Raw genomic sequence first — 54,495 nt, forward strand, 5'->3', positions numbered from 1 at the left:
GTCTCGGGCATCCGGTGCACAAGGAGGAGGATCCACGGACCCCCGTCCTGATCGGGATCGCTCGCGACGAAGGACTGCTGGGCCCGCACCTGCAGTTGTTCCAGGCCATCGCGCGGATGCACGAGCAGGTGCTGGGACGGAAGCTGCCGTTGAACGGTGCCGGGGTCTGCGGTGCGGCGCTCGCCGACCTCGGGCTCCCGGTCGAGCTGTTGCGCGGGTTCGCCTTGCTGGCCAGGGCCGCCGGACTGCTCGGTCAGCTGGCCGAGGAACGCCGCCGCCCGATCGGCATGGACGCCTACCTCACCGTCGACCGCAATGCGGTCTACGTCGACCCGTCCGAGACCTGGGACCAGACCTGAAGAGGAGCAGCACATGGCCACCGTCGCCGCGGTCATCGCGTCCACCCATCATCCGTTCTACTACCGGGCGAGTACGTCGACCGGTGCCGACCGGCCGCCGTTCGCCGACGAGTGGGTGGCCAAGATCGAGGCGTTCCGGGAGACCCTGACCAAGGCCCGGCCGGACGTCCTGGTGATGGTCGGCAGCGACCACTTCCACCAGCTCTGGCTGGACAACCTGCCGCAGTTCCTGGTCGGCAAGGCGCCGTACTTCGACGCGAACTGGTACAACGAGGAGCGCGAGTTCGGGCTGCCGCGGATGACGCTGCCGGGGGAGGAGCGGCTGGCTGCGCACATCCTGCGCAACGGTCTGGACGCCGACTTCGACCTTGCCTTCAGCAACGAACTGCGGATCGACCACAGCATCACCTGCCCGATCATCACGCTGCGGCCGCAGGCGGACCTGCCGATCGTGCCGATCTACACCAACATCTTCGCGCCGCCGCTGCCGCGGCCGAAGCGGTTCGTCGAGCTCGGCCGGACGATCCGGCGGCTGGTCGAGTCCTGGCCGGAGGACCTGCGGGTGGCGATCATCGGCACCGGCCACCTGTCGCTCGAGCTCGGCGGCCCGCGGCAGTTCGGTGCCCACGGCCCCGATCCGGAGTTCGACCGGAAGGCGTTCGACTGGATCGCGAGCGGTGACATCGACGGCTGCCTGGCCGAGGTGACCCTGGACAGCCTGCACCTGCCCGGCAACGCCACCCACGGGTTCATGGACTTCATGCTGATGATGGGTGTCGCCGGGGACGGCGCGAAGGCCGACCACGTCGACTCGCTCGACCTGTTCCACACCAGGGAGGCGTACTTCACCTGGTACCCGAACGGAGCGCCGGCATGAGCAAGTACTTGCTGGACAAGTTCCTCTTCACCGTCGACCGCGACCCCGAACTGGTCGAGCGGTACCGCGAGGACGCCGCCGGCACGGTGGCCTGGTGGGAGCAGGAGATGGCGAACCGCATCCTGAACTCCACGGCCGCCGAGAAGTCGACCTGGCTCGAGTTCACCGACCTGGAGCGGCAGGCGCTGGTCGCACAGGACCACGTGGCACTGTTCCAGCTGGGCGCGCATCCCTTCCTCACGCTGACGTTGTTCATCGCGATGTTCGAGCGCGACCACGGGCCGCTGGAGTACCAGAAGGCCTACGGCAAGGCGATGCAGCACCTGACCCTGCCGTACCCGGACATCGCCACCTGAGGAGGTCACGTGCGAGCAGCTGTCCTGCGCAGCCACGGCGAGGCCCCGGTGCACGCCGAGCACCCGGAGCCGGTCCGGTCGGAGAGCCAGTCGATCGTCCGCGTCACGGCGGCGCCCGTCGTACCCCTTGATCTGTTGTGTGCTTCGGGTACGTCGTACTTCGGGCCACCCGAGCTGCCGTATGTGCCCGGGGTGCAAGGCGTCGGTGTGGTCGAGCAGTCGGACGCTGTGACCGCGGGGACCAAGGTCTTCTTCGCGACCTCGGCCGGCATGTCTCCCGGCGACGGGAGCTTCGCCGAACTGTGCGTCGTACCGGACGACGATCTCGTGGTTCTCGACACGTCGGTGCCTGACGCCGAGGCGGCGGCGATCGGGCTGTCCGGAGTCGCCGCGTGGATGGTGCTGACCTGGCGTGCACAGTTGCGGCCGGGGGAGCGGGTGCTCGTGCTCGGAGGTGGTGGAGCCGTCGGACAGGCTGCGATCGGGCTGGCCCGGGTCCTCGAGGCGTCGCAGGTGGTCGCGGTGTGCCGGTCTGAGGAGGCTCGCCGGCGAGCGTTGACAGCTGGCGCGGACGACGTGGTCATCCTGACCGACGGCGAGTTGACCGCACGGCTCGCCGACGCGACCGGCGGTGCCGTCGACGTCGTCGTGGACCCCGTGTTCGGCCCGGTGGCGACCGCGGCCGCGCGGCTGCTGGCGCCGGGTGGCCGGCTGGTGAACCTCGGCGGCGCTTCGGGTGACGAGGCGACGTTCTCGTCGGCAATCCTGCGGAGCCGATCGGCGAGCATCCTCGGCTACACCAACAACGCGCTCACCCGCGACCAGCGCAGCGACGCCCTGACCGCCGTACTCCGGTATGCCGAAACCGGCGCCGTCACCGTCGCCCACGAGACGGTCGCCCTCACCGACATCACCACGGCCTGGCGTCGCCAGTCCACCGGCCAAACCTCAGGCCGCCTCGTGCTGACTGTTTCAGCGTCTGGCTAGACCTTGCGTTTCAGGGCGATGACCGAGATCGGGGCGAAGACGGCCATGATCGCTGCCGCCCAGATCAGCGTCCAGGTGACCGGTTCGGCGACCGGGCCGCCGACGAGGAGGCCGCGGGAGGCGTCGGACAGGATGGTCACCGGGTTCGCCTCGACGACGGGCCGCAGCCAGCCCGGCATCGTCTCGGTGGGAACGAAGACGTTGCTCACGAACGTGACCGGGAACAGCACGGTGAAACCGAACAGCTGCACCTGTTCCGGATCACGGGCGATCACGCCGACCAGGACCGAGATCCAGGAGAACGCGAGCGCGAACACCAGCACCAGGCCGACCATGCCGAGAAGCTCCGGCACCGACGTCTCCACCCGGAATCCCATCAGATACCCGACGGCGAGCAGCAGGAACACCGACCACGCGTGTTTCACCAGGTCCGCCGTGATCCGGCCGGCCAACGGCGCCCACCGGGCGATCGGCAACGACCGCAGCCGGTCGAACACGCCCTTGGTCAGATCCGCGTTCAGGCCGGTGCCGACGTACATCGTCACGAAGAACATGTTCATCACGATGATCCCGGGCAGGGCGAGCCGCAGGTAGTCTTCGGTACTTCCGGAGATGGCGCCGCCGAAGACGTAGGTGAACAGGACGACGAACAGGATCGGCTGGAAACTGTAGTCACCCAGCTCCCACGGGTTGTGCCTGATCTGCACGATCGTCCGCCAAGCCAAGGTGGCGGTCTGCTGCAAGGCCTGCAGTGGTCCGACTCGCGCGTTCATGCCCGCACCTCCTCCGACTCCTCGGCCTGCTCTTCGGCCGTGTGGCCGGTGAGCGAGAGGAACACCTCGTTCAGGCTCGCGCCGCGCAAGGTCAGCGTGTTGATCACCACGCCGGCGTCGTCCAGCCGCCGTACGACGGCCGGAAGCACCGCCGGATCCGTGACCGGAGCGGTGACCAGTTCGCGGTCGACCTCGGGCTCGGCCCTGGCCAGCTCACCCACGACCGTGACGACGGTGGGCAGGTCCGAAGGATCGGCCGGCCGTACGGCGAGGAACTGGGCGCCGGCCTTCGCCTTCAACTCGTCCGGCGTGCCGGTGGCGATCACCGTCCCGTGGTCGATGACGGCGATGGTGTCGGCCAGCGCATCCGCCTCCTCGAGGTACTGCGTGGTCAGCAGGACGGTGGACCCGCTGCGGACCAGGCCGCGGACGAGGTTCCAGAGCTCGAGCCGGGCGCGCGGGTCGAGGCCGGTGGTCGGCTCGTCGAGGAACAGGATGCGCGGCCGCCCGACCAGACTCGCGGCCAGGTCGAGCCTGCGCCGCATGCCGCCCGAGTAGGTCTTGGTCGCGCGGTCGGCGGCTTCGGACAGCCCGAAGTCCTCGAGCAGTTCCGCGGCCCGCCGGCGCGCCTCGCGGCGGGAGTGGCCGAGCAGCCGCCCGATCAGCAACAGGTTCTCGGCGCCGGTCAGGTTCTCGTCGACCGCGGCGTACTGGCCGGTGAGTCCGATCAACTGCCGGACCTGGTGCGCCTCCCGCAGCACGTCGTACCCGCCGACCGTGGCCCGGCCCTGGTCCGGCCGCAGCAGTGTCGCCAGCGCCCGGACCGCGGTCGTCTTGCCCGCACCGTTCGGGCCGAGCAGGCCGAGCACGCTCCCCGTCGGTACGGCCAGGTCGACACCCGCGAGAGCCTGCGTGTCACCGAACCGCTTGGTCAGTCCTTCCGCCCAGATCGAATGGTCCATCACCGTGCCCCTCCCAGCTCGGTTTGACCTCCCAGTCGACTACTCGATCATCGACGCGTCAACCAGTGAGCGGGCGGCTTCACGTGCGGTAGCGGGGTCGTCTGCGGCCAGCGCCGCGGTGGCGGCGGTCCGGCATCGATCGAGGGTCACGGTGGCCAGGCGGGCACCGACGGCCGGCAGGGCAGCGGTTGCCGCCGACAACGATGTGATGCCGAGACCGGTCAGAACGCAGGCCAGCAAGGGATCCGCGGCCGCCTCGCCGCACACGCCGACGGGTTTGCCCACGGCCTGACCGGCCCGCGCGACCTGGGCGACCAGCGCGAGATGCGCGGGCTGCCACGGGTCGGTCAGGCCGGCGAGCTCAGGCGACAGCCGGTCCGCGGCCATCGTGTACTGGGTCAGGTCGTTCGTGCCGATGGACAGGAAGTCCACATGCTCGAGCACCCGATCGGCCAGCAGAGCGACAGCCGGGATCTCGACCATGACACCGGCGACCAGACCGCGGCTTCGAGCCCGTTCGGCGAAGAACCGCGCGTCGGCGACGGTGGCGACCATCGGTGCCATCACCCACGGCTGTTCACCGGTGCGCTGGGCGGCCTGGGCGATCGCGTCCAGTTGCCGGTCCAGGATGCCCGGATCGGCGAAGGCGAGGCGCAGGCCGCGAACGCCGAGCGCCGGGTTCGGCTCATCGGTCGCGCCGGTGAACGCCAGCGGCTTGTCCGATCCGGCGTCCAGGGTCCGTACGACGACCTTCCGGCCGGCGAAGGCACGCAGTACCTCGGCATAGAGGTCGGCCTGCTCGCCGACGGCCGGTTCGGTCTCGCGGTTGAGGAAGGCGAGCTCGGTCCGGAAGAGTCCGACACCTTCGGCCTGGCTTGCGGCCGCCTGCTGGGCCGACGGCCCGTCGTGCACGTTGGCGAGGATGCCCACCGGGTGACCGTCCGCGGTACGGCCGGGGCCGTGCCAGGACGCCGTCGCGGCGCGTCGTTCGGCGGACTCGCGCACCGCGGCCCGAGCCGTGGTCTCCTCCGGCTCGACGACGACCTCGCCGGTGTCGCCGTTCACCAGAACCGGCGTACCGGCCAGGATCTCGGGCAGGCCGGTGACCGCGACGACACAGGGGATCCCGAGTTGCCGCGCGATGATCGCGGTGTGGCTGGTCGGCCCGCCGAGCCGGGTGGCGAGGGCCACGGTCAGCTCGTCGAGCCCCGCGGTGTCGGCGGGGGAGAGGTCGTCGGCGAGCAGCACGGACGGTTCGCTCGGATGGGGTACGCCGGGCTCCGGCCGGCCTGTCAGCTCGGCGACGATCCGGTCGCGGATGTCGTGCAGGTCGGTGACCCGCTCGGCCATCAGGCCACCGAGCTGGGTGAACAGCGCGGCGAACTGCTCGGTCGCGGCGACGCACGCGTGCACGGCATCGGCGCCGGCCTGGATCCGCTGCGCGGCCGCTGCGCCGAGGCCGCGGTCACGCGCCAGGTCCGCGGTCGCGCCGAGCACCTCGGCCGCCACGCCGGAGGCCAGTCCCGCGCGCTCGGCCAGCCGGGCGGCGACGGTGGCCGCCGCTGCGTCGTACCGGGCGATCTCGGCGGCCCGCGCCTCGTCGGGCACCGTGACCGGGTCCGGGATCGCCGGGCGAGGCTCGGGGCGGATCACCGGTCCGTAGCCGACCCCCGGTACGACGGGAATGCCCTTCGCAATGTGGTTCATGACGGGTCCTCTACGTCTGCTGGGTTGCCAGGACGTTACGAACAGAGGTCTTGACATGTCAATAGATCGGGCGTAAAACCAACTGAAACAACACGAAATTCCAACGAAACGCAGATCAGGAGTCGATATGTACGCGGAGGAGCGGCAGGCGGCGATCGTCGGCAAGGTCCGCGAGCAGGGCCGGGTCACGGTCAGCGGCATCGCGGCCGACCTCCGCGTGACCACCGAGACGGTGCGCCGCGACCTCGCTCAGCTCGAGCGGGCCGGCCTGCTCCGCCGCGTCCACGGCGGCGCCGTCTCCACCACCGCGCTGACCGTGATCGAGCCCGGCGTCGCCGAGCGGGACGCCACGAGCGCGGACCAGAAGGACCGGATCGCCAAGGCCGCGGTCGAGCTGCTCCCAGGCAGTGGCGGCAGCGTCCTCCTCGACGCCGGTACGACGACCGCCCGCATCGCCTCGCTGCTGCCGGTCGACCGCCGCCTCGTGGTGGTCACCAACGCCGTACCGATCGCGGCCCGGCTCGGCGGGTCGGACAGCGTGCGCCTCCACCTGCTCGGCGGCCGGGTCCGGGGTGAGACGCAGGCGGCAGTCGGCGACCAGACTGTCCGACTGCTGACGGACCTGCGGGTCGACCTTGCCTTCGTCGGGACCAACGCTCTCACCGTCGACCACGGCCTGACCACACCGGACCCGGACGAGGCCGCCGTGAAACGGGCCATGATCGCCGCGGCTCATCAGGTCGTGGTGGTTGCCGACTCGTCGAAGATCGGCCGCGAGCACCTGGTCCGGTTCGCCTCACTCGACGACGTCGACGTACTGGTCACCGATGACGCGATCGACCCGGCGGTGGTCCGCGAGCTCGAGGCGCACGAGGTCGAGGTCGTGATCGCATGATCGTCACGCTGACCGCCAACCCGAGTGTCGACCGGACGATCGAGCTCGCCGGTGAACTGCGCCGCGGCGAGGTCCAGCGTGCGATCAGCGTCCGCAGCGAGCCGGGCGGCAAGGGCGTGAACGTCGCCCGGGCGCTCACGTCGGCCGGTGCTCGCGCGATCGCGGTCCTGCCCGCGGGGACCGGCGACCGGATGCTGGCCGCCCTGCGCGACCAGGCCGTGGCTTACCGCGCGGTCGACGTACCCCATCCGGTGCGGGTGAACGTGACCGTCGTCGAGCCCGACGGTACGACGACCAAGCTCAACGAGGCCGGCATGCCGCTCGCGCAGGATGTGCTCGACGCTCTCGTGGCCGCCGTACTGCGGGAAGCGGCCGACGCTCGGTGGGCCGTCCTGTCGGGCTCACTGCCCCCGGAAGTGCCATCCGACTGGTACGTCGCCCTGGTGGCGGCGCTGCGTGCGCAAGGTTGCGCGGTTGCCGTCGACACGTCCGGTGAGCCGTTGCGGGCGGTTGCCTCGGCGGCTACCCAACCGGATCTGCTCAAGCCGAACGCCGAGGAGCTCGCCGAGCTCACCGGGTACGACGTCGCGCGGCTCGAGGCCGACCCGTCGTTCGTCGCCGCCGCGGCGCGGGCCCTGATCGCTCGCGGTGTGGGCAGCGTGCTCGCGACGCTCGGGCGGCATGGTGCCGTGCTGGTCGACGGCTCGGGTACGGCGTTGCTCGCCAAGGCCGAGGCCGTCGTACCGATCAACACCGTCGGCGCGGGCGACGCCACCCTGGCCGGCTACCTGCTCGCCGACCTGGCCGGAGCGGGGCCGGCCGAGCGGCTGCGTCAGGCGGTGGCCTTCGGCGCCGCCGCGGTCCAACTGGCCGGATCCGCGATGCCGCGGCCCGGCGATCTCCGTCCTGCGGGCGTCAGCGTTGTCGCCCTGGCTCCCCGTTCCGTCGCGACACCACGCGGCTGACGCGGCTGAGAGGAATTCCCATGTCCCAGATCATCCAGCCCGATCTCGTCGTACTGGACGAGAACCTCGGCAGCACGTCACCGGACGTGATCCGCCAACTCGCGTCGCGGGTCGTCGCCGCCGGCCGCGCCACCGACGTCGAGGGCCTGACCGGCGACGTGCTCGCCCGCGAGGGCCAGGCGGCGACCGGACTGCCGGGCGGGATCGGTATCCCGCACTGCCGGTCCTCGTCCGTCACCGAGCCGACGCTGGCCTTCGCCCGGTTGCGGCCGGGGGTCGACTTCGGTGCGCCGGACGGCCCGGCCGATCTCGTCTTCCTGATCGCCGCACCGGCGGGCGGGGACGCCGACCACCTGACCCTGCTGACGGCGCTGGCGCGGTCGCTGGTGAGGCCCGAGTTCACCGCATCGTTGCGCGAGGCAAGGTCTCCTGAGGATGTGGTCGCGCTGGTTCAGGCAGCGGTTGCTCCCGCCGAGCCCGAGCCCGCAACCCAGCCGGAGCCCGCAACCCAGCCCGAGCCCGCTGCCGCGGCGGCCCCTGATCGCCGGCTGGTTGCGGTCACCGCCTGCCCCACCGGCATCGCGCACACCTATATGGCGGCGGACTCCCTGGTGGCCGCCGGCCAGCGGGCCGGTGTGATGGTGCTGGTGGAGACACAGGGCTCAGGTGCCTCGACACCGCTCGGTGCGGACGCCATCGAGGCGGCTGACGCGGTCATCTTCGCGACCGACGTCGGTGTGAAGGACCGCGGCCGGTTCGCCGGCAAGCCCGTGGTGGCGTCCGGGGTGAAGCGCGCGATCAACGAGCCGGACGCGATGATCGCCGATGCACTGGCGGCCGCGGCCGATCCGGATGCTCCCCGGGTGGAGGCCGCCGCGTCCGCCGTACCGCGAAAGGACGCCCGCTCCGGCGACGTTTCCTGGGCCGTGCGGCTGCGGCAGATTCTGCTCACCGGCGTCAGCTACATGATCCCGTTCGTCGCCGCCGGCGGGTTGCTGATCGCGCTCGGCTTCCTGTTCGGCGGCTACCGGATCAACGCCTCCGCCACCGAGATCGTGGCGAACAACTCGCTGGCCGACCTGCCCAGCGGGGGGTTCGCGCAGTACCTCGGCGCGGTGCTGTTCAGTCTCGGCGCACTCGCGTTCAGCTTCCTGGTGCCGGCACTGGCCGGGTACATCGCCTTCGCCATCGCCGATCGGCCCGGGATCGCGCCGGGCTTCACGGTCGGCGTGGTCGCCACGACCGTCGGCGCCGGCTTCATCGGCGGCATCGTCGGAGGTCTGCTGGCCGGATTCGCGGCACTGTGGATCAGCCGGCTCAGGGTCCCCGCCTGGGGTCGCGGCCTGATGCCCGTCGTGGTGATTCCGCTCGGCGCGACGCTGGTCGCCGGCGGGCTGATGTTCCTCGTCCTCGGCCGGCCGCTGGCCGCGATCACCTCGGGCCTGGAGGGCTGGCTGAACGGCCTGTCCGGCTCGTCGGCGATCGTGCTCGGCATCGTCCTCGGCCTGATGATGGCCTTCGACATGGGCGGCCCGGTGAACAAGGCGGCGTACGCGTTCGCGACCGCCGGCCTGTCCGTCGACAACCCGGCATCGCTCAAGGTGATGGCCGCGGTGATGGCAGCCGGGATGGTGCCACCGCTGGCCATGGCGCTGGCGACCGCCGTCCGCCCGAAGCTGTTCAGCACCGCGGAGCGGGAGAACGGCAAGGCCGCCTGGTTGCTCGGGGCATCGTTCATCACCGAGGGCGCGATCCCCTTCGCGGCCGCCGACCCGCTGCGGGTGATCCCGTCGATCGTGCTCGGCTCCGCCGTCACCGGCGCGGTCGTGATGGCCGGCGGAGTGACCCTGTCCGCACCGCACGGCGGCATCTTCGTCTTCTTCGCGATCGGCCACATCGTCTGGTTCGTCCTCGCTCTCCTCGCCGGCGCGGTGATCGGCGCGGTCGCGGTGGCGGTCGCCAAACAGGTCGGCCGCAAGCCGGCCCCCACCCAAACAGCCACCCCCGTCATCGCCTGAAAGGTACTTCGATGCCCAGTACAACTGTCTCCGTCGGCTCGTCGGTCGGCCTGCACGCCCGTCCCGCGGCAGTCATCGCGGCCGCTGTCACCGAGGCCGGCGTACCGGTCACGCTCGCCACGGACGGCGGCGTGCCGGTCGACGCCGGATCGGCGCTGCTGATCATGACGCTCGGCGCGAAGTGCGGCGACGACGTCACCGTCACGTGCGACGACGACGCCGTCCTGCGCAAGGTGTCCGACCTGGTCGCCGCCGACCTGGACGCCTAGGCCGTTCGCGGTCTGTCCGTGCGAGTCAGCTGCTCGCGGATCGCCTCGAGGTCGGCGGTGACGGCGGCCTCGCAATCGCCGGCGGCGGCTTTGTACGACGCCAGTTCGGCGGCGGACTCGGTCGTCTTCTCCTTCAACCGGGCCATCTGGTCCGCCGCGTCGGCCTTGGCTGCGGCGACCCGGGTACGGGCGTGCCAGGCGCGGCGGGCCGCGACACCTCGGCATCGGCGAGTACGGCGTCCGCAACCACCCGCAACCGGGGTTGCCGGACCCGGCGGCGGGGCATGCTGGACCGGGGTTGACTGGCTAGTGCGGAGGACTGATGAGCCTTTCGGGACATGTGGTGACGGGTGTGCGGGCGGTCGAGGTCGGGGCCGAGTACGTGCGGGAGGTTGGGCGGAATTCGTTTCGGGGGCATCACGGCCGGGGTGGGATCGAGACGGCGTACGTCGTGGAGACGAATCGTGGTGTGGCGGGGTGGGGGCTGCCGCTGTCAGGCGGGGACCCGGGAGTGGTACTCGGGCGGAATCTGGCCGAGTTGATCGATCCCGACCGTGGGGTGATCGAGCCGGCGGCGGAGGTTCTCGACTATGCGCTGCATGATCTGGCCGCCCGGGTGCTGGACGTGCCGGTGTACGCGATGCTCGGGGCGGCGGGCTCGCCGCGGGTGCGGTGTTACAGCGGCGGGATCTACCTCGACGACCTCGACCCGGAGGACGCGCCGGCAGGGCTCGCGGCGGTCAAGGGGGATCTTCAGCAGGACTACGAGCTCGGGTTCCGGGACTTCAAGCTGAAGCTGGGCCGCGGGTACCGGTGGATGCCGTACCAGGCCGGTCTCGAGCGCGATATCGAGGTGACCCGCCTCGCCCGTGAGCTGTACCCCGACGCGGAGATCCTGGTCGACCCGAACGACGGGTTCACCGTCAACGCGCTCACCGAGTACCTCGCAGCGGTGCCGGACTGCCGTTTGTACTGGATCGAGGAGGCGTTCGCCGAACGACGCGAGGACCTGGAATTCCTGCGCGCGCACCTGTCCACGCTGCCGTGGCAGCCGAAGATCGCCGACGGCGAGTACGACCCGGACGTGGACTACATCCTGCGCCTCGCCCAAGCCGGTCTGCTCGACGTCGCGCTGATGGATGCCGTCGGCTACGGCCTCACCGCCTGGCGCCGGCTCATGCCCCAGCTCCAGGCCGCGTCGACCGAGGCCTCACCGCACGCCTGGGGCCTGCCGCTCAAGACCCTGTACGCCGCCCACATCGCGGCCGGTCTGGGAAACGTCCCCATCGTGGAGGGCGTCCCCGGCCACACTCTTGGCACCGACGGCGACGGCTACGACCTGTCCGACGGCCACCTCCACCTCTCCGACCGCCCCGGCTTCGGCATCGAGCTCGCTCACGGCCGGTAGTTCCAGACGAAGCTGCGGTGGCAGGTCCTGGGGTCAGGGCGCGGGTTGTCGCTCATCCATGCGACCAGCTTGCCGTTCGCGTCGATGTAGCACCCGTTCCGCCGGGCGCGCCACTCGCCCTCGGTCTTCGGGCTGCTGTACACCAGCTTGCCGGCGGCGTCGTACCCCCGGATCGTGTAGGGGAGCCGCGTCGCGTCGGTGCGCGGCCCACGGACCCGGACGTACGGGACCGCGGTGTAGAAGAACCCGTGGCGAAGCACGGCCTCGACCGGGGGTTGGTTCCCGATGGCCACCGTGATACGGGTGATGTGGGCGGCGTAGACGCCGGCACCGATCCGGCGGTCCTCCACGGCGCGGTACAGGACCTGGTCATTGCCGTAGGGGAGCACCTGCAGCAGCTCGCCCTTCTCGTTCAACCCGCAGGCGATCCAGGACCCGAACGTGATGTTCTGAACGACCACCCAGATCGGCGTGTAGGCATCGCCCGGAGCGTTCGCGAACCGGAACCCGTCGAGGACCCTGTACTTCTCGGGCTGCGCTGCGGGCTGCCCGAGCCCGGTGCGTTCGAAGCAGGTCTTGCCGTATCGGATCTTGGCCGCGTCGTTCAGTGGCTCGACAGTGGTCGGTTCCGGCGTACGGCTCACCGGCGGCCGGCCGTTGTCCTTACGCAGCGCCGGTATGCCGATGGCCAGGCCGGCCGTGATCGCGAGGACGGCCGCGGCGGCGGCGAGCGGGACCAGGCGGCGGCGCGGCGCGGCGGCGGTGGACTCGTGCTCGACGATGGCGATCAGCTCGGCGCGCTGGCGGGCGCGGGCCTCCGGTCGGAGCTCGTGCTCCGGCGGGGAAAGGGTCATGACGGCGTCTCCACGGTGGACAGGAGGTTCAGCTCGCGCAGGTGCTTGCGGGCGCGGGAGAGCCGGGACTTCACCGTGCCGAGCGGGACGTCGAGTGCCACCGCCGCCGCCTGCTGGTCGAGACCGGCCCAGATGCAGAGCTCGACGATCTCGCGTTCCTGCTTGGGGAGGCGTTTCAGCGAGGCACGGGCCTGCTGGATCCGCTGGTCGTCGTCGAGCCGGCCGGCCACGTCGTCGGCGTGGTCGCGGACGTGGTCGGCCAGCAGATGCGCGGCCGCGAGCGCCCGGCGGTAGCGCAGCTTGGCGCGCCACTCGTTCCGCACGGTGTAGTCGGCGGTCCGCAGTAGCCACGGCAGCGCCGAGTCACGGTCCAGGACGACCTCGGTACGGCGTCGCCACGCGTGCAGGAACACCGTCGAGGTCAGGTCCTCCGCGTCGCTCCAGGACGCGGTCCGCCGGTACAGGAAGTTGTAGATCGCCTGGGCATGCCGGTCGTACAACCGACCGAACGCCTCGGAGTCGCCGTCGGTGGCGCGCTCCCAGAGGGCCCGGTCGGAGGTCGTCGGCATGATGAGGCCATCGTGCACGGCCTGGAGGCCGCTCACGGGGAATCTCCGCTGGTACAGGCGCGCATCCGCGCTCCGATCCGCTCTCGACAGGACTGCCTTGCACCGGTGTTGTGTCCGGCCGGCCCGGAAGGTTCCCACCGATTTCATGAAATCTCGCCGGACCGGCGGCTGATTTCAGCGCGGCGGTCCCGCGGTCAGACGGTCGCGGACCTGCTGCATGCGTTCGGGTGAGTTGTGCGGCATCTCCCCGCCTCCCAGACGAACACGCCGTCCCAGCCTGCCTCCTCGGCCAGGATCGCCTGCTCGAGCTGCTCGACCGCCGTACCGCCGGGAAGGATCACGCCGTATTTCATGCGCACCTTCTTACCTGCCGCCACCGACAGGAAAGAAGGTGCGCACCGGTGTCAGCCCAGGTAGTCGCGCCAGGGGCCGGTGATGGCGAACGTGATGCCGGGCGACTGCAGGTTGACGAAGAGGACCTTGCCGTCGGCCGAGAAGGCTGGGCCGGCGAACTCGGAGTCGTTCAGCATGTTCCGGGCGATCGCGTACGTCGGGCCGCCCGGCGTCGAACTCAGCACGTGGCTGCTCGCGTTGCCGTCCTCGGCCAGGACCAGCGAGCCCCACGGGGTGACGGTGACGTTGTCCGGGCCGTCGAAGTTGTAGTCGTCGTACTTCGCCGCGGAGCCCTTGTCCGCCGCGGTGTTCTCCGGGAAGTAGGTGACCAGTTGGATGGTCCGGGCCTTGTAGTTGTAGAACCACACCATGCCGTCGTGCGGGATGGCGTCGGCCGGCAGGTCGTTGGTGCCGGACTCGGCGTACGAGTTGACGACGTACACGCCCTCGTCGGTGCCGAAGACTCCCTCGAACTTCTTGCCGCGGGTGACCTTGTCGTTGGCCAGCTGCCTGCGGCACGACACCGAGACCGCGTCCCGGTCCGGCACCGGCACCCAGGCGACCCGGAACGGGCGGAGCAGCTGGGCGGACGTCAGGTAGGCGACGTCCGGGATCGGCTTGCCGTCGTCGCCGAGGATGGCCATCGCCTCGAGCGTGCCGAAGTCCGCGTCGGCCAGGTCCCGCCAGCTGTCCGGCCCGAGCTTGTAGCCGGCCGGCGCGGACCAGCGGTAGAACAGGCCGTTCGGGCCGGAGGCGTCCTCGGACAGGTAGATGTGGTTGCGGTCCTTGTCGACCGCGAGGGCCTCGTGGGCGTAGCGGCCGAGCGCCTTCAGCGGGACCGGGTGTGCGGTCTTGCCGTCACCCCAGACCTCGAAGACGTAGCCGTGGTCCTTCAGCCGGGTGGTGCCGTTCGCCTTGGACTCGGTCTCCTCGCAGGTCAGCCAGGTGCCCCAGGGAGTGTGCCCGCCGGCGCAGTTCGTGAGCGTGCCGGAGATGCCGACCCACTCACCGAGGTTCCTGCCGTCCCGGTCGACGGAGATGACCGTGCAACCCCCGGCCGCGCCGACGCCGGCGTCGTACACGGTGCCCTCGAGCGGCGGCACGCCGAGTGCGTTGGCACTGCCGATCTCGTGGTTCTGGATCAGCAGGTACCTGCCGCGCCCGGTGTCGAACACCGCCGTACCGTCGTGCGCGCCCGGTGTCGGCTGGCCGGTCGTGAGCCTGGTCTCACCGGCCCGGGTGACGATCCGGTACTTGAACCCCGGCGGCAGCGCCAGGACGCCGTCCGGGTCGTCCAGCAGCGGCGGGAACGGGCGGTGCGCCGGGTACGGCGAGTGCCGCGGACCGGGCGTGGCGTCGGCCAGCGAGGGTACGGTGCCGACAGTGGCGAAACCGACACCAGCGGCGCCGGCGGCGGCACCCCGGAGAACGGAACGGCGGGCAACAGACATGGCGATGTGCTCCTCGATGCGATGGTGGGCGGGCGGCCCCCCGCGATCCTGCCCGCGGCCGGCAGCCGTCGAGGAAACTGCACCTGAACATCTGGCCCTGCAACGACCCGGGCCCGACGAGCGTCCCTAGTCGGAGGTGATCGTGATGCGCAGGTTCGGTGCGGCCGCGGTGGTTCTGGCGGCTGCGGTATTGGTTGCTTGTGGCAATGATTCTGGAGTGGGAGGACAACCGACGGTGAGCAGCTCGCCAACCCCTGAGACCCCGCAAAGCCCTCAGTCCCCGGAGACGCCGGAAACTCCGGGGACCCCTGGCGGTCCCGGCACCCCGGAGCCGACCGGCGGCGGGGTCGAGCAGGCCAAGGCCGACCTGGCCAAGCGGCTGGGTGTGGACGCGGCCCAGGTGACCGTAATCAGCTCGACCGAGGTCACCTGGCCCGACGGGAGCCTCGGTTGCCCGGAGCCGGGTATGAACTACACCCAGGCCCTCGTCCCGGGCTCCCGCATCATCCTCGAAGCGGGCGGCAAGCAGTACCACTACCACTCAGGCGGCACACGCCCGCCGTTCCTCTGCACCGACCCCCAGCGCTGATCCTCAGGCAGACCGCGAGTCGACCACCGGTACGTCGGCTTCGTTAACGAACGCGTCCCGCGGTCGCTGCACAGACGCCAGCGACACGATGTCGCGACCGTAGACTGCGGCGACCAGCCACGTGGCCAGCACCCGCATCTTCCGGTCCCAGGTCGGCACCGCCAGGACGTGGTATCCGCGGTGCATCAGCCACGCCAGGAAGCCCTTGATGACGATCCGGCGGTACTGGAAGATGCCGGTACCCAGCCCGAGCGTGGCGATCGTGCCGAGACTGTGGTGGACGTACTGCTTCGGCTTGCGGCCGCGCAGCGACCGCAGCAGGTTCTTGGCCAGCAACTTTCCCTGCCGTACTGCGTTCTGCGCGTTCGGGGTCGTCAAGGCACCGGCCACCGGCGACGCGAGGTCGGGGATCGCCGCGTCGTCCCCGGCCGCCCAGGCGTCCGGCACCGGGGCGGTCTCGGTGCCGACGCGGAGGTCGGCCCGGGCCTGGATCAGGCCGCGCTGGGTCACCGGCAGGTCGGTGTGGCGGTGGACCAGCCTGGTCGCGGCGTTGCCGGTCGTCCACACGATCAGGTCGGAGTCGAACGTCGTACCGTCCGACAGGACGACATGTCCGTCGACGGCGGACTCGACCGTCGTGCCGAGGTGAATCCGCGCGCCGCGCCGTTCGAGCGTCGAGCGCACCCACTGCGCCGGGCCGTCGGTGACCTCCGGGAGGATGCGCTGGGTCGCCTCGACCAGGTGGAAGGAGAGGTCGGCCGGGTCCAGGTCGGGGTAGCGCCCGACAAGGCTGTTCGCCAGCGACAGCAGTTCGGCGAAGCCCTCGACGCCGGCGAAGCCGCCGCCCACGAAGGTGACCGTCAGCAGGCGTTGCCGTTCCGGGCCGGGCGGGAGGACCGAGGCCTGGTCGAAGGCGGTGAGCAGCTGATCGCGAATCGCGACCGCCTCCTCGACGTGCTTCAGGCCGATCGCGCGTTCGGCCACGCCGGGGACGGCGAGTTTCCGGGTGACCGCGCCGGCCGTGACGGCGATGACGTCGTACGAGAGTTCGAACTGGGGTCCCCGGACCGGGCGGACCGTCACCGTGCGCCGGGCGTGCTCGATCGAGGTGACCGAGCCCGCGATGACTTTGGTCCGGCGCAGGTTCCGCCGCAGCGACACCGCGGTGTGCCGCGCCTCGACCGACCCGGCCAGTACTTCGGGCAGGAACGGTTGGTACGTCATGTACGGCCGCGGGTCGACCACGACGACCTCCGCCTCGCCCTTCCGGAGCTTCTTCTCCAGCTTCCATGCCGCGTAAAAGCCGGCGTACCCACCGCCGACCACAAGGATCCTGCGCACCGTGTGCCTCCGTCTGTCGTCTCTTCACCAGGTAGACACGGCAGCCGGCCGGTTTGTGACTCGATGAGGTGAGACGTGGGAGACAGGCGGGTTGTGACCGGGGTGACAGTCACAGAACGGTGGGTTCGGTTGTCTTGGGGGTGAGACCACCGCAACGAGTCGAAGGAGATTCGATGAAGACCACCGAGCAGCAGATCGCCACCTCCGTCCTGGTGATCGGAACCGGTGGTGCCGGGCTGCGCGCCGCGATCGAGCTGGCCGAGCAAGGCGTCGAAGTACTTGCCCTGGGCAAAAGACCGCGGGCGGACGCGCACACCGCACTCGCCGCCGGCGGCATCAACGCGGCGCTCGCCACGATGGACCCGGAGGACTCCTGGCAGCAGCACGCCGCCGACACGCTGCAGGAGAGCTACCTGCTGGCGAACCCGATCACGGTCCGGATCGTCACCGAGGGAGCGGCCCAGGGCATCGCCGATCTGGAGCGGTGGGGGATGCCGTTCGCCCGGGAGGCCGACGGCCGGATCTCGCAGCGGTTCTTCGGTGCGCACACCTATCGTCGGACGGCGTTCGCGGGCGACTACACCGGCCTGGAGATCCAGCGGACGCTGATCAACCGCGCGGTCCAGTTGGGTGTCCCGATCCTGGACACGGTCTACGTGACCCGCATCCTGGTGCGCGACAACACGGTGTTCGGCGCGTACGGGTTCGACCTGACCACCGGGCGGCGCTACGTTATCCACGCCGACGCGGTGATCCTGGCCGCGGGCGGTCATACCCGCATCTGGCGCCGTACGTCGTCCCGTCGTGACGAGAACACGGGTGACTCGTTCCGGCTCGCGGTGCTGGCCGGCGGCAAGATCCGTGACCCCGAACTGGTCCAGTTCCACCCGTCCGGACTGATCGAGCCGGAGAACGCGGCCGGGACGCTGGTCTCCGAGGCGGCGCGTGGTGAGGGCGGTCAGCTGCGGAACGCGCTGGGGGAGCGGTTCATGGCGCGGTACGACCCGGAGCGGATGGAACTGTCGACCAGGGACCGGGTCGCGTTGGCGGCGTACACGGAGATCAAGGAAGGTCGCGGTACGCCGAACGGCGGGGTCTGGCTGGACGTGTCACACCTGCCGCGGGAGACGATCATGCGCCGGCTGCCGCGCGTGTACCAGACGCTGCTCGAGTTGCAGATGCTCGACATCACCAAGCAGCCGATCGAGATCGCACCGACGGCGCACTACTCGATGGGCGGCGTGTGGGTCCGTCCCGAGGACCACGGCACCGGTGTCGAAGGGCTGTACGCGATCGGCGAGGCGTCCAGCGGCCTGCACGGGGCGAACCGGCTGGGCGGCAACTCGCTGATCGAGCTGCTGGTCTTCGGCCGGATCGTGGCGGAGGAGGCGGCGAAGTACTCGATCGGCCGGCAGTCGCAGCAGCGATCCGCCGAGGTCGTCGCCGAAGCCCGCGCCGAGGTCGACGCGCTGCTGGCGAATGACGGCGAGGAGAACGTCCGGGCCTTGCAGCGGGCGCTCCGCGACACGATGACGAACCGGGCCGGCGTGGTCCGCGACGAGGCCGGACTGCTGGCCGGGATCGCGGAGCTCACCGAGATCGAGGAGCGGATGACGACGATGGGTGTCCATCCCGACATCGCCGGTTTCCAGGACCTGGCTCACGCGTTCGACCTGAAGTCGTCGGCCCTGGCGGCGCGGGCCACCCTGGACGCCGCCCTCGAACGCCGCGAGACCCGCGGCTGCCACAACCGCTCCGACCACCCCGACCTCGACGAGTCCCTCCAGGTCAACCTGGTCTGGACGGCCCCCGGCCAGGTCCACCGCGAGCCGATCCCCCCGATCCCCGACGAAATCCGCTCCCTGATGCGCAAAGACATCCCCACCGAAGGAAAACTGGTCGAGTAACCCCGACGCCGTCACTACGATCGACCGGATGACCAGCGCCCTCGTGTTGTCCGGCCCACCCGGCGTCGGCAAGACCACCATCGGCTGGCGGGTCTTCGACCGCTGTATCGACCTCGGTCAGGATCCGGCGTTCGCCGACCTCGATCTCCTCGGCGCCGCCTGGCCGGCTCCTGCCGACGACCCGCATCACTCACGCCTGAAAGCGGCCAACCTGGCCGCCGTCTGGTCCAACTACCGCGCCGCCGGCAGCCGCCGGCTCATCGTCGCGGGCGTGGTGGAGAACAACCGCGAGCGGAGGCAGCTGGAAGAGGCGACGGGAGGCCCGGTGATCATCTGCCGGCTCGATGCCCCGGACGCCGTGCTCGCGCAGCGAATTCGCGGTCGTGGACGAGACTCTGACGTGCAGCGGCTCGTTGCCCGGGCGGTCGAGTTGTCGGCTCAGCTCGTCGCCCAGGATGTGAGCGACTTCGCGGTCAGCACGGGTGGGCGGAGTGTCGACGAGGTGGCGGAGGACGTGCTTGGGGGGTGGTGACCGGTAGTGGTCAGGGGCGTTGACTGGGGGGAATGGGGGCGGGTGGGGTGGGGGGACCGAGTCTGTGGAGGTTGGGCTGTGCGGGTTGACGACGTACGTCGGGGGTTTTGGGCGCCGCCTGGTGACGGGCGGGTGATGATGCGGTGGTGGTGGTTCGGGCCCGCGGTGGATCGGCGTGAGCTGGAGCGGGAGCTGAAGGCGATGGCGGCGGCCGGGCTGGGCGGGGTCGAGGTCGCGTTCGTCTACCCGATGAGCTCGGTCGACGCGCCGTTCGGCTCGGAGAAGTTCCTGCGGGACGTGGGGTTCGCGGCGCGGACCGCCCGCGACCTGGGGCTGCGGTTCGACCTCACCCTCGGCAGCGGCTGGTCGTACGGCGGCGGGCACATCGGGCCGGAGCTGGCCGCGCGGCGGCTGAGCTGGGACCGGCGTGAGATCGGCGCCGAGGCGTACGACGTACCGGTCGTCGAAGCGTGGCCGGGCGACGAGCTGGTCGCCGTGTTCGTCGGCGAAGGCTCGGCCGGCCTGCCCACGTCGTACGACGAAGTTGCCGTAAGCAACGGGATGATCCGGGTACCGCCGGGGCACGGACCGCGTGAGGTGCTGATCGCGTGGTCGCGGCTGACCGGTCAGAACGTGAAGCGTGCCGCGGCCGGTGCCGAAGGGCCGGTGCTCGACCACTACTCGGCGGCCGCGGCCGAGGAACACATCAGGTCGGTCGCGGAACCACTGCTGATGGCGGCCACGCCCGAGCTGGTCGGCTCGGTGTTCTGCGACAGCCTCGAGGTCTACCAGGCCGACTGGACGCCGTCGCTGCTGTCGGAGTTCTCGAGCCGACGGGGTTACGACCTGCGGCCGCGGCTGTGGGAGCTGTACCAGGGGTCGCCCCAGGTCCGCATCGACTTCTACCGGACGTTGTCGGAGTTGTACGAGGAGAACTTCGTCGGCGTCTTCCAGCGCTGGGCCGCCGAGCACGGCGTACCGTTCCGGATTCAGTCGTACGGCGAGCCGCCGGCGACGATGAGCAGCTACCGGCACGCCGAGCTGTTCGAGGGTGAGGGCTGGGGCTGGACGCGGCTGCCGGAGACGCGGTGGGCGTCCTCGGCCGCGAACATCTACGGCCGCTCGGTCGTGTCGGCCGAGGCCTGGACCTGGGTGCACTCGCCGTCGTTCCGCGCGACGCCGCTCGACCTCAAGGGCGAGGCACACGAGCACTTCCTGTCCGGCGTCAACCAGCTGATCGGCCACGGCTGGCCGTACTCACCTTCCGGTGAACCGGGAGTCGGCTGGATCTTCTACGCCGCCGGCGCACTCGACGACCGCAACCCGTGGTGGCCGGTGGCCCCCGACCTCTTCGGCTATCTGCACCGGCTGTCCTGGCTGCTCCAGCAGGGCACACCGGTCCGGCCGGTCAAGGTCTACGTGCCGGCCTCCGACGCCTACGCGAGTGGAACGCTGAACCTGTATCGCACCGTACGGCGCTTGATCGGCGACGACATCCCGCGGATCGTCCGCGAGTCCGGACTCGACTTCGACCTGATCGACGACGACGCGATCGGTGTGGTCGACCCGGCCGGCGTGCCGCTGGTCGTCGTACCCCCGGGAGCGACCGTGCCTCCGGAGACCGCGACGTGGCTGGATGCGGTCGTCGCGGCCGGGGGCGTCGTGGTCGACGACGTGTCGGTCCTTGCGAACCACTTGCCGAAGCGGTTGCCGGACGACATCGGGCTGGTTCACCGGCGACTCGACGACGGCGACCTGTACTTCGTCGCGAACACCGGCAACCAGGCGCGGACGTTCACCTTCGCTGTGTCTGCGCACCTCGAAAAGTGGGATCCGAGCACTGGTGCGGTGACATCCATGTCGAACCAGATCACACTGCAGCCGTACGAGGCGGCCGTGCTCGTACCGGTGTCCTCCGGTGCCGAGAGCAGACCGGTCGAGGATGTCACGTTGGGCAGGTTGGACGGCCCATGGCTGGTCGACGGCGGCTCGGTCACGTTGCCTCATCGGTGGGAGGACGATCCGGCGCGGGCGTCGTACTCGGGCTCGGCGTCGTACCAGATCGAGATCGACCTTCCGGAGACCGACGGTCGGGTGTTGCTTGACTTCGGCAACGGTTCGCCCGCCGAGCGCTCCGGCTATCTGCCGGAGCACCCCTACGAGGCGTTGCTCAGGCCTCCGATCGGTGTTGCGGCGGAGGTCTGGCTCAACGACACCCGCTGCGGCACGCTCTGGGCGCCGCCGTACCGGATCGACCTCACCGACGCCGCCCGGCCCGGCCGCAACACGCTGCGCGTCGTGATCCACAACACGGCCGCCAACGCGCTGGCCGCCGACCAGCACCTCCAACCGCTGGTCGAGTCCCTCACCACCCGCTACGGCCGTCGCTTCGACCTCCAAGACTTGACCCACGCGGCCGACTCGGTCGCCTCCGGCCTCTTCACCCCGCCGACCATCATCCTTCGCCGCCAGCACCACGCCGCGTAGGCCAGGCAGGCGAGAGCCAACCCAGGCAGGACGACGAGCGTCGGATTCACCCACGCCGGAACGAGGTCATACCCCGCGTGGCACCTGTCGTGCAGCGGGAACCAGCGCGTGTACTCGTCGAAGTTCTCCCGCCGGTAGACCCGGTCGTACACCTGCCCATCCGCGTGGCACGCCTCCTCCGGGTCCAGGCTCGCTCCGGCGAGCGACCCGACGACGTACGTGACTCCCGTCCCCAGCAGGAGCAGAACAGCCGTCCCCACGAACCACCCCGCGCTCCGCCGCCACGTGCCGTTCACCAAAGCCCGGCCCCACAACCACAGGGCGGGAGAGGCCAATACGACGAACGCCAGCAAGAGGAGCATGGCGCCAACTCTGCCAGCTCCGGGGTGCGGGGGCTGAATGACGCGATTGAAAATCGTTGATTGCCTGTTGACAGTCGATAGACGGTCATCGATTATCGATAGGTGATCAGTGTGCGGGGACTCATCAAGCAGTACGGCGACGTACGGGCCGTGGACGAATTGACCTTCGACGTGCCGGCCGGGCAGGTGACCGGCTTCCTCGGACCCAACGGGGCCGGGAAGTCGACGACGATGCGGATCGTGATGGGCCTCGACCGGCCCACGGCGGGCACGGCTTTGGTCAACGGGAAGCGGTACGTCGAGCTCGCCGAGCCGTTGCGCCAGGTCGGCGCGCTGCTCGACGCGGGCGCGATGCACCCGGGCCGGACCGGCCGCGGTCATCTCCGGATCGGCGCGCGGACCAACGGCATACCGCTCCGGCGGGTCGAGGAAGTCATCGAGCAGGTCGGCCTCGGGGCCGCCGCGCGGCGACGGATCAAGGGCTACTCGCTCGGTATGCGGCAACGGCTCGGCATCGCGGCCGCGTTGCTGGGCGACCCGGAGGTGCTGCTGTTCGACGAGCCGGTCAACGGCCTCGACCTCGACGGTGTGCGCTGGATCCGGTCGTTACTGCGCGGGTTCGCCGACGAGGGCCGGACCGTGCTCGTCTCCAGCCACCTGATGAGCGAGATGCAGTTGATCGCCGACCGCATCGTCATCATCGGCCGCGGCCGGCTGATCGCCGACGCGCCCGTCGACGAGATCCTCCGCGGTCTCGGTGGCCAGCGGGTCCGCATCCGGACCCCTCAGGCGGATGAGTTGCAGCGCGCCCTGGCCGACCGCGCCGCGGTGGAACGCACAGCCCCCGACGAACTCGAGGTCACGGGCCTTCCCGCTACGGAACTCGGCGAGCTCGCGTACGCCCTCGGCGTCCCGGTGCATCACCTGGCCGAGATCGAGCAGTCGCTCGAACACGCCTACCTGGCCCTGACCGAGGAAAGCGTCGACTACCACGGCCGCACCCCCGCCTACGCGAACGGAGCCCAACGATGAGCACCCCCACCGTGTTGAATGCCGCGCTGCCGCGCGGCCGGTCATGGGGCTGTTGCTCCCGGCCTTCCCTCGTCGCTCCAGTCGCTGTGCTGCATGCCGCGCCTCCGGCGCGGCGGGTCATGGGGCTGTTGCTCCCGGCCTTCCCTCGTCGCTCCAGTCGCTTCGCTCCCTCCGCTCCTCAGTCCAGGCCGGAAGGTCCCATGACCGGGCTCCCTCCGCTCCTCAGTCCAGCCCGGGAGGCCCCATGACCGTGTTGGCCCGGACGGGGGCTGCTGAGTGGAGTCGGCTTTGGAGTGTTCGGTCGAGCTGGATCTTCGCTGGCGTGACCGCGGTCGTTGTCGTCGGTTTCGGCACGATCATGGGGTACGACGTCTCCGACGACCCGACGGGTCCTGGGCCCAATACGACGGCCTGGGACGGCGGCCGGTTCACCGCGATGTTCGCGCTCTTCGGGGTGCTCGCGATGTCCGTGGTCACCAGCACCGCCGACCACGGCACCGGCGGCATCGTGCCGACCTTGCAGTGGACACCACGCAGGGGAGTGCTGCTGGCTGCCCGGTCCGGCGTCATCGTCGCCACGACCGCGCTGCTGGGGATGCTGGTGGTGGCAGCGGCAAGCGTTGTGGTGTGGGCGTTCCGCCCCTCGCTGGGACTGCCGTTCGGTGCCGGGGTCGAGACCCTCGCCGAGCTCGGCTTCGTGTTCGCCGCCGGCGCTCTCCTCGGCGTCGGGCTGGGCTTGGTGACCCGCAGTACGGCGGCCGCGCTGGTGAGCGTGATCGCCCTGATGCTCGTGCTGCCGTTGGTGCTGGCCCAGCTTCCGTACGAGTGGTCCGTCACGCTGTCGTCTCGCATGCCCGGGGCAGGCGCGCTCTTCCTGATCTTCGGGGAAGGTCCGCGTGACGACATGACGACGGCGTCCGCCCGGTTGACCCTCGGGTTGTGGGCCGTCGCCTTCCTGGTGGTGGGCGGGTTGCGGCTGATGCGTAGCGACGCCGACCGATGAACACGTGCGACGTGCTGGTGGTGGGGGCCGGGCTGGCCGGTCTTCACACGGCGACGCTGCTTGCCGGGCAAGGGCATGACGTCTTGCTGGTTGAACGACGTACCAGCCTGACGACGGCGATCCGCACGACCGGGATCTTCGTCCGGAAGACGCTCGACGATTTCCCGTTGCCCGCGGAGTGTCTCGGGCCGCCGATTCGTCGGGTCGTGCTCTATCCGCCGGACCTGCGTCGCCCGGTGGAGCTGGTCAGCGGACGCGACGAGTACCGGGTGGGCGACATGGCGCCGCTGTACGTCGCGGCCGCCGAGCAGGCAGCTGAGTCCGGTGTACGGATCGCGCTGGGCACACGGTACGCCGGTCGGCATGACGACACCTTTGTCGTGGTCGATCGGGACGGGCCTCGCCGAGTGCGGGCGCGGTACGTCGTCGGCGCGGACGGAGCCCGGTCCCGGGTGGCGCGGGACCTTGCCCTGGAGCGCAACCGGCACCTGCTCATCGGGGCCGAGGAGGTCTTCGCGATACGTCCCGGTGTGGAGCCTCCGACCTTCCATTGTGTGATCGACCCTTCGCTCGCTCCGGGGTACTTGGCCTGGGTGGTCAACGACGGGCAGCACGCGCACGTCGGCGTCGCCGGGTATCCCGATCGGTTCCCCGAAGGTCTGCGCAAGGCGCTGGAGCGGTTCGGCAAGGAGGCACCCGGTCTGCTCGGCCCGGACCGCCCGCACGAGGTCGAGCGGCGTGGCGGCCCGATTCCCGTCGGTGGTCTGCTGCGCCGGATCGGCTGTGCGGACGGGCTTCTCGTGGGCGACGCGGCCGGCGCGGTCTCTCCACTGACGGCCGGCGGCCTCGATCCGTGTCTGCGGCTGTCGACGCTGGCAGCCGCCGTACTCGACGAGGCTTTGAGGACTGGTCCGGGCGCGCTGACGAAGTACGACGGAGCCGCGTTGCGTGGTCACTTCCGAGGCCGGCTCCTGCTGCGCCGCGGGTTGGCCCAGCTCCGCACACCCGCCACGGCCGAGTTGGGCTTCAAGCTCCTCCGCACCCCGATCGGGCGGGCAGCCGCCCGGCGGATCCTGTTCGGTGACAGGTCTTTCCCGACCGCGGGAGGAACGTGATCTAGGGTGGAGCGGTGGACAGTGAGCCGAGTTGGCGGGACAGGCGGCGGGAGGCGTCCGCGGCTCATGCGGCCGCTCTCGAACAGCGCAAGGCTGCCGAGACCGCACAGGCTCGCGCTCTGCTGGCCGACTTCGTGCGGGAACTGAAGGCTCGGGGCGTCGAGCCCGAGACTCTGCGAGCACCCGTCGTCGGGTCGAGTGCGAGCTATCGCACCGGGATCACCGGGTGGTACCTCCGTCGCAACCACTCGCTCGGCGTCGACACCGACGGCAACTTCTACATCCTCGCCACGCCGGCCAGCCTGAAGTCGCGCCTGCTCGGCGTACGGATCCTTCCGTCGGATCCGCCGCTGATCGTGGGCATGGGCGCGCGCGACGGCGAGTCCATGCCGTTGCGGCAACTGCTCACCCTCCGCCTCGACGAGGTCGGCAACCCCTCCTGAGACGACACGCACCGCCGACGGCTCAGTTGATGCGGGTCAGCCGGCCGTTGTCCTGGATGCGGATGGTGGTCTTGCGGGAGCCGACGGTGAGGTCGACGAAGAACATGCTGCCGACGGTTCGGGTGCTGAAGGCAACGGTCTCGGCCGGACGGGCCGGGACGACCGCGGACAGGATGGTGGCGTTCGGGGCGGCCCGGTGGAACTTGACCACCGGAGCGGGCAGGCGATCGAAGATCGTGGGGTAGTACCAGCCCTGAATCGGGTCCTTCTTGCCCTGTTCGACGGTGATCGCGTCGGCAGGGAGTTGGTCCTTGTAAGGGATCTGCAGCAGGTGGGTCTTGCTGCTGTCCCCGGGCTTCGCGGCGATCGCGGTCGTCGCCGACTGGACCGTCACCTTCTGGTCGGCAGGCAGATGCCACAGGGTTTCGTACCGTTGCCCGCTCGCGGACCGGCCTCGGTCGAGGGTGATGATCAGGTCGGGATCCTTCAGGATCAGAACGTCCCGGGTCCGTTCCACGCCTTCGGCCGGTGTGTCGGCCAGGGCGTAGTACTCCGAGGTCGGCGCGATCGCCGCGCTGACCAGCCGGGTCTCTCCACCAGTGGCTTCGGCCGACGGGATGTGCATCACGTTGTGCGCCGACTGGCTCTTGGTCCAGGTCTGCCACTGGTCGAGCTGGTAACCGGAGTGACCCGGATCGATCAGGATGTCGCGGCCGTGCGAGGTGTAGGTGATCGAGGTGTGATCCTCGTGGCCGTGGTACCGGCGTCCCGGACCGAACCGGATGCTGTACGACGACTCCTGTGTGAACGGCCGGGTCTCGCCCCAGCCGGTCCGGCCGAAGATGTAGCCGGCGTCGAACACGGCCGTCCGCCGGCTCGGCCGCGTCCCCTTCGTGCCGAGTGAGGCGGCGTACTCCAGCGGGGTGCCGGCCGCGGCGGTCGGTTTCTGCCGGATCGCGTCACCGACCTGGGGGAGATACCCGGTGGACGTGGTGGCGAGCGCGAGCCACTCGGCCAGGGCGCGACGTCGCTCCTCGATGACCGGACTGGGGTTCGCTCCGCAGCGTTGCAGTGTGGTGCTCGCGCGTCCCCACAGCTGGTAGTTGAACATCGCGTACCCGACCGACTGCTCGTTCGTCGACCCCTGCGGGTCGATCGAGGTCGTGATCGCCTCGGTCAGCCGCTGTACGGCGAGATCCTTCAGCTCCGGGCGACCGAGCGTGCACCCGACGCCGAACAGCGCGATGCTCTCGTCGGTCCCGTGGTTCGACGGTCCGCCCCAGTTCTCCGTCATGAACCTGGCGTGATCCAGCAGGGCTCGGTCGAGCCATCCGTACTGCGGTGGAAGCCGACGGACCCGTAGACCGGCGAGCACGGCCTGACGAGCGCAGATCAGGACGTTCGTCCGGTGCATCGTGGACTCCCACGCGCCGATGTCGCTCTTCCAGGAGTACGGGTTGTCGCGCACCCAGTCCCGGATGATCGCCATCGTGTGCGACAGCGCGGGACGGTTGCCCTTCCCGGCCGCCTGGATGCCCTGCCCCAGCCAGCGCAGCGAGTGCAGCCACATGTACCAACTCGGCTTGCCGTACGGGTCGGAACGCCACCGGATGTCACCGGAGCCGTCACCCACCTGGTACGGCGGATCGTCGCCCCAGGCGAACGTGTCCCGCAGCAGCATCGGCAGCGGGACCTTGGCCTCGATCCCGCTGAACCCCGTGCACTGATAGGTCCCGGTCCGCGCCACCGGCTTCGACGGCGACGGTGTCGGACTGGTAGTGGCGGCCGGCGGCGTGACCACGCTCGGGCTCGGCGACCCGGGGACCGTCGCGGCGACAGTCCGTTCGGGCGTCTCGGGCATCAGCACGACGACCGCCCCGGCGAATGCGACCGCACAGACGACCACACAGACGGCAGCCAGCCCGATCGTGCTCCCCGCCCGCGCCCCACGCCGCGTCAACGCCCCACCCCCACCCGACCATGCAAGCTTAACGGTGTACACCGGAATCCCCGGGTCGATCCAATATCAGAAAGACGCTCCGGGAGTCCGAAACCGTTGCATCGGGCTACAGCGGCACACCCCAGGCGGCGAAGGCGGCGGCCGCGAGTTCGTAGTACTGGCCCGTGTGCTGGTAGAGCCAGCGCACGTTGGCCGCGCTGATCGGGGTGTCGAACAGGCGCAGATCGTCGACGTCGGCCACCGACGCGTCCGGGTTGTCGCCGCCCACGTGCAACTCGCCGGGCTGTAGCAACTGGCCGACGCCGTACGGCTCGACCGTGAACCCCGTCCCGTTGAGGAAGAACTGGATCGCCTTCTGATCGCAGGACGCCGCGACGTGGGTCCAGGTCTCGGCCGGGATCGGCCCGCGGGACGAACTGATGATGCCGGTCGTGCCGCCGGCGCCGAACAGCCGGATCCAGAACAGCCCGTTCAGCCGGCCCGCGTGGGCGACCTCGTTCGCACCGTTCCGCAGCACCAGGAACCGGGCGCCGCTGCTGGTGGTGCGGCACTTGACCCACGCCGAGAACGCCCAGCCCGGCGGCGACGCCGGCCACGTCAGGGACGTCCTCGAAGCCCCCGGACCCGTCCCGTTGGCCCCCAGCGCGGAACCCTCGATGCCGGTCACCCACGAGCCGGCCGCCGTCAAAGTGAGGTCGTTCCCGGACGGTGACCTGTCGTCGGCGACCGTCCCACTGCCCTCGTTGAAGTGGTACACGCCGCGGGCAACATTCGCGGGCCGGTACGGCGTGACGACCGGCGCACCACTCCAGTAGCCCGAGGTCACTTCGGCGAGAAAGTTCTTCGTGAAGGTCACGTAGTCGTACGAGACCTGGCCGCCGGCGCTCGCGTCGCCGCCGATGTACAACCGGTCAAGACCGTCGATGGCCGGCGTCACGTGCGGGACGCCGTCACCGATGCTCTGGGTCGCCTGGTCGCCCTCGAGCCGGACCTGCACGTACGTCGGGTTGATCGCGAACTGGAACCTGGTCCACCGGCCGACGGTCAACGTCGCCGTACTGGTGACCGAGACGGTCCCGTCGTCGATGGTGGTCCAGGTCCCGGTGACGGTCCGGTCGGTGTTGACGACGACGCGGACCCGCGCGCTGCCCGAGGTGTCGTTGATCGCCAGGATCGGAGCGGCCGAACCGGCCGGCGCGCTGTCGAGGCGCAGCCACCCGCAGATGGCGAGCCGGTCGCAATCCGGGAAGTCGACCACACCGCTCGCACCGGCGGTCGCCGTACCCGAGACCAGGGCGCGACCGTAGAGGCCGGTGGTGAAGCTCGCGGACGGCGCGACCGTGAGGTCACGGCCATAGCTGCCGAAGTCCTCGGCCGTGTCGTGGTCGAAGGGGTAGATCGCCAGTTGGTGGTCGATCTGCTCCGCGGCGACGAGGGCCGGCCAATACGCCGCCTCGACCGGGTCGTTCCACCAGCGAAGGTCGTCGACGATCCCGTTGAGCGCCTCGGCACCGGTGAGCGCGTTCCGCCCGGCCTCCATGGTGACCTCGGTGCCGGAGTAGGCGAGTGCGGCCGAGGAGTTGACCGACAGCACCTCGACACCGTCGACGGCGATCCTCACCGTGTCGGTCGACGGCGTGGCGTCGTACACGACGAGGACGTGATGCTGCTGTCCGTCGCGGATGCTCGTGCTCGCGCTGTACGTCGCGCCGGCGATCCTCGCCTCCACCGTGCCGGCGGAGTTGGACGCGTACACGGCCCAGTTGAGCGTGCCGCCGCTGGTGGCGGACGCGATGCAGCGGGCCGCCGCGGTGTTGTCGTCGAGTTCCACCCATGCGGCCACCGACAGGCCGCCGTCGGTGCTCAGGGGGTAGAAGGCGTCTCCGGCCTTCGGCGGACGTACGACGACGTGCAGCGCACCACCGGTGCACTCGAGGCCGTTGCCGTACCTGCCTGCGACCAGCGCCGCCGATCCGACGATGGTGCCGTGCAGGAAGTAGCCCGCCACGTCCCGAACCGTCGTACCGTCGACCGTGTCCGCGTTGAACGTGTAGCCCGCTGACTGCGCCACGGCCGGCCCCTAACTCGCCCGGCGGACCCGGACGGTGACCGTCAGGTCGGAGCCCGGGGCCGTCGATCCGACCTGGTCGACATCGACGGTGAGATAGTCACCGGCCGCCAGTGTGGTCACGGCCGGATTGTTGCCGGTGGCACTGTTCGTCCCGGCCGCGATACTCGGCCGGTTCGCCTGGTCGGTGTAGATGGTGGTGCCGTTCCTGTTCACGTCCACCACGAGCGCGGACCCGGTCGGTGCGGTGTTCACCGCCGCCCGCACCGTTTCGACCACGTAGTCGCCCTCGAGGTGGATCCGCGACTTCCCGGTCGCGACCGCGACGGCGCCGGTGACCGCGAACGTGTACGCCTCGACGGGTACGACCAGGACGCCGTCGATCGTCAGACTGCCGTGAATCTGCATCGGTAGTTCCCCCAGCACCGCAGTGAGATGTCCGGCCGCCCCCACGACACCCGGTAGCGGTGAAGACTACGACGCCGGGCTCCCGGCGCGATAGTGGTTCAACCGTTCGACCTGACCGGAAGCGGCTGGTCGGCCCTCCGCGCGGATAAGGTCCGGGGGAGCGAGGAGGTGGATGTGGACGGGTTGGCGATCGTCGTACTCTTCCTGATCCTGCTGGTCGTGGCAGGAATCGTCGGGGGCATCGTTGCGCTCGTACGGCGGCAGCAGTACATCAAGTCGCTGCGGGAACGCGGCTGGACGTTCGTGAACAGCCCGACGTTCGACGCCGTGGCCCGGCTCGGCAATCCGCCGTTCGGGATCGGCTTCCAGCGCCGGACCGACGACCAGATCACCGGCGTGACCAGCACCGGGCGGCCGTTCCAGGTCATCGAGTACCGATCGGAACACTGGTCCGGGTGGGTCGCGATGGTCACGCTGTCGCGCCGGCTCCCGGAGCTGTGGATCACCGGTGGCGACACGCAGCCGCGGTTCGGCGTGGCGGCGACCGTCGTACCGACCCCGCCGCAGCTGGGCGCCGGCTGGCAGATCGGTGCGCTCGACCCCGCGTTCGCTTCGGCGGTGCTGACACCGCGACTGTGTGAGCGGCTGAACGCGATGGCCGCCGGCCGGCCCGGGGTGAACCTGAGTATCGACGCCGACCAAGTGGTGGTGCTGGACCCGCCGCGCAAGGATGCCGACCTCCTCGGTCCCTGGCTCGAGCAGCTCGCCACCGTCGCCGACGCCGTCGACGCGGCGCCGCTGGATGCCTGGATCCAACCGGAGCAGCCACCGCGGCTGACCTTCTACCATCACCCGGACTGGTACTGGATCGGCGAGGACGACAGCCTGCTGCAGGTGACACCGGTGACTCGGTCCGGCCACGGCCACCGCACCAGTGAGGTCATCCGGGGACGGGACGGCGACGGCCCGCCGTTCGTCGCGTTCACGCACCACTGGAAGACGACCCGGACCGAGACCTACACCGACAGCGAGGGCCGGAGCCAGACGCGGACCGTGGTCGAGAACCACAGTGAGGCGATCCTCGGGTTCCAGTTGCCCGCCCGGATGCCGTGGCTGCAGGTGGCCCGCCGGGGGGTCGGCCGCGGGATCAGCTTCGAGAGCGAGGCGTTCAACGATCAGTTCGCGGTGCACGCGCACGACGCGAAGTACGCCTACGACGTGATCCACCCGCGGCAGATGGAGTACCTGATGGCCAGCCGGCCCGCGTCGTTCCAGTTCGTCGACGACTGGGCGTGGTTCTCGGTCGGCGACCACAACCAGCCGACCGTCGCGCACAGCTCCGAGTTCCTCCGCGGCTTCCTGGCCCGCATCCCTCGCTTCGTCTGGCGCAACCTCGGCCTTCCCGACGCCCCCTACCCACCTCTCGACCCCACCCGGGCGTTCCCGGCGGTGCCGGCGGGTTCACAGGGAGCTACTTCCGAGTAAGACTGGTGGGTAGACAACGGGGGTCCGGCCGGAAAGGGGTACGGCGTGACCACACAGCAGCGAGTGGTGCGGGATGTCGGTGAGCGGGAAGCCCGGGAGACCGCCGAGGCTGCACGCGAGACGACGTGGGTGCGACCCAGCTTCGCCAAGGAGCTGTATCTGGGGAACTTCGACCTGTCGCTCATCCACCCACATCCACGGGCCGCGGCCGAGGACGCCGCCCGGGGCGAGGAGTTCCTGACCCGACTCGCGGAGTACTGCCGGACGCTCGACGGTCTGCTGATCGAGCGCGAAGCACGGATCCCCGACGAGTACCTGGCCGGGCTCGCCGAGCTCGGCGTGTTCGGGATCAAGATCCCGGTCGAGTACGGCGGACTCGGGCTGTCGATGGCGTACTACGGACGCGCGCTGATGCTGATCGGGTCGGTGCACCCGAGTCTCGGCGCCCTGGTGTCGGCGCACCAGTCGATCGGCGTACCGGAACCCGTGAAGCTGGTGGGCACCGACGAGCAGAAGCGCCGGTGGCTGCCGCGGTGCGCCGCCGGAGCGGTGACGGCTTTCCTGCTCACCGAACCCGACGTCGGATCCGACCCGGCCCGGATGGCGTCGACCGCGACCCCGACCGAGGACGGCGAGGCCTACCTGCTGGACGGGGTGAAACTGTGGACCACCAACGGCGTGATCGCCGAGCTCGTCGTGGTGATGGCCCGCGTTCCCGAGCACGACGGTCAGCGCGGCGGGATCACCGCCTTCGTGGTCGAGGCCGACTCGCCGGGCATCACGGTGGAGAACCGCAACGCGTTCATGGGGTTGCGTGGCATCGAGAACGGCGTCACCCGCTTCCACCAGGTCCGGGTGCCGGCCGAGAACCGGCTCGGCCGCGAGGGCGACGGCCTGCGGATCGCGCTGACCACGTTGAACACCGGCCGCCTGTCCATCCCGGCCCTGTGCGCGGCGGGCGGCAAGTGGTGTCTCAAGATCGCCCGCGAATGGTCGTCCGAGCGCGTGCAGTGGGGCCGTCCGGTCGGCAGGCACGCCGCGGTGGCCGAGAAGATCTCGTTCATCGCGGCCACCACGTTCGCCCTCGAATCCGTGCTGGAACTGTCGGCACAGCTGGCCGATGCCGGCGGCAAGGACATCCGGATCGAGGCGGCGCTGGCCAAGCTGTGGTCGAGTGAGATGGCGTGGCAGGTGGCGGACGAGCTGGTCCAGATCCGCGGCGGGCGCGGCTACGAGACGGCCGAGTCGCTCGCGGCCCGCGGCGAGCGGGCGGTGCCGGCCGAGCAGGTCCTGCGGGACCTGCGGATCAACCGGATCTTCGAGGGCTCGACCGAGATCATGCACCTGCTGATCGCCCGCGAGGCGGTCGACGCCCACCTGGCCGCGGCCGGTGATCTCGCCTCCACCGACGCCGACCTGCGGGCGAAGGCTCGGGCCGCGGTCAAGGCCAGCGGCTTCTACGCGAAGTGGCTGCCGCAGCTCGCGGTCGGGAAGGGCTCGGTGCCGACGTCGTACGCCGAGTTCGGCCCGCTCGCGAACCATCTGCGGTACGTCGAACGCGCGGCCCGCCGGCTGGCCCGGCAGACGTTCTACGGGATGAGCCGCTGGCAGGCGAAACTCGAGTACCGGCAGGGGTTCCTGGCCCGGATCGTCGACATCGGCGCGGAGCTGTTCGCGATGGCGGCCAGCTGTTCGCGGGCGGAGATGCTGCGCGCCGACGATCCGGCTCGCGGCGAAACGGCGTACCAGCTGGCCGGGGTGTTCTGTGAACAGGCGCGGTTGCGGGTGGAGCGGCTGTTCGACCAGCTCTGGTCGAACACCGACGACAGTGATCGTCGGCTCGCCGACCGGGTCCTCGACGGCCGCTACACCTGGCTGGAGGAGGGCGTGATCGACCCGTCCGAAGGCACCGGTCCCTGGATCGCCGGCTGGCGACCCGGCCCGTCGGCGGCCCAGAACCAGGCTCGCCGCTACCGCTGAAACCTGCGGACGCCACCCGGAGTGAGAGGATTCGGGCCGGGGGTACGTCGACAGGGGCAGGGGTGTGCTCACTTACGAGTTGACCGCGCAGGATCTGGAGGAGATCCGGTTCGCCGTCTCGCCGGCGGCCGAGACGGTGCTCTCACTGCGTGCACTTCGGGATCCGGGACGGTTCCCGTTGCAGCTGCCCTGGGTGCGCGCCGTCCAGCCGGTGCTCGACGACCTGGACTGGGATGTACTGCGCTGGCTGGTCAACGACACGATGGGCAGTCCCGACTTCCTCACGCCCAGGCCGACCTCGCCGCTGACCCAGATCGAGGACGAGCTCGAGATCATCGGCGCCGTACCGCGCGAGACGTTCGATCGCCAGTTCGTCGCCGTCCACGGGGAGTTGCCGGCCGAGCTGGCCGGGCCGGACGGTGTCGGCAGGGTCGTCGACGCCGTACGCCGCTACTGGCAGACCGTGATGGCGCCGTACTGGTCGCGGATGCGCGCGATCCTGTCCGCGGACATCAGCTACCGCGGTCACGTGATGACCCAGCAGGGCACCGCGGCGATGCTGAACGAACTCGGCCCGGCCATCAGCTACGACAACGGCCGGCTGCGGGTTGACCGGGTCAGCAATCCGAGCCGCACCGAGCGGGTGGACGGCCGCGGTCTGATCCTGCAGCCCACGCTGTTCGGGCCGCACGCGGTCATCCCGTTCGACATCGGCGCGGAACCCATCCTGGGCTATCCGCCGCGTGGTCAGGCCAACCTCTGGTCCGGAGTGGAAGGCCCGTCGCGGAGTGACCTGGCCAAGCTGATCGGTGCGCCACGCGCCCGCATCCTCGAGGTGCTGACGCACCCGCGGACGACCAGCGACCTCGCCGCCGAGCTCAAGGTCACTCCGTCCGCCGTGAGTCAGCACCTGCAACTCCTGCGCCGGACCGGCCTGGTGCAAGCCGAGCGCACCGGCAAGCTCGTGCTGTACCGGCTGACCGACCTCGCGGACCTGCTGATCGGCGGCTGAGACGTGCCCTAGCCTGGGCCGATGCACACCGACGTTGAGCGGCTCGTGAGGCTCGGGTTGCCTGGGTACGACGTACGGACTGTCACCCCACTCGGTTCGGGGCTGGACAATGAGGCGTACGAGGTGAACGGCGAGCTCGTCGTGCGCATCGCCCACGAACCGGCGGTGGTACGACGCGAGGCCGCGCTCCTGGAGTGGGTCGGCACGGTGAGCCCGCTACCGGTGCCCGCGCCGGTGTTCGCCCTACCCGATGACGGCTGTCTGGCGTATCGGAAGCTCGAGGGGACGCCGCTGATCGACGTACCTGCCGACGTCCGATCCGGGTACGCCGTCCGCGTCGCCGCTGAGCTGGCCGGCCTGCTCGCCGTACTGCACGCCGCGAGCATCGAGCAGCTCGCCGACCTGGTTGACGTCGACGATGAACCGCTCGGGGTCTGGCGCGACGAGGCCGCCGAGACCTACCCGGACGTGGCGTCGTCACTCGGGCCGGACACTCAGGTCGCCGTCGAAGCGTTCCTGCGCCAGCCGGTGCCCGCGCCGGCGCCGAGCCTGGTGTTCTCGCACAACGACCTCGGCATCGAACACGTCCTCGTCACCTGTGAGACGAACGACGTGTCCGGTGTCATCGACTGGAGCGACGCCGCGATCTGTGATCCGGCCCGCGATCTCGGCCTGATCCTCCGCGACCTCGGCCCCGCCGCCTTCGACATCGCGGTGGCCCGATGCGCCCCCGCCGACGAGGGCCTCGCCGAGCGCGCCCGCTTCTACGCCCGCTGCGCCCTCCTGGAAGACCTGCAGTTCGGCCTGCAGTCCGACCGCCCCGCCTACACCACCAAGTCCCTCCACGCAGCCGAATGGCTGTTCTGACCTCGCGGGCGCGGCCTCACGCGGCCGTGGAGGCGAGGGTGACGGCCACTCGGGCCGCGAGGTCGGCGTTGTTGCGGGCCAGGGCGAGGTTGGCCGGGATGCTCTGGCCGTCGGTCTCCTTCTCGATCTGCTCGAGGACGTACGGAGTGACGGCGGGGCCGGTGATCCCGGCGCGGCTGCTCGCCTCCAGGGCGGCGGTGAGTACGGCGTTGATGCGCGCTTCCGGGATCTCGTCGGCGACCGGGATCGGGACGGTCAGCAGGACTCCGGTGTTCGGCCGGGAGCGGAAGCGGAGGACGTCGCAGACCACGCGCTCGTCCTCGACCCGGTGCGGAACCGGCAGGCCGCTCGACCGTGTGTAGAACGCCGGGAACCAGTCGTGCTGCCAGCCCAGGACCGGCACGCCGGCGGTCTCCAGGTACTCGAGGGTCCGCGGCAGGTCGAGGAACGCCTTGGCGCCGGCGCAGACCGTGATGACCGGGTGGTTGGCGATGGCATCGAGGTCGGCCGAGATGTCCCCGGTCACCTCGGATCCGCGATGGACGCCACCGATCCCGCCGGTGGCGAAGACCGGGATGCCGACCGCATGGGCCAGCGCGACCGTCGCCGAGACCGTGGTGACACCGACGTCCCATCCTTGGGCCCGCGCCACGGCCAGATCGCGTTCGGCGACCTTCCGCGTGCCCTGCAGCACCCGCTTCTCCTCGTCGGTCGACAGCCCGACATGTGCCCGGCCGTCCAGGATCGCGGTCACCGCCGGTGTGGCGCCACGGTCGAGGACCGCCTGTTTGCACAGGTGCAGTGCGTCGGCGTTCGCCGGAGCGGGGAGCCCGAGGTTGGAGAAGATCGTCGACTCCAGCGCAACGACCGCACGGCCCTCGGCGAGCGCCTGCGCCACGTCGTCGGACAGGACGGGTTCGGTCACGGTGATCTCCCTGGTTCGGTGAGTGTGGCGCCGGCCTCGGTGAGGGCCCGCCGGGCGAGGGTGTGGCCGGCTTCGACCGCCTCGACGGTATCGGCATCCTCCAGTACGGCGGACAGGAAGCCCGCCGCGAACGCGTCGCCGGCACCGGTCGTGTCCCGCACCTCGTCGACCGGCGGGACCTGGACGGTCACTGTTCGCCCGTCGGCGAAGTGGATCTCGGTCGGGTCCAGGCCGTTCTTGACCACGACCGTCGTACCGTCGCCGGCGAGGTCCCGGAGGGATCCGGTGTCGGCTTCGACGCGGTTCGCGAAGAGGTACGTGGGCCGCAGGGTGCTGAGCTGGGTCCGGAAGTTCGCCGGTCCGAGTGCGTCGATCAGCGCGGCCGAGGACGCATCGACGGTGAGGACGGCGCCCTCGGCCCGGGCGATCTTCGACGCTTGACGCAGAACCGATCTCGCCGGGCCGTCGAGCGAGTACGCCGAGAGATGGACCGCCGCCGCGCCGGAGATCCAGGAGTCCGGAACATCGGCCAGTTCGGCCGCGGCCGCCCGGTCCGGAAACATCGTTCGTTCGCCGGAACCGTCCACGAGCACGACGATGGTGCCGGTCCGTCCCTGTCGCTGTACCCGTGCGTCGACGCCTGCCCTGACGAGTTCCCGCACGAGCGACTCGCCGAGGGCGTCGTCCCCGACCCGGCCGACGAACCGCACCGGCGTCCCGAGACCGCGCGCGAAAACGGCCACATTGGAGCCCGCACCACCGCGGGTCCGGTGGATCCGCGCCGAATTGTCCGTCCCGGCCCGTGTCACCCCAGCCGACCAGACGACAACGTCCTCGACCAGATCACCGATACACACAAGCGTCACAAACATCGCCCTTCGCGCAGCCGCCGTACCCCATTCTGACGTTTCCCGGCGGCAGGCCGACGAGGGGACGGCTCGGGCGTGACCGCGGCGCGGGGTTTCGGAAATGGTTGCTCAGGGCACCAGGGCGTCACGGTGTGCGGTCGTGCGCACCGACCGCCTCGCGGTCCAGAGACGTGGCCGCGCTTGTGGCGAGTCACGTCCTGGGGTGCTCTGTGCTGTCCGCTGAACCATTGACCGCTCGCGAGCTGCCGAGCCCGACCGACCGCGGACGGCGCGATGCCGCCACCCGGAAGGCTCTGATCGCCCGCGAACGCTGCCCGGACGAGGATCAGCGGCGCCGGTGGTTCCTGACCGCGATCGAGCTGAACCTCGGCCTGGCCCGCGAGATCATGCAGCGGTTCCGCGGCCACGGTGTCGACGACGACGATCTCGAGCAGATCGCGCGGCTGGGATTGGTGAAGGCGGCATTGAATTACGACGCCGCCGAGTGGCCGTCGTTCCGGGCGTTCGCGCGACCGACCATCGAGGGTGAGCTCAAGCGCTACTTCCGCGATCGCGCCTGGAGCATCCGGATCCCGCGCCGGCTCCGCGAGCTCCAACCGACCGTGACCCGGTGCAGCCGCGTGCTCGCCACCGACCTGCAGCGCACACCGACGCCGGCCGAGGTGGCATCCCGCCTGGGGCTGCCCGTCGAGGAGGTCGCGGCGACCCTGGACGCGACGCGCCGGACCAGCCCGATCTCGCTCGACCGGCTGGTGGACGTCGCCGAACCTCAGCGCGACGAACTGGCAGAGGCGATCCGCAGGCTGGAGGACCGTGACCTGGTGCGTTCGATCCTTCGCCACCTCGAGCCGCGGGACGCTCTCGTCCTGCGGCTGCGGTTCCTGCACGAGTGGACGCAAAGCGACATCAGCACGGTGGTGGGCATCAGCCAGGTCCAGGTGTCGCGGATCATCAGGCAGGCCCTCCGGCAGGCCCGCGCGTACGCCGTCGATCCACGCTGAACCTCACGACGCGGCGCCGTACCAGACGGCCGTCCCGCGGAACTTCGGGTCGAGGTCGGCCGCCCGGGCGCGTGGCGCGGTGACGTGACCCCGGTTGCCGGCGGCAACATAGCGCACTCCCGGGCGGGCCAGCCGGTCGAGCCAGTAGTCGAGTTCGAGGGGTCCCCGCCCCGCGTTGTGCGAGCTGCAGCGGATTCTGGGAATGGCCATCGGATCGAAGTTGCGGTGGAACGGTGACGGACACGGACCGGCACCGACGAGGAGCACACCCTCGTTCCGGTACGTCGCCGTGCCGTTGCCTCCGGCCACAAGGGTCGAACGGTTCCGCGGGCGGACGCCGAGCGGCAGCGCGAGCGTCCGCGGCGGTGGCACCGAGCGGGGCATCGTTCGCGCCAGACCGCCGAGCTGGGCCCGTACCTGCGCGTCGCTCAGAGTGCTCAGATTCGGATGATCCAGGGTGTGGTTGCCGATCTCACAGCCGAGCGCGTGCAACCTGGTCAGCGCACGGTCCGCGTCCCGGCCGGAGTAGCCGAAGGGATTCTTGTTGACGTAGAAGGAACCGACGGCCGGGAAGTCGGGATGGTCGGCGTGGAAGCCGAGCATGATGCCGACCGCACAGTCCGGATCGACCCGGCCGGCCGCGTCGATCGCGAATTGGCTGGGCGAGCCGTCGTCGAAGGTGAGGACGACGGGTGTCCGGCCCGCGGGGACGGCGCTCAGATCGCCGCGGACGAGGTCGATGGTGCGGATCGGGTGGTACTTCTCGCGATACAGCCGCTCGAGCTCGGCGCGGAAGAACGCCGGGGTCATGTCGTACTCGCCGGTGGCGTCCCGGACGACCCGGTGGTGCATCAGCACCGGTACGAGCCCGAGCTCGTCGGCGCGGATCGCCGCGGGGGCGGGCGGCCTCGGCGGGGTCCGCTTCGGTACCGGACGGACCGCGGTCGCGGTCGGCGGCGAGCCGCCGGAGGGAGACGCGGCTGCGTCGAGCACCACCGGCTCGGAGTCCGCGCGGGTGTCGGCGCAGCCGGTCGCGGCGCCGAGGCCGGCCGCCGCGGCGAGGCCGAGGAACTGGCGGCGTCTCATTCGTAGATCACCAGGTCGGGCCGGGGACGCAGGGCGAGGACCTGGGCCGGAGTCATCAACGCGCCGTGCCGGGTGTCCTCGGAGTAGAAGAGCTTGAAGCCGGTCCGGATGCCTTTCGGCAACGTCGTGGTCAGTCCCCGGTAGGTCGCGACCTTCTGGCCGCGGTTGCCGATGCCGTCGACCGATTTCACCGTGGCGACGCCCGGGTAGGCGCGCAACGTCGTCTCGCCACGGACGATCGGCGGGGTCAGTTGGTGGAAGACGAACAGCTTCTCGGGCAGCCGGTACCTGGTGACCAGCCCCGACAGGTACGCCGCGATGCCGTTCAGCTCGGCGCCCGACGTACGACCGAAGACCCGTCCCGGGACCTGCCCCGGGCCGACCTGCCACTCCGGGTCGACCGCGAGCCCCACGTCCGGCTGCCGCAGCCACCGCTCGAGGCGGCGGATCTCGTCGATCGGTTTCGCCTGGCCGGGCTGGACGTCGAGCATCAGCAGCATCCGGTGTTTGCGGGCCACGGCGAGGTACTTGTCGATCTGCTCCGGGTCGATGCGGGAGCGGTACTTGCCGTCCGGACCAGGAGCGCCCTGGGCCGTGGTGACGATCAACTCCATCACCGGCTGCGCCACGCGTCCGCCGCGGTAGGAGGCGGCCAGCCGCTCGAGCCGGCGGGCGCGTTCGTCGAGGTTGCTGTCCAGCGGTCCGAGTGCCGGTGCGCCGGGAGCGCCGACGAAGGCGACGAGTTGGTACGTCGGGAAGAGCCGACGTCCGCCGCGTGGGAGCTGGGGCAACGGGGTGGCGCGGGGAGTGGGCGTCGGACTGGCGGTGGGCCTGGCGTGGGTGGGACCGGTCGCTGACGGCTTGAGCTGGTCGGCGGCTGCGACGTCAGCCGGGATGTCACTGCAGCCGACGGTCGAGCTGAGGAGAAGGGCGGCCAGGCAGAGAAGGCGTTTGGGCATACCAGGGTCCCCGTTTTCGAGGTGGAGTGTTGTCAAGGGCAACATCCCTGTACCCAGGTGAACACGTACTGTATTCGATCGATCGCGAAAAGTGGTGGCGGGGAGCCGGCGCGTCGGCGGTCTCCGACGGATCCGGCTCCCCGCGCCGGCCGGGCCGCTCCTGGTGAGCCCGACGACAAGCACCAGGGCCTTGTTTCGCGCAGCGGCACGCGGGCCCGGCCGGGACAGAGGGTTCGGTCGTCGGAGCCGGACGGCCGGATCGCGGCCGCCCGGCTCCTGGTGAGGGAGGAGAACGAACGGTCAGCCGGCCATCCGGACCATTTCCTTCGGCAGCTGCTTCAGCTGCTCAGGAATCGGCACCTGGCTGCTGATCGACTTCAGCATCTGCTGGCCGCGCGTCTCGTACTCGTCCGGCATCTCGAGGCCCAGCGCCTCGAGCAACGCGTCCAGCAGCTGGATCACCGCACCGAGCAGTGTCTCCATCGGGATGGGGGCATCGCGCCACTTCTGGTCGGCGCCACCGGTGTAGTCGACGGTCGACGTCGGCCGGGCCTGCTTGGCCACGCCGATCATCGAGCTCAGCGCCTTGCCGTTCGCCTTGTTGACCAAGGCGCCGGTGTCCTTGTCGTAGGTCCACTGCTGGCCGGTTCCGGTCCGGCACGGCAGCACCAGCAGCGGGGAGTTGCCCTCGACCTTGGTCAGGTCGGCGGCAGTGTCCAGGCAGGCGCCGTTGGGAAGGTCGCCACCGACGTCCTTCGACATCGACACCATCAGCTGGCCCTGCTCGGTGTAGGTCCACTGCTGGATCTTGCCCTTGGATCCCTTGTTGCACTTCAGCATCACGGCTGTCGGGATGCCGTCCGGCGTCACGGCGAACGTCAGGCACAGTTTGGTCTGCACCCGGTTCACGTACTGCCGCGGCTTGCCCACCGGGAGCTCACCCGTGGCCGCGGAGACCGTGGGTGAGGCGGCGGACTTCGGGTCGTTCGCCGCTTGCGCGGTGGCGGCGAGCGCCGTACTGGAGCCGAACGCCAGCGCCAGTACGGCGACGCCCGTCCGGGTCAACGATCTGCGGAAACTCAAGACAACCTCCAAAGTCGGGCCTTCAGGGGCGAGGGCCGTCGGGACCCCGTCAGCGACCTTTACGGCTGGTGACGTTTTCGCCACAGCCAGTAAGGAAGCCGGAGGTTATGGGGCGCAATGGCCACTAGGTGCCATTGGCAACTAGCTGACAAGGTGTCGTGATCGTCGTGCGCTGGGCGGATAACGACGTCATCGAACCGATGGATCGCGGCGTCCCGTTCGCCACGCGACCGCAGTACGCAGGCAACCGAACTCTGGCCGAACCGAGAACATCGTGGCGTATAGCCCGCTCCGGCCCCGGGAAGGCATCGTCACTCCTGGCAATGGCCGAGGCTGCGGCCGGAGAGTTGCTCGAGGTGGGAGACGGCCAGGAGTTCGCCGTCGACGGGGCCGAATCGCGCCAGCGCCTCGCGGTGGACGGCGGCCACCGCTTCGGTCATCGGGACTGGGATGTGGTTGTGGTGGGCGAGGTCGCGAAGCGAGTTCAGTTCCTCGACGATGCGGTCGAGACCGAAGTGCGGCATCCGGTCGCCGGCGAGCAGGTCGGGTACGACGTCGGACAGGAAGGTCGACGAGGCGGGACCGGTCAGCAGAGTCTCACGCAGGCGCGACAGGTCCAGTCCGCCGCTTTGGGCGAGCAGGAGTACCTCGCCGACGGCGACGGCCTGGTTGAACCACAGGAGGTTGACCAGGAGCTTGGTCAGGTAACCGGAGCCGTGGGGGCCGGTGTAGTGCAGTTGCGCGGCGAAGCTGCGCAGGATCGGTTGGTGGCGGTCGAAGGTGGCGCGTTCGCCCCCGACGTACAGGGTGAGTTCTCCGGCTTCGGCCGCGTCGGGCCCACCTCCGACGGGCGCTTCGAGGTAGTCGATGCCTCGGTCGTGCGCGGCTGAGGCCAGTTCGGCGCCGAGGGCGGGGGAGGCGCTGGTCAGGTCGAGCCAAACGGTTCCCGGCCGGAGACTGGTCAACAGGCCGGTGTCAGTAAGCATCAGGGACTGCAGCTCGGGGCTGCCGGGAAGGACCGTCAGCAGCACGTCGGTTCCGGTCGATGGCGGTCCCCAGGTCGCGCCGATCCCGCGAACGGTGGGCTCCAGTTGAGCACGGATGTCGTGGATGCGGACCGAGTGTCCGGCGGTCACGAGCCGGCGCGCAACGGGCAACCCGATGCGTCCCGCACCGACAACGGCGATATCGACCATGAGCGCATTGTCCCCGGCGCGAGTCCCGGTCCGGCGCATCGCGCGGCCATGGCCGAATCACGTTGAAGGTTGCATGATTCGGCTTCGGGAGATCGGCTCGCGCCGTCTTCGGGGTGAATTTCTCCGGAAGTCACGCGCCTGATACCCGTTGGCGGGTTTCGGGTGGATGATGGCGGTATGGCTCGGTCGGGGGCATCGCATGGGCTCGCCGCCGTGGAGGGTTGCGCGGCGGCTGGTCAGGTGAGCGCTGACGCCTTCGGCCGGCTGGCCGTGGAGCTCCATGACCTCGACAGCGTCGACGAGACGGTCGACGCGGTGGTGCAGTTCGCTCTGCACGCGCTGGGCTGCACCTGTGCGGGGGTGGCGCTGATCGCCCGTGGCCGGCGCCCGGAGGTGCTGGCGCAGACCGACCCTCGGGTCGCCACGCTGTACGAGCTGCAGATCAAGGCCCATGAAGGACCGATGATGACGGCGATCCAGGAGGAGCGCGCGGTCGTGGTCGCCGACGTCGAGACCGAGACGCGCTGGCCGTCGGCGTGGGCCGCGCAGGCGCGGGCCGCGCAGCTCCGCAGCGTCGTCCACCTGCCGCTGATCGCCGGCGGCCACGCCTGGGCGGTGCTGAGCCTGTACAGCAGCGTCCCGAACGCCTTCGACGCCGACGATCTGGCGGTGGCGCACATCCTGGCCCGGCACGCGTCCGTCGCGATCGCCAACGCGCGCCAGGAGGAGACGCTGACCGCCGCGATCGACGCCCGCAAGCTGGTCGGTCAGGCGATGGGCATCCTGATGGAGCGCTACGACCTGGACGGCGACCGCGCCTTCGAGGTGCTGAAGCGCTATTCCCAGCAGCACAACCGCAAACTCCGCGACGTCGCCCAGGCACTCGTCGACACCCGCCGCCTGCCGAACTGATCGCGCCGGACCGGTCAGCGGCCCGAAGCCCGGCCGGGGTCCCGCGCAGAGCCTGTCCGGCGGAGGACGCCGGCCGCCAGCTCGAACTGACCGGCGCCGTACGTCGCCATCACCGCTGGACCGCGCAGCGGGAAGTCGTGGCCCGCCAGCCGGACGCCGATGAGGCTGTCGGAGATGAGGAAGAGCGCACCGCCGAGCCCGCTGCGACCGCCGTACCAGAAGGAGCTGACGGCAGTTGCCGTCAGCATCAATGCGTAGGCGGCGACCGGTGCCCGGTAGGCGCCGAGGCCGGGCCAGAGGAGAGTCATCACGGCGGCCCAGACGGCGCCGTACCCGGCGATGACCTGCCACCGCCGGCGCCGATCGCCGGTGAGGAACAGCGCGACGTAGCAGGCGTGCGCGGCCGCGTAGACGACCATGGCCGGCAGCAGGAGCTTCTGCTCCATGAGTATGTCGCCGATGCCGGAGGCGAGTATGGCGGCGAGCAGCAGCGGAGGCCCGTTCTGCGCGTACACCCAGGTGGCCAGCGAAGGCATGAGTGCTGCCTTGGTGATCCAGCGCAGCAGCTTGGCATCACAGGCGACGGCCAAGACGTGTACGGCGGCGCAGCCCCAGTACACACTCGCCGACCGCCGCGCCCACTCCAGCCGTCGAAGGGTCACTGCGTACCCAGCAGAATGACGTCCCGGCGATCGTTGCCGTTCCGGAGATCGGGTGCCAGCGGCTGACTCATGCCGAACCGGTACCCGATCCGATTCACCGCCTGCCGGGGCCGGTGAATGGAGCGGGGCGGGCGGGGTACCGAAGGTCTTTCGGGCAGGAGGCGCTATGGGTGCTCCGGTGTGGATTCTGTTGGTGCTGTTGGTGTTGATCGCACTCGCCTTCGCGGCCTGGGCGCTCTTCGCCGCCGGACGTGGCGCGGTGTCGGCCGCGACGTCGTACAAGGATGACGACTCGGGTGAGACGGCGGCGCACTCGACCGAGCACACAAAGATCAGGCGGGTCGACACCACGCCGCCCGACGACGTCGATCCGCCGAGCAAGACCTGAGGCCGCCCGTCGGCCGGCGGTCTCTTGCTACCGGCGAAGCTAGACGGCGGATTTCGGGAGTTGCCGCAGGCTCTCCTCCAGCGCGCGGGTCAGCTCCCGGTCCTCTGTCCGCTCGTCGCCGCGCCAGATCTGGTGGACGAGCACATGGGCGATGGTGGTGACCGGTGTCTTCTGGTCCGCCGACCAGGATTTCAGGATCGCATTCGCTTCGGCGGCCTCGATGCCGAAGCACTCCATCAGGACGCCGACGGCCTCCTCGATGCAGACGCCCCGTTTCATGGCAGTCCTTCGTTCGTGAGCCAGACGGTCGCCGACGCCAAGGGCTGCTTCCTCAACCAGTGCGGCCACCGCGTAGGTCCGGCTCGGTCCCAACCGGTACCCCCGAACCGGTGCCCGCATTCGCGGACCGGTCCCGCCTGGGTTGCCGGGGTGGCGCCGGGGTACCGGCCTCGTTCCGGCTGACGGGAAGGAACGGCGACCTGATGGACAGCATCACCTTCATCGGTACGGCGACCACGCTGATCCGGATCGGCGCCTTCACCGTGCTGACCGATCCGAACTTCCTGCATCGCGGCCAGCGGGCGTATCTCGGCAAAGGGCTGTGGAGCCCACGGCTGACCGATCCGGCGCTGGAACCTGAGGACCTGCCCGCGTTGGACACGCTGGTGCTGTCCCATTTGCACGGCGACCACTTCGACCGGGTCGCCCGGCGCCGGCTGGATCGCGCCGTACCGGTGGTCACCACCGAGCCCGCCGCGGACCGGTTGCGCAAATGGGGCTTCACCACTCACGGACTGCCGGTCTGGGCGACGTACGAGCAGCATCGGGACGACGAGTCCCTCACCGTCGAGGCACTGCCAGGGATCCACGGCCGCGGCGTGATGGGAAGTCTGCTGCCGCCGGTGATGGGTTCACTGCTGACCCACCGGGCCGGCGGTCAGGTCCGGCGGCGGATCTACTTGAGCGGCGACACGTTGACCGGTGACCATCTCGACCGGATCCGTGAGCGGCATCCGGAGATCGACGTGGCCGTCCTCCACCTCGGCGGGACGAAGATCCTGTTCGCGACCGTCACCATGGACGGCGCGCAGGGCGTGGACTGCCTGGAGCGGATCCGCCCGCGGCTCGCCATACCCGTCCACTACGACGACTACCCGGTGATGCGCTCGCCTCTGTCCGACTTCCTCGACCGCGTCGCCGCGAGCCCGTCCGGATGGCAGGTGAAGGCACCGGCCCGCGGCGAGACGGTCCAGCTCGAGTGAACTTCAGGGGGTAGGCAGATCCGTGTCCGTCCGGCGGCGTTCGACGTGCGTGGCCAGGCGCTCCAGGAGGGTGGTCCAGCGCGAGCGCTCGTCTGCCGCGCGGCTGGTCGAGACGCCGCGATGGGTCAGCACGAGTTCGCATCCATGGCTCGTCTCGACCACCTCGACGGCGAGTTTGCCGCCCACGTGCTCGTTCAGCGTGATGTGAAAGAAGTGCGGAGGCTCGCAGGCGACCACCATCCCGGTCACTCCGGCCAGCGGGCCCGACATCACCTCGTACTGTCCGAAATGGTCGGTCGTCGGCCGCGTCGTCCCCAGCCAGTCGCTCAGCACGTCCGGCTGGGTGACCGCCTTCCAGAGCTCAGCGGGTGTGCAGGCGACGCTGCGGGTCACCCGCAGCTCCGGCAGTCCGTCCGGTCCGGTCGACGTCGTCATGGTCGCCTCCGATCAGGATCGCCGTGCGCGGCGGATCCGGCGTACGGCGCGGTAGCCGACGACGCCGGCGAGGATCCAGGGTCCGGCGACGATCAGCGGGTCCAGGGACTGGTGGGCCAGGTCCGCGCGTTTCTGGCCGCGGCGGGAACGGAGCCCGTGGTGCTTGATCTCGGCGAGGATGCCGGTCTCGGTGATCGGGTTGTCGGGATGCAGGGTCGCGAACGACCTGAACGTGCTCCCGACCGAGTCGACCCGGTCCGCGGCGATCAGCAGGAGCCAGTGGGCCGCGCGTCCCTCGCTGTACCGCCGGTAGGCGAACTGGCGGATCGCGCCCGACACCCCGTGCGGCGGGCAGGACGTCCCGAACACCGGCGTGAGGAATTCGTGCTCGATCGACCGTTCCCGCGGCCAGGTCTCGGACTGACGATCGGGGAAGTCCCAGACGGCGCCGTACGGGTGCGGGTCGAAGTGCTCCTTCGGTACGGCCGGCCGGTCCCGCGGATCCAGATCGGCACCCCAGCCGGGAATCCGCGCCCGCAGTTGCTCGCTGGTCTCCGCGGTGGTCGGTTTCTGCTGTGTGTAGACCATGTCGGTCCTCCGGTCAGGCCGCTTCGGGTACGACGATCGGCTTGATGCAGCCGTCGAGTTTGGCGGAGAAGATGTGGTAGCCCTCGGCGATGTGCTCGAGCGGGATGCGGTGGGTGACGAGTTCCCGCGGCTTCAGGTAGCCGTTGCGGACGTGCTCGAACAGCCGCGGCCACTGGCGCTTCACCGGACACTGGTTCATCCGCAGCGTCAGGCCCTTGTTCATCGCGTCGCCGAACTTGACCGCGCTGAACATCGGCCCGTACGCGCCCATCACGGACACGGTGCCGCCCTTGCGGACCGAGTCGATGGCCCAGTTGAGCGCGATCGGGGACCCGCCCTGCAGCTTCAGCTTCGCCGAGGTGATGTGCTGCAGGAGGTTCCCGTCGGCCTCGGCCCCGACCGCGTCGATCGCCACGTCGGCGCCGAGGTGGCCGGTGATCTCCTTCATCAGGACGACGACATCGGCGTACTCGGTGAAGTTGTACGTCTCGGCGTGTGCGAAGGACCGTGCCTTGGCCAGCCGGTACTCGAGATGGTCGATCACGATCACCCGCCCGGCGCCCATCAGCCACGCCGACGCCGCGGCGGACAGACCGACCGGCCCCGCGCCGAACACGACCACCACGTCGCCCTCGACGATGTCTCCGAGCTGGGCGCCGAAGTAGCCGGTGGCGACCGCGTCGGTCAGCAGTACGGCGTCCTCGTCGTCCATCCAGTCCGGGATGAGGCTCGGGCCGACGTCGGCGAGTGGCACCCGGACGTACTCCGCCTGGCCGCCGTCGTACCCGCCGCAGGTGTGCGAGTAACCGTAGATCCCGCCGACCGCGGTCGCGTTCGGGTTGACGTTGTGACAGTTGGCGTACAGGCCGCGGGCGCAGAAGTAGCAGGTCCCGCAGAAGATGTTGAACGGCACCATCACCCGGTCACCGGGCTGCAGCGTACGGACCGACGGGCCCACTTCGTCGACGATGCCGATGAACTCGTGCCCGAACGTCATGCCGACCCGGGTGTCCGGCATCATCCCGTGGTACAGATGCAGGTCCGAGCCGCAGATCGCGGCCCGGGTGACTCTGACGATCGCGTCGTTCGGATGCTCGATCGCGGGGCGGGGTTTCTCCTCGACCCGGATCCGGTACGGACCGCGATAGACCATGGCGCGCATGGACAGCTCCTTCTCGAGTGGATCACTCGTCGACGTGCATCGCTGCTTCTTCGGCCGACAGACCGCCGCCCGATGCGCCCGTATCGGCCGCGACCTCCGTGCCTTCCTCGTCGGGATGAGCGCCTTCGTCGGGTCGGAGCAACCGCCCGACCCCCGCGTCACCACCTGGCGTGGTCTCGTCGCCGTCCAGTACGTCGTCGGCGCCGAGGTCGGTGAGGTCGTCGGTGGCCGGGAGTTGGTCGGCACCGGTGATGCCGGTGCGGCCGGGGTCGTCCGCCGGACTGCCCTCGGCGGCGACCATGTCCGGGGTGATGTCGGGCTCCTCGCGGTCCAGCCGGTCGGCCAGCGGTTCCGGCGTCCTCGCCTCGGCCGGGGTGGTGCCGTAGTCCAGGGACGCGAGTGGTCTGTCGGCCGGCAGGGCAGCCGGGTCGGGTCCGTCAGCGATCCGTGCCGAGTCCACGTCGTCGTACGCGGTGGAGTCGTCGTCGGCGGTGTCGGGCAGCCCTTCGGCTTCGGGATCACTGACCGGTCGGGTGCGTTCGTCGTCCATCGTCGACCTCCTTCGAATGGGGGAGAGCGCTCGCGTCAGTTGCGAGGCTGGGAGGGGTTGGTGGGGTCGCCGTGCGCCGGCGGATTGACGGCGGGCCCGTCCGACGGGCCGACCTTGGAGCCGGCCGCGGGTCCGGGTGCCGATTCCGGCTTCACGGCGGCCGGGTCGCCGCCGGTGGGCTCGGCGCCCTGCTCGAGTTCGCGCTGCCGTTGCCGGAGCAGCTCCAGTACGGCGACCCGGTTCGCGTGGGCCTGCTCGTACTCGACCAGCTCCGACAGCCGATCCCCGTCGAGCGACCTGATCCGGGTCATCAGTGAACCGATCGGCAGCTCGTCGTAGCCGGGCAGCGGCGTGGCGCCGTGGTTCCCAGCGCTCATGACCGGTCCTGCTCGTCGTCGACCGGCGGGAGCACGCTGCTGCCGTCGGAGTCGTCGTCGACCCGCGCCGTCTCGCCGGCCGAGTCGACCACCTCGGTCTCGGACGGGTCGGCCGACACCCGGACCTGGTCGTCCAGGGAGTTAACCGCCAGTGCGCTCGGATCCACGTCGTCGACCGTCGGACGGTAGTCGTCGTCGTCAGGCTGGCTCATCATTGTCTCCCTTCCTGTGGTCCCCGCCTGGTGCCCGGCGGATCCGAATGAAAACCATCGGCCGTGTCACCGCATCGGCTCGAGGAGCCGCTTCTCGAGGACGGCGGCCAGCGACACGGTCCGGTAGCCGGCCTCGTCGAAGCGCAGCGTCAGGTGGTCCCCCTCGATCTGAAGCACTTCGCCCTGGCCGAACTCGGCGTGGTGAACGCGGCTGTGCACCGGGAACGGCTCGGACTCGGCATTCGCCTCGTGTTCTGACAGCGTGCCGCGCTCGCAGTTGTCGCAGCGCCCGCACGGGCCGTCCAGCTGTTCACCGAAGTACGACAGCAGGAAGTCCCATCGGCAGCCGGAGACCGCGGCGTACTCGCGCATCATGTCCAGCCGGGACTGGTCCACCCGGTGGCGCCGTTCCGCAGCCCGAGCGGCCTCGCCTACCGGATCGCTCGCACTGCCTGAGCGGACGCGATTGCGACCGTCGAAGACGACGCCGCCCGCCCGCGCCAGCCACGTGCAGCAGCGGCTGACGAGGTTGGGGGACAGGCGGGTGCGGTGCGCCACGTCCTTACGCAGAATCGGACGGTCAGCAGACCGAATCGCGTCGAGAACGGCAGACAGCGCCTCTTCATTCGGCGGTGAGGCACCGAGGAACCGGCGGAGACCGAGGTCGCCCGACCCGTGGAACAGCACAGCGCGAGCAGGTTCGCCGTCGCGGCCGGCGCGACCGATCTCCTGGTAGTAGGAGTCGAGCGAGTCCGCCACTCCGGCATGGAGCACGAACCGCACGTCGGGTTTGTCGATACCCAGGCCGAAGGCGGTCGTCCCGACGACGACCTGGATGCGACCGGCCAGGAAGGCGTCGTGGGCGGTACGGCGTTCCGCCTGCCGGAGCCCAGCGTGGTAGGCGGCCGCCGGGACTCCCCGCGCCTTCAGCTCGGCGGCGTACTCCTCGGTCTGCCGACGGGTGGACGCGTAGATGATCCCTGGCGGATCGAGTCGGCCCACCGCGTCGATCACGGCCGTCCGCCGCGCGGCGGCGTCCGCGACCGCTTGGGCCTCCAGGTGGAGGTTCGGCCGGTCGAACCCGGAGACGACGATCTCGGGGTCGGTGAGGTGCAGGGCCTCGACGATCTCGGCGCGGACCGGCGCCGCGGCCGTCGCGGTGAGTGCGAGTACGACGGGACGCCCGAGCCGTTCGACGGCGGCACCGAGCCGGAGATAGTCCGGGCGGAAGTCGTGGCCCCACGCGGACACACAGTGCGCCTCGTCGACGACGAACAGCGCGGGCCGCAACCTCCTCAGCCCGTCGAGTACGTCGTCCTTGGACAGTTGCTCCGGCGTGACGAAGACGAACCTGGCCGCCTTCGCCTCACCCGCGAGCACGCTGCCGACGTCCACTGTGCTGTTGACCTCGACGGCCGAGCCGGCGTCGACCTCACGCAGGGCAGAGATCTGATCGTGCTGGAGTGAGATCAACGGACTCACGACGATCGCCGGACCGTCCGCGAGCATCGCCGGAACCTGGTAGACCGCCGACTTGCCCGAACCCGTCGGCATCACGACGAGCGTGTCGCGGCCGCCGTGAACGGCCCGCATCGCTGCCAGCTGACCGGGCCGGAACTCCACCCAGCCGAAGACGTCGCGGGCGACCGCGGTCAGTTCGGCCGGCAGATCCGTCGTACTCATGAGATGTCCCGGGTCCTCGAGCGACCGTTCCGGGCTGTGGCTGAACCCGCGGTGCCACGTCCGGGTACCCACCCCGATTCCCCGGATGGCATGGTTGCCGGAGGCAACATATTGAGTGGCGCCTCGCGGGGCTGCTGTGCTATATCGGTGTTAGCACTCGAGCCAGGGGAGTGCTAACGCTCTTCTCCGTCTTCGACGATCAGTGGAAAGGACCATGGAAGACCTCGTAGGACGGGCCTCGGCGCCCCTTCGTCAGCTGGCCGAGAACTTCGCCGTCGCGGTGCTCGGGATCGCCGCGGTGTTCGACACGTTCTACCTGCTCACCACGCCCGGCCGGGTGGCGCTCGCCGTCGCTTACAGCATCCCGATCCTCGCGGGTGCGTTGACCGGCATCGTGATCGCCGCGTGGGAATTCCGGTGGACGAGGGCCGAGATCCTCGCGACGTGCTCGGCGGCCCTGGTGGCGTGTCTTGCGAACACCGCCGGCGTACTGGCGATCAGTGGCATGCTGCAGACCGGTCCGGGAGATTGGCTGCGTGGTGCGGTCACCGTCCTGCTGAGTGGTCTGACCCCGGTGCTGGGCGGAGTGGCCTGGTCGTTCCTCCAACTGCTGCCTTCGGACTCGCCGGACGACGTGACGACGACCAGCCCGCGTGAGCTGCTGTTGCGCTGACCGGGGCGGTTTCGGATCTCGCTCCGGCGGTTACCGAGGCGGCGAGCGACGAAGGAGGCCTCAGGTGATCTCGACGAAGAAGCGGCGTACCGGCAGTACGGCGATGCGGCGGCCGATGTGGGTTCTGGCCGGTGCGGTGGGTGCCGGCGCGGTCGGGTATCGGGTGCTGCGACGGAAGGCGGCCGGATCGGCCAACGCGATGTTCGGACAGGATCGGATGCCCGGCAGCGTGGTCGAGAACGAGAACGAGAACGCGCAGGCGGCGCCCAGCGACGAGCGGATCACGGCGAACGAGCGCAGCGACGGTTTGCGCAGGACCGGAGACGACCGGCTGGTTCGCCCGAAGGCGGCGGGGGAGCCCGATGCCGACACGGCCGCGGACCCGACGATCGCACCCGACAGCGCACCCGGGCGTCCAACCGGTGCGGAATCGACCGACTGACGTCAAAGGCATCCGGAAAGGCTGCCGAACACTCCGGCGCGCAGCGACTTCGTGCGCTCGAAGGCGCCGCCGCGGTCGGTCTGGCGACCGTCGTCGGTGAAGCTGCTCGCGACGATCGCGGTCAGTGCTTCGTCCAGGTCGCCGGGGGACAGTTGGGAGTTGGGCAGGTCGCCCTGGGCCAGGTACGCAAGCCACGCGCCGGTGAAGCAGTCGCGCTGCAGTCCGGCCGGACGTCCGGTCGTCTGCAGGTCGGTCTGGCTCTGCGCGGCTTCCGCCCACGCCTCGCTGAGTACTGCGCCGGTGGCGAGATCGCCGATGCGCTCATGGGCGAGTTGGAGGTGTGAGTCCAGCCAGTCGATCGATCCGGTCGAGGCGCAGTACTGCGACAGGCCACTCTGCTCGAGGTCGCCGGGGCAGGCCGGCAGTTCGTCCTCACCGGTCGGGTTCAGGCTCGGTGCGTCGAAGGCCTCGCCGGGCCGGACCCGAGGTACGGCGGCGGACCAGAAGTCGTTCAAGGTCGCCGAGAGGAGCTCGACGGTTTCCGGATAGGGAAGGTTGCCACCGGTCAACGCCTCGGTCACCGTGCGGAACGGCAGCTCAGTGGAAACGACCCCCTGCTCCGGGAACCGTGCGCAGCGCTCGGCGCCGTTTTCGTAACCGGTCTGGAAGGCGTTGACCCGGTCGAACCCCAGACCGTGGGCCTGAGGGGCAGTGGCCGCGGTCCCTGGCTGGTCTCGCAGGGTCAGGATCGTCGCCACCGCGCTGTCCAGCGCGCCATCGGTCAGGGAGATCGGGTCGGCCGTCGAGGTCTCGGCGAAGCGGATCCAGGACCCGGCGAAGCAATCCGCCTGCAGCTCGAGGACGACAGAGGGCGCGTCGACGCCCGCGCGGGCCTGGATCGCGTGGCCCATCTCGTGCGCGAGGACGATCGCCGGCGCGCTACTGCCGAACTGCTGGTTCAGCCGGGGGAACAGCTCGGCAGCGTCCCACGCGATGTAGTCCTCGCGGGCGCCGCAGTAGAAGGCGTTGCCGCGCAGGTCGTCGTACGTCTGTGGCCGGCCGCCACAGGTGAAGGCCTCGCTCTGTGGGGTCTTGGCCTGGAAGCCACCGGCGAGTTCGACGAATTCCTGCTGGTAGACCTTCGGCATCTCGGCGGTCCAGTACTGGACCAGACTTCGCTGCGCCGCGGTGGTGACGTCGGTGCCAGGCGCGGCCGATCGCCCGACCGACACGTCGCCGGCAGCCTGCCCCTCGTCGTCCCGGCGTTGGTTCGACGCCAAGGCGACAATGGCAACCAGAGCCGCCACGACGACCAGGAGCACGAGACGCCCTGCGCCTGCCTCCGTGCGCTTCGACTCCACCACGGCGCGCCCTTTCAAGGAGGCAGTTAGGTCGAGCGGCCGGTGAGCCGGTCACGGAGGCGGTCGACCAGTCCGACACCGGGGCCGACGAGTTTGTGGAACAGCTCGGCGTTCGGCGCGGCCGGATGCGGCCTCGTCGGTGCGAGCTTCTTCGCCGTCTCGACCTTGTCCTTCAGCTCGACCAGCGTGGCGGCCGGAACGTGCTCCCGCAGTTGCGGGAACTGCTCGTCCTCCTCGTCCTGCACGTGGTCGCGGAGCACCTGCCGGAGGCTTCCCAGCGCATCGTCGAACTCGGCGCTGGTCGCATCCGCACCCTCCAGCTGCTTCATCAGCGTCTCGAGCTGCTTGTGTTCCTCGGTGTCGTGCTCGACCGCCTGCTCACCGTTCGGCAGGTGGTCGCGCATCGCGGGATAGACGTACATCTCCTCCGCGACCGAGTGCCGGACCAGTTCCGCGATCAGCTGGTCGGTGAGATCCCGGCGTTCGCCCGGGTCGACGGCGGCGGTGATCTGCACCACGAGATCCTCGACCTCGCGGTGGTCCGCGGTCAGGACGTCGATCACGTCCGGTTCGATGGTGCCGTCGGTGGAAGTCATCAGCTTCCCCCTCTTTCCGTTGGTGGTGGTGCCTGCAGGTACCCCGCCTCGAGCGGCGAAACCGCCGTACGGCGAGCAACCGGTGCGGACGACCTCGGCGGACGGGTTTTCCCGCGCCGGGAGTGGGAACCGCGCAAAGATGCCGAACCGTTTGGTGTGGGCGCCGGAGGCCGTGGCCGAACTCGACGCCGCCCTGTTCAGCGACGGGCCCGACGACGTCGACTGCCTGGTCCGGATGCTGGAGAACCGGCCGATGCCGACCGGCTGGGGCAGACCCGATCAAGATGAGGTCCTGGTCCTCCACGGCGGGGCTCTGGATGCCGTGTACCGCCTGGTCGGAGTGGGGACGACGCTCGAGATCCTCGAGCTCCGCAGGGGCGCGTGACCCTCAGGCGGCCAGTGTCGACTCCATGGTCGCCTGGTCGTCAGGCATGTCGCCGGTCGTCTCGGAGATCGCGAAACAACTTCCCTCGACCAGGGTGATGACCGGAGTGGTCACGCCGGCCCGGCCGGTGACCGGGGTCGCGAGTCCGGCCGGCCGGCCGGTCAGTCGGCGCCCATCACCAGGCCCTCGATGTCGTGCTTCTGGGTGATCGGCACGAGTTCGTCGACCACGCGGCAGTCGAGGTGGCGGCGTAC

General features: G+C 70.1%; 59 protein-coding genes (2 of these 59 cut by a window edge). 28 read left to right on the plus strand and 31 right to left on the minus strand.

Annotated elements, in window-relative coordinates; translation table 11 throughout:
- The 4 genes in view from ACYVOK_RS13960 to ACYVOK_RS13975 are tightly spaced (at most 13 nt apart) and all read left to right on the plus strand, a layout consistent with a single transcriptional unit that may run on beyond the window.
- Window positions 1-359, plus strand: the end of a protein-coding gene (locus ACYVOK_RS13960) for a citryl-CoA lyase (RefSeq protein ID WP_460662796.1). It extends 436 nt beyond the left edge of the window; the window shows 359 of its 795 coding nt (coding positions 437-795); the start codon falls outside the window, past its left edge; it ends in the stop codon at window positions 357-359.
- A gap of 13 nt (window positions 360-372) precedes the next feature.
- On the plus strand, window positions 373-1,236 hold the full coding sequence (locus ACYVOK_RS13965) for a DODA-type extradiol aromatic ring-opening family dioxygenase (RefSeq protein ID WP_460662797.1): 864 nt from the start codon (window positions 373-375) through the stop codon (window positions 1,234-1,236).
- Entirely contained in the window at window positions 1,233-1,592 is a 360-nt protein-coding gene (locus ACYVOK_RS13970) for a hypothetical protein (RefSeq protein ID WP_460662798.1), read from the plus strand. The genes ACYVOK_RS13965 and ACYVOK_RS13970 overlap by 4 nt, the downstream gene beginning before the upstream one ends.
- 9 nt (window positions 1,593-1,601) lie before the next feature.
- A complete protein-coding gene (locus ACYVOK_RS13975) occupies window positions 1,602-2,579 on the plus strand; it encodes a quinone oxidoreductase family protein (RefSeq protein ID WP_460662799.1) in 978 nt (325 codons plus the stop codon).
- On the opposite strand, the gene ACYVOK_RS13980 is transcribed toward ACYVOK_RS13975, so the two are convergent.
- From ACYVOK_RS13980 to ACYVOK_RS13990, 3 genes are read right to left on the minus strand one after another with little or no spacing between them, the layout of a single operon-like run.
- Window positions 2,576-3,352 (minus strand): ABC transporter permease, encoded by a 777-nt coding sequence (locus ACYVOK_RS13980; protein ID WP_460662800.1) that lies wholly within the window; start codon window positions 3,350-3,352, stop codon window positions 2,576-2,578. The genes ACYVOK_RS13975 and ACYVOK_RS13980 overlap by 4 nt on opposite strands.
- Window positions 3,349-4,314 carry an ATP-binding cassette domain-containing protein gene (locus ACYVOK_RS13985; protein ID WP_460662801.1) on the minus strand — a complete coding sequence of 322 codons (966 nt, stop codon included), beginning with the start codon at window positions 4,312-4,314 and terminating at the stop codon, window positions 3,349-3,351. Before ACYVOK_RS13985 ends, ACYVOK_RS13980 begins: the two co-directional genes overlap by 4 nt.
- Before the next feature lie 39 nt (window positions 4,315-4,353).
- On the minus strand, window positions 4,354-6,021 hold the full coding sequence (locus ACYVOK_RS13990) for a phosphoenolpyruvate--protein phosphotransferase (protein WP_460662802.1): 1,668 nt from the start codon (window positions 6,019-6,021) through the stop codon (window positions 4,354-4,356).
- Window positions 6,022-6,148: 127 nt separating this feature from the next.
- Between ACYVOK_RS13990 and ACYVOK_RS13995 the strand changes: the two genes are divergently transcribed.
- Genes ACYVOK_RS13995 through ACYVOK_RS14010 form a run of 4 tightly spaced genes read left to right on the plus strand, consistent with a single transcriptional unit; the run spans window position 6,149 to window position 10,168 of the window.
- A complete protein-coding gene (locus ACYVOK_RS13995) occupies window positions 6,149-6,916 on the plus strand; it encodes a DeoR/GlpR family DNA-binding transcription regulator (RefSeq protein WP_460662803.1) in 768 nt (255 codons plus the stop codon).
- On the plus strand, window positions 6,913-7,881 hold the full coding sequence (locus tag ACYVOK_RS14000; protein ID WP_460662804.1) for a 1-phosphofructokinase family hexose kinase: 969 nt from the start codon (window positions 6,913-6,915) through the stop codon (window positions 7,879-7,881). Before ACYVOK_RS13995 ends, ACYVOK_RS14000 begins: the two co-directional genes overlap by 4 nt.
- 20 nt (window positions 7,882-7,901) lie before the next feature.
- Window positions 7,902-9,899, plus strand: coding sequence for a PTS fructose transporter subunit IIABC (locus tag ACYVOK_RS14005; RefSeq protein ID WP_460662805.1), 1,998 nt, complete (start codon window positions 7,902-7,904; stop codon window positions 9,897-9,899).
- A gap of 11 nt (window positions 9,900-9,910) precedes the next feature.
- Entirely contained in the window at window positions 9,911-10,168 is a 258-nt protein-coding gene (locus ACYVOK_RS14010; protein WP_460662806.1) for an HPr family phosphocarrier protein, read from the plus strand.
- Here the strand turns inward: ACYVOK_RS14010 and ACYVOK_RS14015 are convergent.
- Complete coding sequence (locus tag ACYVOK_RS14015; protein WP_460662807.1) at window positions 10,165-10,314, minus strand: hypothetical protein; 150 nt, start codon at window positions 10,312-10,314, stop codon at window positions 10,165-10,167. The genes ACYVOK_RS14010 and ACYVOK_RS14015 overlap by 4 nt on opposite strands.
- Window positions 10,315-10,490: 176 nt before the next feature.
- On the opposite strand from ACYVOK_RS14015, the gene ACYVOK_RS14020 reads away from it, so the two are divergent.
- Window positions 10,491-11,576, plus strand: a complete 1,086-nt coding sequence (locus ACYVOK_RS14020) for an enolase C-terminal domain-like protein (RefSeq protein WP_460662808.1) — start codon at window positions 10,491-10,493, stop codon at window positions 11,574-11,576.
- Here ACYVOK_RS14020 and ACYVOK_RS14025 read toward each other — a convergent pair.
- From ACYVOK_RS14025 to ACYVOK_RS14040, 4 genes are all read right to left on the minus strand, one after another.
- Window positions 11,564-12,430: a hypothetical protein gene (locus ACYVOK_RS14025; protein ID WP_460662809.1), complete on the minus strand. Its 867-nt coding sequence runs from the start codon at window positions 12,428-12,430 to the stop codon at window positions 11,564-11,566. The genes ACYVOK_RS14020 and ACYVOK_RS14025 overlap by 13 nt on opposite strands.
- Complete coding sequence (locus tag ACYVOK_RS14030; RefSeq protein WP_460662810.1) at window positions 12,427-12,999, minus strand: RNA polymerase sigma factor; 573 nt, start codon at window positions 12,997-12,999, stop codon at window positions 12,427-12,429. Before ACYVOK_RS14030 ends, ACYVOK_RS14025 begins: the two co-directional genes overlap by 4 nt.
- A 194-nt stretch (window positions 13,000-13,193) precedes the next feature.
- Window positions 13,194-13,352: a hypothetical protein gene (locus ACYVOK_RS14035; RefSeq protein WP_460662811.1), complete on the minus strand. Its 159-nt coding sequence runs from the start codon at window positions 13,350-13,352 to the stop codon at window positions 13,194-13,196.
- 51 nt (window positions 13,353-13,403) lie between these two features.
- The gene (locus ACYVOK_RS14040; protein ID WP_460662812.1) at window positions 13,404-14,843 is read right to left on the minus strand and encodes an alkaline phosphatase PhoX; all 1,440 of its coding nucleotides are present in this window, start codon (window positions 14,841-14,843) and stop codon (window positions 13,404-13,406) included.
- Window positions 14,844-15,078: 235 nt separating this feature from the next.
- Between ACYVOK_RS14040 and ACYVOK_RS14045 the strand changes: the two genes are divergently transcribed.
- The gene (locus ACYVOK_RS14045) at window positions 15,079-15,432 is read left to right on the plus strand and encodes a hypothetical protein (RefSeq protein ID WP_460662813.1); all 354 of its coding nucleotides are present in this window, start codon (window positions 15,079-15,081) and stop codon (window positions 15,430-15,432) included.
- 3 nt (window positions 15,433-15,435) lie between these two features.
- Here ACYVOK_RS14045 and ACYVOK_RS14050 read toward each other — a convergent pair whose 3' ends face one another.
- A complete protein-coding gene (locus ACYVOK_RS14050) occupies window positions 15,436-16,773 on the minus strand; it encodes an NAD(P)/FAD-dependent oxidoreductase (protein ID WP_460662814.1) in 1,338 nt (445 codons plus the stop codon).
- 173 nt (window positions 16,774-16,946) lie between these two features.
- Between ACYVOK_RS14050 and ACYVOK_RS14055 the strand changes: the two genes are divergently transcribed.
- The 3 genes from ACYVOK_RS14055 to ACYVOK_RS14065 all read left to right on the plus strand — a co-directional run bounded on the left by ACYVOK_RS14055 (window position 16,947) and on the right by ACYVOK_RS14065 (window position 21,699).
- Window positions 16,947-18,680 carry an L-aspartate oxidase gene (locus ACYVOK_RS14055; RefSeq protein WP_460662815.1) on the plus strand — a complete coding sequence of 578 codons (1,734 nt, stop codon included), beginning with the start codon at window positions 16,947-16,949 and terminating at the stop codon, window positions 18,678-18,680.
- A gap of 28 nt (window positions 18,681-18,708) precedes the next feature.
- Complete coding sequence (locus ACYVOK_RS14060; RefSeq protein WP_460662816.1) at window positions 18,709-19,212, plus strand: AAA family ATPase; 504 nt, start codon at window positions 18,709-18,711, stop codon at window positions 19,210-19,212.
- Window positions 19,213-19,290: 78 nt separating this feature from the next.
- Window positions 19,291-21,699, plus strand: a complete 2,409-nt coding sequence (locus ACYVOK_RS14065; protein ID WP_460662817.1) for a glycosyl hydrolase — start codon at window positions 19,291-19,293, stop codon at window positions 21,697-21,699.
- Here the strand turns inward: ACYVOK_RS14065 and ACYVOK_RS14070 are convergent.
- Window positions 21,588-22,061 (minus strand): hypothetical protein, encoded by a 474-nt coding sequence (locus tag ACYVOK_RS14070; protein ID WP_460662818.1) that lies wholly within the window; start codon window positions 22,059-22,061, stop codon window positions 21,588-21,590. The genes ACYVOK_RS14065 and ACYVOK_RS14070 overlap by 112 nt on opposite strands.
- A gap of 102 nt (window positions 22,062-22,163) precedes the next feature.
- Here ACYVOK_RS14070 and ACYVOK_RS14075 point away from each other — a divergent pair, with 102 nt between their 5' ends.
- The 4 genes from ACYVOK_RS14075 (at window position 22,164) to ACYVOK_RS14090 (ending at window position 25,654) form a co-directional block, all read left to right on the plus strand.
- Window positions 22,164-23,093, plus strand: coding sequence for an ABC transporter ATP-binding protein (locus ACYVOK_RS14075; RefSeq protein WP_460662819.1), 930 nt, complete (start codon window positions 22,164-22,166; stop codon window positions 23,091-23,093).
- A gap of 322 nt (window positions 23,094-23,415) precedes the next feature.
- On the plus strand, window positions 23,416-24,096 hold the full coding sequence (locus ACYVOK_RS14080) for a hypothetical protein (protein WP_460662820.1): 681 nt from the start codon (window positions 23,416-23,418) through the stop codon (window positions 24,094-24,096).
- The gene (locus ACYVOK_RS14085) at window positions 24,093-25,211 is read left to right on the plus strand and encodes an NAD(P)/FAD-dependent oxidoreductase (protein ID WP_460662821.1); all 1,119 of its coding nucleotides are present in this window, start codon (window positions 24,093-24,095) and stop codon (window positions 25,209-25,211) included. The genes ACYVOK_RS14080 and ACYVOK_RS14085 overlap by 4 nt, the downstream gene beginning before the upstream one ends.
- Window positions 25,212-25,225: 14 nt before the next feature.
- Complete coding sequence (locus ACYVOK_RS14090) at window positions 25,226-25,654, plus strand: hypothetical protein (RefSeq protein WP_460662822.1); 429 nt, start codon at window positions 25,226-25,228, stop codon at window positions 25,652-25,654.
- Window positions 25,655-25,676: 22 nt separating this feature from the next.
- On the opposite strand, the gene ACYVOK_RS14095 is transcribed toward ACYVOK_RS14090, so the two are convergent.
- The 3 genes from ACYVOK_RS14095 to ACYVOK_RS14105 form a co-directional block, all read right to left on the minus strand.
- Window positions 25,677-27,614: a heparinase II/III domain-containing protein gene (locus tag ACYVOK_RS14095; protein WP_460662823.1), complete on the minus strand. Its 1,938-nt coding sequence runs from the start codon at window positions 27,612-27,614 to the stop codon at window positions 25,677-25,679.
- Window positions 27,615-27,720: 106 nt separating this feature from the next.
- Complete coding sequence (locus tag ACYVOK_RS14100; protein WP_460662824.1) at window positions 27,721-29,685, minus strand: LamG-like jellyroll fold domain-containing protein; 1,965 nt, start codon at window positions 29,683-29,685, stop codon at window positions 27,721-27,723.
- Between the two features lie 9 nt (window positions 29,686-29,694).
- Entirely contained in the window at window positions 29,695-30,090 is a 396-nt protein-coding gene (locus ACYVOK_RS14105; protein WP_460662825.1) for a hypothetical protein, read from the minus strand.
- 174 nt (window positions 30,091-30,264) lie between these two features.
- Here ACYVOK_RS14105 and ACYVOK_RS14110 point away from each other — a divergent pair, with 174 nt between their 5' ends.
- From ACYVOK_RS14110 to ACYVOK_RS14125, 4 genes are all read left to right on the plus strand, one after another.
- Window positions 30,265-31,575: a hypothetical protein gene (locus ACYVOK_RS14110; protein WP_460662826.1), complete on the plus strand. Its 1,311-nt coding sequence runs from the start codon at window positions 30,265-30,267 to the stop codon at window positions 31,573-31,575.
- A 45-nt stretch (window positions 31,576-31,620) separates the two neighbouring features.
- Window positions 31,621-33,555, plus strand: coding sequence for an acyl-CoA dehydrogenase family protein (locus ACYVOK_RS14115; RefSeq protein WP_460662827.1), 1,935 nt, complete (start codon window positions 31,621-31,623; stop codon window positions 33,553-33,555).
- Between the two features lie 64 nt (window positions 33,556-33,619).
- Complete coding sequence (locus ACYVOK_RS14120; protein WP_460662828.1) at window positions 33,620-34,567, plus strand: ArsR/SmtB family transcription factor; 948 nt, start codon at window positions 33,620-33,622, stop codon at window positions 34,565-34,567.
- Between the two features lie 21 nt (window positions 34,568-34,588).
- A complete protein-coding gene (locus tag ACYVOK_RS14125; protein ID WP_460662829.1) occupies window positions 34,589-35,434 on the plus strand; it encodes a phosphotransferase family protein in 846 nt (281 codons plus the stop codon).
- 16 nt (window positions 35,435-35,450) lie between these two features.
- On the opposite strand, the gene ACYVOK_RS14130 is transcribed toward ACYVOK_RS14125, so the two are convergent.
- Together ACYVOK_RS14130 and ACYVOK_RS14135 are read right to left on the minus strand one after the other, a co-directional pair.
- Window positions 35,451-36,359 carry a pseudouridine-5'-phosphate glycosidase gene (locus tag ACYVOK_RS14130; RefSeq protein WP_460662830.1) on the minus strand — a complete coding sequence of 303 codons (909 nt, stop codon included), beginning with the start codon at window positions 36,357-36,359 and terminating at the stop codon, window positions 35,451-35,453.
- Window positions 36,356-37,231, minus strand: coding sequence for a carbohydrate kinase family protein (locus tag ACYVOK_RS14135; protein WP_460662831.1), 876 nt, complete (start codon window positions 37,229-37,231; stop codon window positions 36,356-36,358). Before ACYVOK_RS14135 ends, ACYVOK_RS14130 begins: the two co-directional genes overlap by 4 nt.
- Window positions 37,232-37,455: 224 nt before the next feature.
- Here ACYVOK_RS14135 and ACYVOK_RS14140 point away from each other — a divergent pair, with 224 nt between their 5' ends.
- Window positions 37,456-38,229, plus strand: coding sequence for a sigma-70 family RNA polymerase sigma factor (locus ACYVOK_RS14140; protein WP_460662832.1), 774 nt, complete (start codon window positions 37,456-37,458; stop codon window positions 38,227-38,229).
- A 3-nt stretch (window positions 38,230-38,232) separates the two neighbouring features.
- On the opposite strand, the gene ACYVOK_RS14145 is transcribed toward ACYVOK_RS14140, so the two are convergent.
- The 4 genes from ACYVOK_RS14145 to ACYVOK_RS14160 all read right to left on the minus strand — a co-directional run bounded on the left by ACYVOK_RS14145 (window position 38,233) and on the right by ACYVOK_RS14160 (window position 42,553).
- Window positions 38,233-39,315, minus strand: a complete 1,083-nt coding sequence (locus ACYVOK_RS14145; RefSeq protein ID WP_460662833.1) for a polysaccharide deacetylase family protein — start codon at window positions 39,313-39,315, stop codon at window positions 38,233-38,235.
- A complete protein-coding gene (locus ACYVOK_RS14150) occupies window positions 39,312-40,274 on the minus strand; it encodes a hypothetical protein (protein ID WP_460662834.1) in 963 nt (320 codons plus the stop codon). Before ACYVOK_RS14150 ends, ACYVOK_RS14145 begins: the two co-directional genes overlap by 4 nt.
- Window positions 40,275-40,574: 300 nt before the next feature.
- The gene (locus tag ACYVOK_RS14155) at window positions 40,575-41,357 is read right to left on the minus strand and encodes an RICIN domain-containing protein (RefSeq protein ID WP_460662835.1); all 783 of its coding nucleotides are present in this window, start codon (window positions 41,355-41,357) and stop codon (window positions 40,575-40,577) included.
- A gap of 311 nt (window positions 41,358-41,668) precedes the next feature.
- Window positions 41,669-42,553, minus strand: a complete 885-nt coding sequence (locus ACYVOK_RS14160) for an NAD(P)-dependent oxidoreductase (protein ID WP_460662836.1) — start codon at window positions 42,551-42,553, stop codon at window positions 41,669-41,671.
- Between the two features lie 240 nt (window positions 42,554-42,793).
- On the opposite strand from ACYVOK_RS14160, the gene ACYVOK_RS14165 reads away from it, so the two are divergent.
- On the plus strand, window positions 42,794-43,465 hold the full coding sequence (locus tag ACYVOK_RS14165) for a GAF and ANTAR domain-containing protein (RefSeq protein WP_460662837.1): 672 nt from the start codon (window positions 42,794-42,796) through the stop codon (window positions 43,463-43,465).
- A gap of 14 nt (window positions 43,466-43,479) precedes the next feature.
- On the opposite strand, the gene ACYVOK_RS14170 is transcribed toward ACYVOK_RS14165, so the two are convergent.
- On the minus strand, window positions 43,480-44,127 hold the full coding sequence (locus tag ACYVOK_RS14170; protein WP_460662838.1) for a lysoplasmalogenase: 648 nt from the start codon (window positions 44,125-44,127) through the stop codon (window positions 43,480-43,482).
- Window positions 44,128-44,293: 166 nt separating this feature from the next.
- Here ACYVOK_RS14170 and ACYVOK_RS14175 point away from each other — a divergent pair, with 166 nt between their 5' ends.
- Window positions 44,294-44,515: a hypothetical protein gene (locus ACYVOK_RS14175; RefSeq protein ID WP_460662839.1), complete on the plus strand. Its 222-nt coding sequence runs from the start codon at window positions 44,294-44,296 to the stop codon at window positions 44,513-44,515.
- A 39-nt stretch (window positions 44,516-44,554) separates the two neighbouring features.
- Here the strand turns inward: ACYVOK_RS14175 and ACYVOK_RS14180 are convergent, their stop codons facing one another.
- Window positions 44,555-44,794: an ANTAR domain-containing protein gene (locus tag ACYVOK_RS14180; protein WP_460662840.1), complete on the minus strand. Its 240-nt coding sequence runs from the start codon at window positions 44,792-44,794 to the stop codon at window positions 44,555-44,557.
- Between the two features lie 203 nt (window positions 44,795-44,997).
- Here ACYVOK_RS14180 and ACYVOK_RS14185 point away from each other — a divergent pair, with 203 nt between their 5' ends.
- The gene (locus ACYVOK_RS14185) at window positions 44,998-45,777 is read left to right on the plus strand and encodes an MBL fold metallo-hydrolase (protein WP_460662841.1); all 780 of its coding nucleotides are present in this window, start codon (window positions 44,998-45,000) and stop codon (window positions 45,775-45,777) included.
- A gap of 3 nt (window positions 45,778-45,780) precedes the next feature.
- Here the strand turns inward: ACYVOK_RS14185 and ACYVOK_RS14190 are convergent, their stop codons facing one another.
- From ACYVOK_RS14190 to ACYVOK_RS14220, 7 genes are all read right to left on the minus strand, one after another.
- The gene (locus ACYVOK_RS14190; RefSeq protein ID WP_460662842.1) at window positions 45,781-46,212 is read right to left on the minus strand and encodes an SRPBCC family protein; all 432 of its coding nucleotides are present in this window, start codon (window positions 46,210-46,212) and stop codon (window positions 45,781-45,783) included.
- A 12-nt stretch (window positions 46,213-46,224) separates the two neighbouring features.
- Window positions 46,225-46,800 (minus strand): hypothetical protein, encoded by a 576-nt coding sequence (locus ACYVOK_RS14195; protein ID WP_460662843.1) that lies wholly within the window; start codon window positions 46,798-46,800, stop codon window positions 46,225-46,227.
- 13 nt (window positions 46,801-46,813) lie between these two features.
- Window positions 46,814-47,962 carry a zinc-dependent alcohol dehydrogenase gene (locus tag ACYVOK_RS14200; RefSeq protein ID WP_460662844.1) on the minus strand — a complete coding sequence of 383 codons (1,149 nt, stop codon included), beginning with the start codon at window positions 47,960-47,962 and terminating at the stop codon, window positions 46,814-46,816.
- Window positions 47,963-47,984: 22 nt separating this feature from the next.
- Entirely contained in the window at window positions 47,985-48,512 is a 528-nt protein-coding gene (locus ACYVOK_RS14205; RefSeq protein ID WP_460662845.1) for a DUF5709 domain-containing protein, read from the minus strand.
- Window positions 48,513-48,547: 35 nt separating this feature from the next.
- Entirely contained in the window at window positions 48,548-48,889 is a 342-nt protein-coding gene (locus ACYVOK_RS14210; protein ID WP_460662846.1) for a hypothetical protein, read from the minus strand.
- Window positions 48,886-49,101: a hypothetical protein gene (locus ACYVOK_RS14215; protein WP_460662847.1), complete on the minus strand. Its 216-nt coding sequence runs from the start codon at window positions 49,099-49,101 to the stop codon at window positions 48,886-48,888. The genes ACYVOK_RS14210 and ACYVOK_RS14215 overlap by 4 nt, the downstream gene beginning before the upstream one ends.
- Before the next feature lie 66 nt (window positions 49,102-49,167).
- Window positions 49,168-50,784 carry a RecQ family ATP-dependent DNA helicase gene (locus ACYVOK_RS14220; RefSeq protein WP_460662848.1) on the minus strand — a complete coding sequence of 539 codons (1,617 nt, stop codon included), beginning with the start codon at window positions 50,782-50,784 and terminating at the stop codon, window positions 49,168-49,170.
- A 214-nt stretch (window positions 50,785-50,998) separates the two neighbouring features.
- Between ACYVOK_RS14220 and ACYVOK_RS14225 the strand changes: the two genes are divergently transcribed.
- Window positions 50,999-51,457 carry a hypothetical protein gene (locus ACYVOK_RS14225; protein ID WP_460662849.1) on the plus strand — a complete coding sequence of 153 codons (459 nt, stop codon included), beginning with the start codon at window positions 50,999-51,001 and terminating at the stop codon, window positions 51,455-51,457.
- 64 nt (window positions 51,458-51,521) lie between these two features.
- Complete coding sequence (locus tag ACYVOK_RS14230) at window positions 51,522-51,899, plus strand: hypothetical protein (protein ID WP_460662850.1); 378 nt, start codon at window positions 51,522-51,524, stop codon at window positions 51,897-51,899.
- Window positions 51,900-51,901: 2 nt separating this feature from the next.
- Here the strand turns inward: ACYVOK_RS14230 and ACYVOK_RS14235 are convergent, their stop codons facing one another.
- Window positions 51,902-53,263 carry a neutral zinc metallopeptidase gene (locus tag ACYVOK_RS14235; RefSeq protein ID WP_460662851.1) on the minus strand — a complete coding sequence of 454 codons (1,362 nt, stop codon included), beginning with the start codon at window positions 53,261-53,263 and terminating at the stop codon, window positions 51,902-51,904.
- A gap of 23 nt (window positions 53,264-53,286) precedes the next feature.
- On the minus strand, window positions 53,287-53,856 hold the full coding sequence (locus ACYVOK_RS14240; RefSeq protein WP_460662852.1) for a hemerythrin domain-containing protein: 570 nt from the start codon (window positions 53,854-53,856) through the stop codon (window positions 53,287-53,289).
- A gap of 139 nt (window positions 53,857-53,995) precedes the next feature.
- Here ACYVOK_RS14240 and ACYVOK_RS14245 point away from each other — a divergent pair, with 139 nt between their 5' ends.
- A complete protein-coding gene (locus ACYVOK_RS14245) occupies window positions 53,996-54,241 on the plus strand; it encodes a hypothetical protein (protein ID WP_460662853.1) in 246 nt (81 codons plus the stop codon).
- A gap of 161 nt (window positions 54,242-54,402) precedes the next feature.
- Here the strand turns inward: ACYVOK_RS14245 and ACYVOK_RS14250 are convergent, their stop codons facing one another.
- A protein-coding gene (locus ACYVOK_RS14250; RefSeq protein ID WP_460662854.1) for a phytanoyl-CoA dioxygenase family protein crosses the window boundary here: on the minus strand, window positions 54,403-54,495 show its 3' portion. The gene runs 747 nt beyond the window's last position; only the last 93 of its 840 coding nucleotides appear in the window; its start codon lies beyond the right edge, outside the window — the gene reads right to left on this strand; its stop codon occupies window positions 54,403-54,405.

The organism is Kribbella swartbergensis (assembly GCF_054784135.1).

What these genes read in the sequence shown, in the direction of transcription:
- ACYVOK_RS13965 (WP_460662797.1), top strand. Translation starts at nt 373, where the DNA reads ATGGCCACCGTCGCCGCGGTCATCGCGTCCACCCATCATCCGTTCTAC.
- ACYVOK_RS13970 (WP_460662798.1), top strand. Translation starts at nt 1,233, where the DNA reads ATGAGCAAGTACTTGCTGGACAAGTTCCTCTTCACCGTCGACCGCGAC.
- ACYVOK_RS14085 (WP_460662821.1), top strand. Translation starts at nt 24,093, where the DNA reads ATGAACACGTGCGACGTGCTGGTGGTGGGGGCCGGGCTGGCCGGTCTT.
- ACYVOK_RS14035 (WP_460662811.1), bottom strand. Translation starts at nt 13,352, where the DNA reads ATGAAATACGGCGTGATCCTTCCCGGCGGTACGGCGGTCGAGCAGCTC.
- ACYVOK_RS13990 (WP_460662802.1), bottom strand. Translation starts at nt 6,021, where the DNA reads ATGAACCACATTGCGAAGGGCATTCCCGTCGTACCGGGGGTCGGCTAC.
- ACYVOK_RS14220 (WP_460662848.1), bottom strand. Translation starts at nt 50,784, where the DNA reads ATGAGTACGACGGATCTGCCGGCCGAACTGACCGCGGTCGCCCGCGAC.
- ACYVOK_RS14135 (WP_460662831.1), bottom strand. Translation starts at nt 37,231, where the DNA reads ATGTTTGTGACGCTTGTGTGTATCGGTGATCTGGTCGAGGACGTTGTC.
- ACYVOK_RS14020 (WP_460662808.1), top strand. Translation starts at nt 10,491, where the DNA reads ATGAGCCTTTCGGGACATGTGGTGACGGGTGTGCGGGCGGTCGAGGTC.
- ACYVOK_RS13995 (WP_460662803.1), top strand. Translation starts at nt 6,149, where the DNA reads ATGTACGCGGAGGAGCGGCAGGCGGCGATCGTCGGCAAGGTCCGCGAG.
- ACYVOK_RS14210 (WP_460662846.1), bottom strand. Translation starts at nt 48,889, where the DNA reads ATGAGCGCTGGGAACCACGGCGCCACGCCGCTGCCCGGCTACGACGAG.
- ACYVOK_RS14200 (WP_460662844.1), bottom strand. Translation starts at nt 47,962, where the DNA reads ATGCGCGCCATGGTCTATCGCGGTCCGTACCGGATCCGGGTCGAGGAG.
- ACYVOK_RS13985 (WP_460662801.1), bottom strand. Translation starts at nt 4,314, where the DNA reads ATGGACCATTCGATCTGGGCGGAAGGACTGACCAAGCGGTTCGGTGAC.
- ACYVOK_RS14105 (WP_460662825.1), bottom strand. Translation starts at nt 30,090, where the DNA reads ATGCAGATTCACGGCAGTCTGACGATCGACGGCGTCCTGGTCGTACCC.
- ACYVOK_RS14055 (WP_460662815.1), top strand. Translation starts at nt 16,947, where the DNA reads ATGAAGACCACCGAGCAGCAGATCGCCACCTCCGTCCTGGTGATCGGA.
- ACYVOK_RS14040 (WP_460662812.1), bottom strand. Translation starts at nt 14,843, where the DNA reads ATGTCTGTTGCCCGCCGTTCCGTTCTCCGGGGTGCCGCCGCCGGCGCC.
- ACYVOK_RS14030 (WP_460662810.1), bottom strand. Translation starts at nt 12,999, where the DNA reads ATGCCGACGACCTCCGACCGGGCCCTCTGGGAGCGCGCCACCGACGGC.
- ACYVOK_RS14245 (WP_460662853.1), top strand. Translation starts at nt 53,996, where the DNA reads ATGCCGAACCGTTTGGTGTGGGCGCCGGAGGCCGTGGCCGAACTCGAC.
- ACYVOK_RS14070 (WP_460662818.1), bottom strand. Translation starts at nt 22,061, where the DNA reads ATGCTCCTCTTGCTGGCGTTCGTCGTATTGGCCTCTCCCGCCCTGTGG.
- ACYVOK_RS14190 (WP_460662842.1), bottom strand. Translation starts at nt 46,212, where the DNA reads ATGACGACGTCGACCGGACCGGACGGACTGCCGGAGCTGCGGGTGACC.
- ACYVOK_RS14025 (WP_460662809.1), bottom strand. Translation starts at nt 12,430, where the DNA reads ATGACCCTTTCCCCGCCGGAGCACGAGCTCCGACCGGAGGCCCGCGCC.
- ACYVOK_RS14240 (WP_460662852.1), bottom strand. Translation starts at nt 53,856, where the DNA reads ATGACTTCCACCGACGGCACCATCGAACCGGACGTGATCGACGTCCTG.
- ACYVOK_RS13980 (WP_460662800.1), bottom strand. Translation starts at nt 3,352, where the DNA reads ATGAACGCGCGAGTCGGACCACTGCAGGCCTTGCAGCAGACCGCCACC.
- ACYVOK_RS14000 (WP_460662804.1), top strand. Translation starts at nt 6,913, where the DNA reads ATGATCGTCACGCTGACCGCCAACCCGAGTGTCGACCGGACGATCGAG.
- ACYVOK_RS14060 (WP_460662816.1), top strand. Translation starts at nt 18,709, where the DNA reads ATGACCAGCGCCCTCGTGTTGTCCGGCCCACCCGGCGTCGGCAAGACC.
- ACYVOK_RS14175 (WP_460662839.1), top strand. Translation starts at nt 44,294, where the DNA reads ATGGGTGCTCCGGTGTGGATTCTGTTGGTGCTGTTGGTGTTGATCGCA.
- ACYVOK_RS14215 (WP_460662847.1), bottom strand. Translation starts at nt 49,101, where the DNA reads ATGAGCCAGCCTGACGACGACGACTACCGTCCGACGGTCGACGACGTG.
- ACYVOK_RS14125 (WP_460662829.1), top strand. Translation starts at nt 34,589, where the DNA reads ATGCACACCGACGTTGAGCGGCTCGTGAGGCTCGGGTTGCCTGGGTAC.
- ACYVOK_RS14180 (WP_460662840.1), bottom strand. Translation starts at nt 44,794, where the DNA reads ATGAAACGGGGCGTCTGCATCGAGGAGGCCGTCGGCGTCCTGATGGAG.
- ACYVOK_RS14185 (WP_460662841.1), top strand. Translation starts at nt 44,998, where the DNA reads ATGGACAGCATCACCTTCATCGGTACGGCGACCACGCTGATCCGGATC.
- ACYVOK_RS14195 (WP_460662843.1), bottom strand. Translation starts at nt 46,800, where the DNA reads ATGGTCTACACACAGCAGAAACCGACCACCGCGGAGACCAGCGAGCAA.
- ACYVOK_RS14010 (WP_460662806.1), top strand. Translation starts at nt 9,911, where the DNA reads ATGCCCAGTACAACTGTCTCCGTCGGCTCGTCGGTCGGCCTGCACGCC.
- ACYVOK_RS14145 (WP_460662833.1), bottom strand. Translation starts at nt 39,315, where the DNA reads ATGAGACGCCGCCAGTTCCTCGGCCTCGCCGCGGCGGCCGGCCTCGGC.
- ACYVOK_RS14005 (WP_460662805.1), top strand. Translation starts at nt 7,902, where the DNA reads ATGTCCCAGATCATCCAGCCCGATCTCGTCGTACTGGACGAGAACCTC.
- ACYVOK_RS14160 (WP_460662836.1), bottom strand. Translation starts at nt 42,553, where the DNA reads ATGGTCGATATCGCCGTTGTCGGTGCGGGACGCATCGGGTTGCCCGTT.
- ACYVOK_RS14150 (WP_460662834.1), bottom strand. Translation starts at nt 40,274, where the DNA reads ATGCCCAAACGCCTTCTCTGCCTGGCCGCCCTTCTCCTCAGCTCGACC.
- ACYVOK_RS14015 (WP_460662807.1), bottom strand. Translation starts at nt 10,314, where the DNA reads ATGGCCCGGTTGAAGGAGAAGACGACCGAGTCCGCCGCCGAACTGGCG.
- ACYVOK_RS14225 (WP_460662849.1), top strand. Translation starts at nt 50,999, where the DNA reads ATGGAAGACCTCGTAGGACGGGCCTCGGCGCCCCTTCGTCAGCTGGCC.
- ACYVOK_RS14205 (WP_460662845.1), bottom strand. Translation starts at nt 48,512, where the DNA reads ATGGACGACGAACGCACCCGACCGGTCAGTGATCCCGAAGCCGAAGGG.